This window comes from Terrimonas rubra (assembly GCF_042686025.1).
GTDB lineage: Bacteria > Bacteroidota > Bacteroidia > Chitinophagales > Chitinophagaceae > Terrimonas > Terrimonas rubra.
In genome coordinates this window covers 1,038,087-1,095,757 of the sequence record NZ_JBHUOZ010000003.1, presented here as the reverse complement: position 1 = coordinate 1,095,757, position 57,671 = coordinate 1,038,087, and the positions used below count along the sequence as shown (strand labels likewise).

General features: G+C 43.5%; 39 protein-coding genes (2 of these 39 cut by a window edge). 10 read left to right on the top strand and 29 right to left on the bottom strand.

Going from position 1 to position 57,671, the window contains the following annotated elements; genetic code table 11:
• A protein-coding gene (locus ACFS6H_RS13810) for a hypothetical protein (RefSeq protein WP_386099843.1) crosses the window boundary here: on the bottom strand, positions 1-353 show its beginning. Its footprint begins 877 nt before the window's first position; 353 of the gene's 1,230 nt are visible here — the first part of the coding sequence; the start codon lies at positions 351-353; its stop codon lies beyond the left edge, outside the window.
• Between the two features lie 152 nt (positions 354-505).
• Between ACFS6H_RS13810 and ACFS6H_RS13805 the strand changes: the two genes are divergently transcribed.
• From ACFS6H_RS13805 to ACFS6H_RS13790, 4 genes are all read left to right on the top strand, one after another.
• Positions 506-2,533, top strand: a complete 2,028-nt coding sequence (locus ACFS6H_RS13805; protein WP_386099840.1) for a tetratricopeptide repeat-containing sensor histidine kinase — start codon at positions 506-508, stop codon at positions 2,531-2,533.
• A 93-nt stretch (positions 2,534-2,626) separates the two neighbouring features.
• Positions 2,627-3,259, top strand: a complete 633-nt coding sequence (locus tag ACFS6H_RS13800) for a response regulator (protein ID WP_386099837.1) — start codon at positions 2,627-2,629, stop codon at positions 3,257-3,259.
• A gap of 96 nt (positions 3,260-3,355) precedes the next feature.
• On the top strand, positions 3,356-4,261 hold the full coding sequence (locus ACFS6H_RS13795; protein WP_386099834.1) for a ribonuclease Z: 906 nt from the start codon (positions 3,356-3,358) through the stop codon (positions 4,259-4,261).
• A 1,107-nt stretch (positions 4,262-5,368) separates the two neighbouring features.
• Positions 5,369-5,791 (top strand): lipocalin family protein, encoded by a 423-nt coding sequence (locus tag ACFS6H_RS13790; RefSeq protein WP_386099831.1) that lies wholly within the window; start codon positions 5,369-5,371, stop codon positions 5,789-5,791.
• 84 nt (positions 5,792-5,875) lie between these two features.
• Here ACFS6H_RS13790 and ACFS6H_RS13785 read toward each other — a convergent pair whose 3' ends face one another.
• Both ACFS6H_RS13785 and ACFS6H_RS13780 read right to left on the bottom strand, forming a co-directional pair.
• Positions 5,876-6,781, bottom strand: a complete 906-nt coding sequence (locus tag ACFS6H_RS13785) for a hypothetical protein (RefSeq protein ID WP_386099828.1) — start codon at positions 6,779-6,781, stop codon at positions 5,876-5,878.
• Between the two features lie 153 nt (positions 6,782-6,934).
• Positions 6,935-8,065 carry an alpha/beta hydrolase-fold protein gene (locus ACFS6H_RS13780; protein ID WP_386099825.1) on the bottom strand — a complete coding sequence of 377 codons (1,131 nt, stop codon included), beginning with the start codon at positions 8,063-8,065 and terminating at the stop codon, positions 6,935-6,937.
• A gap of 160 nt (positions 8,066-8,225) precedes the next feature.
• Here ACFS6H_RS13780 and ACFS6H_RS13775 point away from each other — a divergent pair, with 160 nt between their 5' ends.
• The 3 genes from ACFS6H_RS13775 (at position 8,226) to ACFS6H_RS13765 (ending at position 11,665) form a co-directional block, all read left to right on the top strand.
• Positions 8,226-9,437, top strand: coding sequence for an MDR family MFS transporter (locus ACFS6H_RS13775; protein WP_386099822.1), 1,212 nt, complete (start codon positions 8,226-8,228; stop codon positions 9,435-9,437).
• 116 nt (positions 9,438-9,553) lie between these two features.
• Complete coding sequence (gene pafA, locus ACFS6H_RS13770; protein WP_386099819.1) at positions 9,554-11,188, top strand: alkaline phosphatase PafA; 1,635 nt, start codon at positions 9,554-9,556, stop codon at positions 11,186-11,188.
• A gap of 219 nt (positions 11,189-11,407) precedes the next feature.
• Positions 11,408-11,665 carry an acyl-CoA-binding protein gene (locus ACFS6H_RS13765; RefSeq protein ID WP_386099816.1) on the top strand — a complete coding sequence of 86 codons (258 nt, stop codon included), beginning with the start codon at positions 11,408-11,410 and terminating at the stop codon, positions 11,663-11,665.
• Positions 11,666-11,738: 73 nt separating this feature from the next.
• On the opposite strand, the gene ACFS6H_RS13760 is transcribed toward ACFS6H_RS13765, so the two are convergent.
• The 14 genes from ACFS6H_RS13760 to ACFS6H_RS13695 form a co-directional block, all read right to left on the bottom strand.
• Positions 11,739-14,990 carry a DUF4450 domain-containing protein gene (locus tag ACFS6H_RS13760; protein ID WP_386099813.1) on the bottom strand — a complete coding sequence of 1,084 codons (3,252 nt, stop codon included), beginning with the start codon at positions 14,988-14,990 and terminating at the stop codon, positions 11,739-11,741.
• Positions 14,991-14,994: 4 nt separating this feature from the next.
• The gene (locus ACFS6H_RS13755) at positions 14,995-17,859 is read right to left on the bottom strand and encodes a glycoside hydrolase family 2 protein (RefSeq protein WP_386099810.1); all 2,865 of its coding nucleotides are present in this window, start codon (positions 17,857-17,859) and stop codon (positions 14,995-14,997) included.
• 248 nt (positions 17,860-18,107) lie between these two features.
• Positions 18,108-19,817 (bottom strand): RagB/SusD family protein, encoded by a 1,710-nt coding sequence (locus ACFS6H_RS13750; protein ID WP_386099807.1) that lies wholly within the window; start codon positions 19,815-19,817, stop codon positions 18,108-18,110.
• 85 nt (positions 19,818-19,902) lie between these two features.
• Positions 19,903-23,052 (bottom strand): SusC/RagA family TonB-linked outer membrane protein, encoded by a 3,150-nt coding sequence (locus ACFS6H_RS13745; RefSeq protein WP_386099804.1) that lies wholly within the window; start codon positions 23,050-23,052, stop codon positions 19,903-19,905.
• A gap of 148 nt (positions 23,053-23,200) precedes the next feature.
• Positions 23,201-24,712: a fasciclin domain-containing protein gene (locus ACFS6H_RS13740; RefSeq protein WP_386099801.1), complete on the bottom strand. Its 1,512-nt coding sequence runs from the start codon at positions 24,710-24,712 to the stop codon at positions 23,201-23,203.
• Positions 24,713-24,880: 168 nt separating this feature from the next.
• A complete protein-coding gene (locus tag ACFS6H_RS13735; RefSeq protein ID WP_386099798.1) occupies positions 24,881-26,530 on the bottom strand; it encodes a fasciclin domain-containing protein in 1,650 nt (549 codons plus the stop codon).
• Positions 26,531-26,545: 15 nt separating this feature from the next.
• On the bottom strand, positions 26,546-28,054 hold the full coding sequence (locus ACFS6H_RS13730; protein ID WP_386099795.1) for a RagB/SusD family nutrient uptake outer membrane protein: 1,509 nt from the start codon (positions 28,052-28,054) through the stop codon (positions 26,546-26,548).
• A 27-nt stretch (positions 28,055-28,081) separates the two neighbouring features.
• Positions 28,082-31,348, bottom strand: a complete 3,267-nt coding sequence (locus tag ACFS6H_RS13725; RefSeq protein ID WP_386099792.1) for a SusC/RagA family TonB-linked outer membrane protein — start codon at positions 31,346-31,348, stop codon at positions 28,082-28,084.
• Positions 31,349-31,403: 55 nt separating this feature from the next.
• On the bottom strand, positions 31,404-33,647 hold the full coding sequence (locus ACFS6H_RS13720; RefSeq protein WP_386099789.1) for a fasciclin domain-containing protein: 2,244 nt from the start codon (positions 33,645-33,647) through the stop codon (positions 31,404-31,406).
• 565 nt (positions 33,648-34,212) lie between these two features.
• Entirely contained in the window at positions 34,213-35,556 is a 1,344-nt protein-coding gene (locus ACFS6H_RS13715; RefSeq protein ID WP_386099786.1) for an FGGY-family carbohydrate kinase, read from the bottom strand.
• A gap of 139 nt (positions 35,557-35,695) precedes the next feature.
• Positions 35,696-36,970 carry a TIM barrel protein gene (locus tag ACFS6H_RS13710; protein ID WP_386099783.1) on the bottom strand — a complete coding sequence of 425 codons (1,275 nt, stop codon included), beginning with the start codon at positions 36,968-36,970 and terminating at the stop codon, positions 35,696-35,698.
• A gap of 211 nt (positions 36,971-37,181) precedes the next feature.
• The gene (locus tag ACFS6H_RS13705; RefSeq protein WP_386099780.1) at positions 37,182-39,338 is read right to left on the bottom strand and encodes a bifunctional aldolase/short-chain dehydrogenase; all 2,157 of its coding nucleotides are present in this window, start codon (positions 39,336-39,338) and stop codon (positions 37,182-37,184) included.
• 17 nt (positions 39,339-39,355) lie between these two features.
• A complete protein-coding gene (gene rhaT / locus ACFS6H_RS13700; protein ID WP_386099777.1) occupies positions 39,356-40,498 on the bottom strand; it encodes an L-rhamnose/proton symporter RhaT in 1,143 nt (380 codons plus the stop codon).
• Positions 40,499-40,548: 50 nt separating this feature from the next.
• The gene (locus tag ACFS6H_RS13695) at positions 40,549-40,824 is read right to left on the bottom strand and encodes a hypothetical protein (protein ID WP_386099774.1); all 276 of its coding nucleotides are present in this window, start codon (positions 40,822-40,824) and stop codon (positions 40,549-40,551) included.
• A 147-nt stretch (positions 40,825-40,971) separates the two neighbouring features.
• Between ACFS6H_RS13695 and ACFS6H_RS13690 the strand changes: the two genes are divergently transcribed.
• The gene (locus ACFS6H_RS13690; protein WP_386099771.1) at positions 40,972-42,003 is read left to right on the top strand and encodes a GntR family transcriptional regulator; all 1,032 of its coding nucleotides are present in this window, start codon (positions 40,972-40,974) and stop codon (positions 42,001-42,003) included.
• A 66-nt stretch (positions 42,004-42,069) separates the two neighbouring features.
• On the opposite strand, the gene ACFS6H_RS13685 is transcribed toward ACFS6H_RS13690, so the two are convergent.
• From ACFS6H_RS13685 to ACFS6H_RS13645, 9 genes are all read right to left on the bottom strand, one after another.
• Complete coding sequence (locus ACFS6H_RS13685; protein WP_386099768.1) at positions 42,070-42,567, bottom strand: hypothetical protein; 498 nt, start codon at positions 42,565-42,567, stop codon at positions 42,070-42,072.
• Positions 42,568-42,597: 30 nt separating this feature from the next.
• The gene (locus ACFS6H_RS13680; RefSeq protein WP_386099765.1) at positions 42,598-43,242 is read right to left on the bottom strand and encodes an outer membrane beta-barrel protein; all 645 of its coding nucleotides are present in this window, start codon (positions 43,240-43,242) and stop codon (positions 42,598-42,600) included.
• Positions 43,243-43,444: 202 nt separating this feature from the next.
• Entirely contained in the window at positions 43,445-44,041 is a 597-nt protein-coding gene (locus ACFS6H_RS13675; RefSeq protein ID WP_386099762.1) for a response regulator, read from the bottom strand.
• 3 nt (positions 44,042-44,044) lie between these two features.
• Positions 44,045-46,210: a sensor histidine kinase gene (locus tag ACFS6H_RS13670; RefSeq protein WP_386099759.1), complete on the bottom strand. Its 2,166-nt coding sequence runs from the start codon at positions 46,208-46,210 to the stop codon at positions 44,045-44,047.
• A 100-nt stretch (positions 46,211-46,310) separates the two neighbouring features.
• On the bottom strand, positions 46,311-46,925 hold the full coding sequence (locus tag ACFS6H_RS13665; protein WP_386103579.1) for a phosphoribosylanthranilate isomerase: 615 nt from the start codon (positions 46,923-46,925) through the stop codon (positions 46,311-46,313).
• A gap of 17 nt (positions 46,926-46,942) precedes the next feature.
• Complete coding sequence (trpC, locus tag ACFS6H_RS13660) at positions 46,943-47,746, bottom strand: indole-3-glycerol phosphate synthase TrpC (protein WP_386099756.1); 804 nt, start codon at positions 47,744-47,746, stop codon at positions 46,943-46,945.
• Positions 47,743-48,735: an anthranilate phosphoribosyltransferase gene (gene trpD / locus ACFS6H_RS13655; protein WP_386099753.1), complete on the bottom strand. Its 993-nt coding sequence runs from the start codon at positions 48,733-48,735 to the stop codon at positions 47,743-47,745. The genes trpC and trpD overlap by 4 nt, the downstream gene beginning before the upstream one ends.
• A gap of 90 nt (positions 48,736-48,825) precedes the next feature.
• The gene (locus ACFS6H_RS13650; protein ID WP_386099750.1) at positions 48,826-49,392 is read right to left on the bottom strand and encodes an anthranilate synthase component II; all 567 of its coding nucleotides are present in this window, start codon (positions 49,390-49,392) and stop codon (positions 48,826-48,828) included.
• A 73-nt stretch (positions 49,393-49,465) separates the two neighbouring features.
• Positions 49,466-50,884, bottom strand: coding sequence for an anthranilate synthase component I family protein (locus tag ACFS6H_RS13645; protein WP_386099747.1), 1,419 nt, complete (start codon positions 50,882-50,884; stop codon positions 49,466-49,468).
• Positions 50,885-51,109: 225 nt separating this feature from the next.
• Here ACFS6H_RS13645 and ACFS6H_RS13640 point away from each other — a divergent pair, with 225 nt between their 5' ends.
• Positions 51,110-51,391 (top strand): GNAT family N-acetyltransferase, encoded by a 282-nt coding sequence (locus tag ACFS6H_RS13640; protein ID WP_386099744.1) that lies wholly within the window; start codon positions 51,110-51,112, stop codon positions 51,389-51,391.
• 86 nt (positions 51,392-51,477) lie between these two features.
• Here the strand turns inward: ACFS6H_RS13640 and nagB are convergent, their stop codons facing one another.
• The 3 genes from nagB to ACFS6H_RS13625 form a co-directional block, all read right to left on the bottom strand.
• Positions 51,478-53,409 (bottom strand): glucosamine-6-phosphate deaminase, encoded by a 1,932-nt coding sequence (gene nagB, locus ACFS6H_RS13635; RefSeq protein ID WP_386099741.1) that lies wholly within the window; start codon positions 53,407-53,409, stop codon positions 51,478-51,480.
• 114 nt (positions 53,410-53,523) lie between these two features.
• Positions 53,524-55,839 carry a glycoside hydrolase family 20 protein gene (locus ACFS6H_RS13630; RefSeq protein ID WP_386099738.1) on the bottom strand — a complete coding sequence of 772 codons (2,316 nt, stop codon included), beginning with the start codon at positions 55,837-55,839 and terminating at the stop codon, positions 53,524-53,526.
• A 416-nt stretch (positions 55,840-56,255) separates the two neighbouring features.
• Positions 56,256-57,485 carry a hypothetical protein gene (locus tag ACFS6H_RS13625; RefSeq protein WP_386099735.1) on the bottom strand — a complete coding sequence of 410 codons (1,230 nt, stop codon included), beginning with the start codon at positions 57,483-57,485 and terminating at the stop codon, positions 56,256-56,258.
• Between the two features lie 162 nt (positions 57,486-57,647).
• Here ACFS6H_RS13625 and ACFS6H_RS13620 point away from each other — a divergent pair, with 162 nt between their 5' ends.
• Positions 57,648-57,671, top strand: the start of a protein-coding gene (locus ACFS6H_RS13620) for a nuclear transport factor 2 family protein (protein ID WP_386099732.1). Its footprint extends 450 nt past the window's final position; only the first 24 of its 474 coding nucleotides appear in the window; the start codon lies at positions 57,648-57,650; its stop codon lies beyond the right edge, outside the window.

The window sequence follows — 57,671 nt, the reverse complement described above, 5'->3', positions numbered from 1 at the left end:
GTACCTACCGATACATCAATGGAGGCCAGCTTCCGCATAAATGCCGATGCCTGCTGGTAGCGATCCAGGTTCTTACGGTTATAAAATATTTCCCACACAGGCTGCGATTGTATGGCCAGGTTGGGATTCAGCTTCCAGTCCTTAAAGGACCAGTCCACTTTAAAATCTTTAATATCCGATGTCCTGTTGATCTGTGATGGTGTTACCCCCATTAAATCAAATACAGGTGAAGGCGGGATGGAAAATTCTTTGGGTGAAAGCCGGCCGGCTTTGTTGCCGGCATTATCCTGTGCCGTCAGTATAACAGGTAACAGGAGTGTCAGCCCGATACCAATGATCCCCGTTTTTTTCATGTCAGTGTTTGTTTTGCGATAAAGCAAACCTAACATCAACAGGTGCCGGTAACTATACTTGAACCGGTTGAAAAAACAGCCGGAAAAATACCTGAATTCAAGTAATAAAAAAGTGGATAGAATGGCTACTTTTATTCATTAATAAAATTTACATGAGCCCACGCCGTTTAACCACCTGCCTCGCCTTGTTTTTTTTAAGCGTGCAGTTATATACACTTAAAGCCCAAACTCTCAACGAGGACAGCCTGGTGAACAGTTTCCGGACAGAAAAGAATGACAGCATCCGTATCTATGGCGCTTTAAAATGGGTGAACTATTTATTAAACCATAAACTGGCCACCGAACAGGGATTCCGGGTACTGGACAGTATAAAAAAACTGCCGGCCATACAGCAATACCCTACCCTGCAGATACAGGGCTATAATATTGCCGGCAACTTTTACAAAAGCAACAATAACTGGCCCGGTGCGCTAGATGCTTTTAATACAGCTTTCACCGCTGCCGGAAACCTGAAGGATAACAACCAGCGTAACAAAGTAAAAATGATGTTGCTCTCCAATATAGGCAGCATCTACACGGTCAACGGCGATTTCAAAACCGCACTGGAATACCGCTTGCAGGCACTGGAACTGGTGGAACAGCACCCCCCCCTGAACTATACCAACCTCGGCACTGTCTATATTAACCTCTCTACCGATTACCTGAGCCTTAAAATGCCGGATAAAGCCATTGAATATGCACAAAAAGTAGAACAAATATTTGACAGCCTGAAAGCACCGCTGCAACTGACCGCCTATTCACAGTTTTATGATATTTACAGTTATACCCGCAACCAGGATAGTATAAAAAAAACGATCAGTAAACTCACAACACTGTTAGCTGCAACTAATTTAAGTGTTGCCCAAAAACTGGATGGGGAATATATGGCCGCTTATATGCAGGGCGATTATGAACTTAGTTATAATAAAAATATACCGGCCGCTATTAGCTTTTATACCCGGGCACTGGAAAAAGCACAACAACTGGAAGATAACCGGCAGATCGTTTTTATACAAAGTAAGCTGGGTAATGCACAGCTACAGCAAAACAATACCGGTGCCGCCATCAGTCATTTATTACCGGCCTATACGTTAAGTAAAGCCGAACAACTGACCGACCAGGAACTGGAGCTCAGCAAACTACTGGCCAATAGTTATTATAAACAGGGATCTCACCAACAGGCTGCAGATTTTTATGCCATGGCCAATATCCTGGCCGACAGTATTTACAACAAGGCTAAAACCAACGAACTGAATTTCCTGGAAGGCAAATACCAGAACCAGTTAAAAGAAAAAGCCATTACCGAATTAACATTGACCAATTCCCTTAACCGGATAAAGATCTTACAACGTAATAAATGGCTCATTACAGGCGGCGCCATTGCCGGCGTTGTTTTGCTGTTACTTTTCTTTTTATACAAAAACAGCAAGCAGAAACAACTACTTATTCAAAAAGATAATGAACAACAGCAGCAACATATCCTGTTCCTGCAACAACAGCAACAGGTAGTGAGTATGCAAAGTATGATCAACGGGCAGGAGACCGAACGCACCCGTATTGCCAAAGACCTGCACGATGGCTTGGGCGGTTTATTCTCCACCGTAAAAATGCATTTCAGCAGCCTGCAGCACGAGCAGGAAGCCCTGGCACAAAATGCCGCTTTTATTAAAAGTTATGAATTGGTCAACACCGCTTCGGAGGAAGTGCGCCGTATTGCCCACAATATGATGCCGGAAGTATTGATCAAAATAGGACTGATACCGGCAGTACAGGAACTATGCAGCAGTATTAATGCCGGCCGTTTGTTACATACCAACCTGCAGGTATATGGTATGGATAAAAGACTGAACCCATCTACCGAGATCATGTTATACCGCATTGTACAGGAGTTGTTGAATAATATCATCAAACATGCGCATGCCACCGAAGCCATCCTGCAGTTCAACAAAGACGGGAACCGCCTGTCAGTTACCGTAGAAGACAATGGCCGTGGTTTTAACACCGAAGCCGGGGATGTACAAAACGGCATCGGCCTTGAATCGGTTAAAAGCCGGGTAACCTACCTCAACGGCCAGTTATCCATCGACTCGCAGCAGGAAGTAGGCACTACCGTGATGATGGATTTTTTAATTAACGACTAACAACTGTTCTCCCAACAATACGATAAAAGTTTTTACCGGTTATACTAGCATCCGAACAATTTTCGGTGTACTTTCATGGCATAGTGTTGTACCATGATTAAACTGGTTATTATTGATGATCATCCTTTAGTAAGCGGCGGCGTTGCCATGATGCTGAAAGATGTGAATTATGTGCAGATAGATGCCAGCCTGGGCACAGGCAGGCAAGCCCTCCGGTACCTCGAAAACGGTTCTCCCGATATTATCCTGCTAGACATCAATTTACCCGATATTGACGGCCTGGAACTATGCGATACCATCCGTAAAAAAAATAAACAGGTAAAAATAATCGGCCTCACCTCCACCAATGAAGCCGGTATCATCACCCAGTTTTTAGCCAAAGGCGGTAACGGTTATTTGCTGAAAAATATGGAAAGGGATGAACTGCTGACAGCCATTGACGAGGTCATGGACAATAAAATATTCCTGAGTAAATCGGCCAACCAGAAATTACTGGAACAGTTCAAAACCGTATCCGAAGCCATACACAGCACGCCGGTACTCACCCGGCGGGAAAAAGAGATCATCGTCCTTTTACATGAAGGCATGAATGGCCCCCAGATAGCCGAAAAACTTTTCCTGAGCCCCTACACCGTGGAAACACACCGTAAAAACCTGATGCAAAAACTGAATGTAAACAATACCCAGCAACTGCTGAAAGTGGCGGCCCAGCACAAACTCCTATAACCAAAGTATCTTTAAATAATTACGGCAGCCGGTGCAGCAAAAAAACATATTTACCGGTCTTTAGCAAAAAAACGGCATTCGTATTATCTTTAACACATGTTAGCTGTAACCATACTTGGCAATAATTCCGCTGTACCCGCTTTTGACCGGCACCCTACCAGCCAGATTGTTAGCCTGAACAATGATAATTTTATGGTGGACTGTGGCGAAGGCACACAGATACAGCTGATCAATTACAAGATCAGGCGCAGTAAAATATCGCGTATCTTCATCTCCCATTTGCATGGCGACCATTATTTTGGCCTGATCGGCCTCATCAACTCCTTCAGCCTGTTAGGCCGTAAACAGGACCTGCATGTGTATGGCCCTGCTCCTTTACAGCAACTGATCGAACTGCAATTAAAAGTGGCCGATAACCATATGTCCTTCGACATCCATTTTCACACCATCCGCAACGAAGGTATATTGGTAGATGATGAACAATGTACCGTTAAATGTTTCCGTACCAATCACCGTATTGAATGTTATGGTTTTTCCTTTGCCGAAAAACCTGCACCCCGCAAATTACTGATTGATAAAGTGCAGGCCCTACAGGTACCGCATAGCTTTTACGCATCCCTTAAAGCCGGCAAGGACTATATTACCCCGGATAACACCGTTATTCCCAACGCCGTCTTAACGGCCGATCCGCCTGCTCCCAAAAGTTATGCCTTCTGTGCCGATACCAAATACGATGAAAGCCTGTTACCACATATTGCCGGCTTCGATATGATCTATCATGAGACCACCTATCTCGATCATCTCCGCGACCTGGCCCAGTTCCGTTTTCACAGCACTACCCGCCAGGCTGCTACCATTGCCCAAAAAGCAGGGGTAAAAAAACTATTGATGGGTCATTTCAGCAGCAAATATGATACGCTGGACGAGTTCGAAACCGAGGCCCGTGAAGTATTCCCCAATTCACACCTGGCGCTGGAAGGTGTTTGTTACCGGGTTTTATAACCTGGGGCTGTCGGCTGCATATCGCTGTTCATCAGCAGTCCACCGCCCGTCTGCAATATTTTTGCCCGCACCCATTACCACCCTGCAAAATATTTCCGCCTAAGCGGTGCAGCCTTTGAGCTATATACATAATTAAGGGCAGGCAACATTTTTAAACCAATCGTATGAAGCAATTCCTTCTGGATAAATAACCGCTATACTATAATATTGTTATACAACAACACCGATATGCGACCCCTACGGGGTCGAAACTCATTTCGCCACATATGTCCTAATAACATTAGATGCCGCTGGCATCAGGCAACCAAACTACAACCACCATTCCCTTTTTAACGAATGAAACTCCGTGTCACTCTGTGAAAAACCTCTGCGTATCTCTGTGGCATTATTCAACCCATCATTTATAAAACAACAACGCTGGTATGCGACCCCTACGGGGTCGAAAACTCGTTTTCTATCTATTCCTATAAATTTATGATGTCGCTGGCATCAGCAAACAACCAAAACACCATTTCCTCTTCTAACGGATAAAACGCCGTGTCCATCTAAAAAACCTCTGTGTACCGATGTGGCATTATTCAACCCATCATTTGTAAAACAACAATACTGGTATGCGACCCCTACGGGGGCGAAAACTCGTTTTCTATCTATTCCTATAAATTTATGATGTCGCTGGCATCAACAAACAACCAAAACACTATTTCCTATATTAACAGATAAAACTCCGTGTCCCTCTGTGAAAAACCTCTGCGTACCTCTGCGGTATTATTCGACCCATCATTTGTAAAACAACAATACTGGTATGCGACCCCTACGGGGTCGAAAATTCGTTTTCTATCTGTTCCTATAAATTTATGATACCGCTGGCATCAGGTAATACTGCTCCTCACTATACGACATACAATTCCTTTATTCCGGAGGGATAATATATTAATAACAATCTCTCAGCATACCAATCTGCGACCCCGTAGGGGTCGAATGTTTATTATATACCTGTAACCGCGGGCAACCAACAGCCACTTATGGAGATCAAAATAATATTATTCTCCGCTGATGACATTAGTCCAGGCATTACGATGTATCATAAAAAAGACCATGCAAATCAACATGCAACTAATCAGCCTGCTGTTATTAACCGGATTGCTGTTCACCGCCTGTAAAAAAAACTCCGGCGAGGATGAGGATAAAGAATGTGAGCTGACCGTAACGGCCATTGCCGGTAAATACAAGATCGTAGCCGCCAAATTACTGCAAGGCAGTAACGAGATTGACGTATTAAGAGATATTTATGAGCCTTGTGAGCTGGACGATATCAACGAACTGAAAGCAGATAAAACCTTTATTTATACCGACGCCGGCGTAAGCTGTGTGCCCGGTAATAACGAAAGCGGCACCTGGGATGTATCCGGGAGATCATTAAGACTGAATGGCGGTTTTTCCAATATTGAAAGCTTTGACTGTACTTACCTGGTAGTAACTTACAGAGACGAGGACAGCAACCTGATAAAAGAAACCTATCAAAAACAATAGATCAATTATAAAGTAAATTTCCCGGCTTAATTTTACAGGCTGGGAAATTTATTTCGTTTATTGTCTTTAGATGGAATAATAGGTTTATTCATCATTTGCCGTAAACAATATTATATCCGCCTCTTTTTTGGTATTCACCCTTTTCGGTTCCTTAATCAGTAAACGGTCTTCCGAAACACCTTCTTTTTCAACTAAATAATGCTTCAGTTTTTTTGCTTTCTCCAAAGCTTCTTTTTTTGATTGATAATACTGTGTATTGATATTAACCGCAACAGCTGGGAAATGACGTAAAGTATTTGCCAACTCTGCCAGCACCATTATCCCATCATCGCTAAGCTTATCCTTTTTAAACAATTGAGGTACTATTAAATCCGGAAAATTAAGTAGAATAGAAGGCATTCCCTTCACGAATGATGAGGGGTCAGCCTCTTTTCGCAACCGGATGAAAAAATTAGTAGAACCCATCACCGGGTTATAATTCCTTACTTCGTTAACAAAACCTCCATACGAAAATATAAATACACCTTTTACAGCCTCCGAAGAAGACAATACTACACGGAACCTACCTTCTTCATCCGTCATGTATTTTTTACCTTCGAAAAAAACAGTAGCATGTTGTAAGGGCGCTCCCATGACATCCGTAATACTCCCGCTAATAATAGTAGAATCATTTTGCGTCCCCATAACATGTTCATGATGCGAGACAGCGTTCACCAGCGGTGTATTGAATAAAGGAGCAGGGGCAGCATTGGCCGAAATAGTGGAGAATGTTAAAACAGAGGCAGCAAGGGTGGCAACCAGGTCTGTTTTTTTTCGTCCGGCTTCATTAAAATATAATGCTTTACCAGTTTGTTCTTTGGTAAATCTTCCGCAAACAAGAATAGGATGTTTTAAAAAGAAGTTTTGCAACGCTTTATCAGAATAACCGGTAAAATCAATTACTTCTTTATTACAGGCTTTACAAAATCGTCCTTTTTCAAGCTCATCCATCTTTTCCCAGTCCTCATGGCAGGGTGTATTAAGTTGAATGGTTAGTGACAGGTTGGTTCGCATATAATAAACTTAGTAAAAACTTTTATAGTAACCTCCGTCCTGGGCATAAATTCAGTTATTACTTTCCTGTTTCAACAGCCATCATCTGTGTTAGCGCATTAACCAATAATAAAACTCCGGGAAAGCCTTCCGCCAGTCAGCTTCGGTATGTTTGCCATAATCGGAAACCAGGGTGGAGATACGGATATTATCGTGGGTCCTTAATTTGTCGGCAACCTTGGTTACTTCGGTCACCAGGTTATCACTCTCCATACGACCGGCATAAAAGAATAAACGTATATCCTGTTTAAAAGGTTCCGCTTCTATATCTTTCAACAATTGTTCACCGGCTACATGAAAAGCAGGTGAAAAAACACCTGCCGCCCCGAACACTTTAGGATAAGCCATTACAGCATATAAGGAGATCAGCCCGCCCATAGAGCTACCTGCTACAAAGGTCTTCTCCCTGCTTTTTAAGGTGCGGAAGTTTTTATCAATGAAAGGTTTTAAGGTTTTGGCGAGGAACTCAACATAGGCTTTACCCTCCCCTTCGCCAAAACGTTCATTATTGTAAGGGTTATATTCTGTTAACCTTTTGGTATTCCCGTGGTCAATGCCCACTACAATACATTCCTTAAAGGTTTGCGTATCCAGGTGTTCATCTACACCCCATTCACCTGAAAAAGCAGTGGCCTCATCAAACAGGTTCTGCCCGTCCTGCATATACAGCACCGGGTATTTCTTTTTAGGATCCGTTGCATAACTCGCCGGTAAATAAACGGTGATGCGGCGGGTACGCTTTAACTGCGGGATCAGGAAGGCGGTATCCAGTACCTGTACATTTTTGCTGGCCGTACTTTTAGCTTTAACTGCCGGGAACCTGTCCGCCCATTCGGTAACGGATAAAGGAACGGTTACATTATCCTGCACTTCCAGGCTGCGGTTGGTAAGATTGGCGCCGGACTTATCCGTTTCTACTTTATCCCAGTCACCACGGGTAATTTTATATTCATACTTACCGGCAGACAGTAATACTTTTAATGAATAGTGCCCTTCCTTGTCTTTTATAAATTTATAGTGATCATCGGCCGGGTTCCAGCCATTGAAAGAGCCGGCAAGGTATATATTGCTACCCTGCGGGTGATAAGCAGGCAATTCCTTCACCGCAAATACTATTTCCTTCTGTGCCATACAAATATTGGCTGCCGCTAATGAGGCGGCGAGTAAAATTTTTCTGATCATAACCTCGTTAAACAGTAAACAGGGGCAATTTAGCTAAAATGTACGGTTAGCACCATTGGTATTTTGTTAATACGTTTTAAAAGGCTTTTTTACCGTATAACCTATTTTACAATTTAGTAGAGCCCGTTTCCTAATTTTGCAGCGGCCTCCAGGCCTTCCCATGTTGCAATCTGCCATACAAACATATAAAAATGCGTACAGCGGCCTGTCCCGCGAAACCTGGCTGTTATCGGTGATCATGCTCATCAACCGGTCCGGCACCATGGTAGTACCCTTTATGACCCTTTACCTCACCAGCCCGGCCATGGGATATAGTATTGCCGATGCCGGTATTGTGTTTGGCTTATTTGGCTTCGGCGCTTTTTGCGGCGCCTATGTAGGTGGTAAGGCCACGGATAAACTGGGGCACTTCCCTGTGCAGTTGGTGGCGCTTGCCGGTGGCGGCCTGTTATTTTTTGTACTGGGACAGCTAAAGGATTATTACCTCATCTGCCTGTTCACCTTCCTGCTGAGTTTTGTGAACGAAGCCTTCCGCCCGGCCAATGCCACGGCTATTGCCCTGTTCAGTAAACCTGAGAACCGCACCCGCTCCTACTCCCTTAACCGGCTGGCCATTAACCTGGGCTGGGCCTTTGGTAGCGCCGTAGGGGGTGTGCTGGCCGCACATAGTTATGAATTACTATTCTGGGTTGATGGGGTGACCAATATATCAGCCGGTATTTTATTATTCCTGTATTTAAAACCCAGCAAGGAGATAGTAGCAGAAAGAAAAGAAGCAGTTACCCTTGCTGATAACAAAACCGGCTCTGCCTATCGTGATAAGACCTTTTTAATTTTTATCGGGCTGACCATTTTATTTGCGGCCTGCTTTTTCCAGCTTTTTACCAATTTCCCGGTATTCATGAAAAAGGAGAAAGGTTTTTCGGAACAGTTTATTGGCGCATTGATGGCTATTAACGGGCTCACCATTGCCGTGGTGGAAATGGTGATGGTGTACAAACTGGAGACAAAAGGGCGTAATATTTTATACATGAGCACCGGGATGGCTTTAACCGGCATCGGCTTTTTATTACTCAACCTTCCTTTTTTTGAATATTCCCTGGCTGTGATCATGATCCTGTTCATCACCTTCGGTGAAATGTATGCCATGCCTTTTATGAACAGTTACTGGATAGCCAGGGCTAAGCCCCATAACCGGGGTCAGTATGCCGCCCTGTATACCATGGCCTGGTCGGCAGCACAAACCCTTGGCCCCATCGGGGGCTCCTACCTGGCCCAGCATGCCGGCTTTACCATTACCTGGTATATTGTAGCAGGGCTGTCCATTATTACCGCCATACTGTTATATAAAATACTCCGTTCCCAGCAATAGCCTGCAACTACTTCACCAGCAATCTTTTCAGGAACACATTAACTCAATGTTATCCCTGTTTTTCTGCAATCCCCATAGTAAACAAAACCCTTACTTTTGCAACAAATGTTGTACGTATGAAATTTATTGCGCTCAGTTTATTAGCCCTTTTCAGTTATACCCATATCTCGGCCCAGGCGCCCGTTGCCAAAGGGGTGAGCCGTCCCAAACTGGTAGTAGGTATTATGATCGACCAGATGCGCTGGGATTATCTATACCGCTTTAATGACCGTTTTACCAATGACGGCTTCAAACGTTTATTACAACAGGGACATACCTGCGAAAATACTTTCATTCCTTATACACCTACTTATACAGCCGTAGGGCATACCAGCGTGTACACCGGCTCTGTACCGGCCATTACCGGCATTGTAGGTAATAACTGGTACCGTAAAGACTTGAAGAAAACATGGTATTGCACCGATGACTCTACAGTTGTAGGTGTAGGCAGTAATTCCAGTGCAGGCAAAATGTCGCCGGCTAATTTATGGACCACTACTATTACCGATGAGTTACGCCTGGCCACCAATTTTAAAAGTAAAACCATTGGTATTGCCATTAAAGACCGTGGCGGTATTTTACCGGCAGGCCATACGGCCAATGCCGCTTATTGGTTTGACAATAAAACAGGCGGCTGGATCACCAGCTCTTATTACATGAATGCCTTACCGGAGTGGGTGATTAATTTTAATAAAAAAGAATTGCCTGCCAAATACCTGGCGCAGAACTGGAATACTTTATTTGATATAAAAACCTATACCCAGAGTACGGCCGATGAAAAGCCTTATGAAGGAAAGATCAATGGCGAGGACAATACCTTCCCCCATATCACCAATAATTTAAAGGATGCCGATAAATGGGAAGCCTTCAAAAAAACGCCTTATGGTAACACATACACTTTCGATATGGCCAAAGCTGCCATTGAAGGCGAGAAATTAGGTCAAACCGGCAACACCGATTTCCTGGCGGTAAGTTTTTCTTCCACCGATTATACCGGTCATACCTTCGGGCCTAATTCCATTGAAGTAGAAGATACCTATCTGCGTTATGACCGCGACCTGGCTGATTTTTTAAAGTACCTGGATGCCAAAATAGGTAAAGGTCAGTACACTTTATTTTTAACGGCTGACCACGCAGTAGCACATGTACCCGGCTTTATGACCGAGAATAGAATACCTGCCGGCGTATTTGATGATGAAGATGTACGTAAATGGGTGAATGAAAAAGCAGAAGCTAAGTTCGCGGTTAAGAATGCGATTGAAAAGGTGATCAACTACCAGCTTTTTGTTGATTATACTTCTTTGGAAAGCGGCAAAGTAAATGAAGAGGAGTTTAAAAAATGGGTAGTAAGCTTATTAAAACAACACCCGGCCATCATGACCGCTTTTGACCTGAATAATTTAGCCGGCACGCCTATCCCCGCTAAAATTAAAGAGCGGGTGACCAATGGTTATAATGCCAAACTAAGCGGTGATATACAGTTTGTATTTATGCCGCAATATTTTGACGGCGGTAAAACAGGCACTACGCATGGCGCCTGGAATCCTTACGATGCTCATATCCCCTTGTTATGGTATGGCTTTAATATTAAACCCGGTAAAACCAACCGCGAAACGTATATGACCGATATTGCTCCCACTGTTGCAGCCTTGTTGCAAATACAGATGCCCAATGGTTGCATTGGTGATGTGATACCGGAGGTGTTAAAATAAATAACCCAATACCAGGTTAAGGATAATAACTACCTGAAACAACCTAACAAAGCCGGGGACAACTGATCTCCGGCTTTGTTATAACAGCCGGCCCGTCCCCTTATTTGTAAGCTGTTCATTGTCAAAAGCACAAACATTTGTCCACCGGAACAACTCTTTAATAATTTTCCCCATCTACATTCGAAAAAGTATATATTTACGTTACCAACACCTAATAGTATGGAATTACAAACACTTTTTGAAAAAGCAGTTAAAGAAAGCAAAGAGCTATCCAGCAAGCCCAGCAACGAAGTTTTATTACAGTTATACTCCCTGTACAAACAAGGTACAGAAGGAGATATTAACACGGAGCCGCCGGCCAATCCTTTTGATTTTGTAAATAAAGCTAAGTACCAGGCCTGGAGCGATCTGAAAGGAAAGACAAAGGAAGATGCCATGCAGGAGTATGTTAACCTGGTAGAGAAATTAAAAGACTAACCCTTCGACGCTTTTATATACAAAAGGTGTACACCATGTGTACACCTTTTTGTTTACTATTACATACTTTTTATTACCGTATCAGGGTCGCTGCCATCAAACCCACCACCACTTCATTGGTAAGGGTGGTTAAGGTTACCGATTGTAATGTTTTATTTTTCTGCAGCGGCAATTGCAGGAAGGTAGCTGCTCCCCCATCAATGGCCAGGTTGGAATATCCTTTAATGCTTGTATAACTTTTAAAGTCATTACTGATTTCCCCTGTTTTCAATAGTAGACGGTAAGGCCTGGGTGCACCGGTGGTAAAGGCCAGCCCGTCCTCAAAAAAATCCTGTTCAATCGGCCACCAGTTAACCGGGTTCACCAGGTTTAAACTATCTATCGTACCATCCTGGTAACGAACAATTACTTTAGCATTGATCATCTGGCTTTGCTGGTGATTGGTACTCCCCGCCATTAAGAGATTTAATTGTGCCGCGTTACCGCTTACAGGAATGGTTACCGTATCGGGGTAATTATCCCAGCGGCTGGTATATATAATATTGGACTGCTCCTTCCCACCCGGTGTTTGATAAGGCACCCGGTTAAAATATATCTTATTGCTGTCACCTGCCAGTTTGCGCAGGCCACTGTCATCAATATTCGCTTCTATCAAAGGATAACACCAGTTACCAATGCCCTGCCAGGGTATCATGAGGGTTGGCGTAGCAGGTCTGGGCGACATGTATTTGTTCCTGAATATCTGCGTTACCTTATCATTGAAATAAGGTTGCAGGTTAACCGGCTCAAACACCGTATTGGGTGTAATATTTACCGTTGCGGTATTTACCGGCATGGTTATTTTTTCAGGTTGCGCTTTTACAGGCTGCTGTATCATGTCACCTCCCCAGGTTATTTCAATATCATATTGTTTTTCGGTACCGGCTTCAATTTCTATCGCGGTATTTTGTTTGGTCCATTTCCACACACCCAGTTTACCATTTACTTTTACCAGCAACACTTTGTTTTTTTGTGCAGGCAATTCCAGTACCAGCTGTAATGGTTTGTGAAAGGAAGGTTTTATGGTGTACCTGCTGGTATTATTGGTTTGTTTAAAATCAAATTGCAGGTAGGTTGTTTTTAAACTGGCATAAGGCCAGTGCGATGGTAAACCCGGGTTGATCACCAGCCTGTTGTTCAAAGCATCGGGCTTTATACCAAATAAACCTTCCACCAAGGTACGGGCAGCCATTCCTACAGGATCGGCAAAGTCGCGGTACAGCTCACCACGCACCGCATCAAATGATGATAATTGCTGAAAGTTACCGGGACTGGAACCCAGGTACATACTTTCCATCAATGAACTTTTCCATAAAGAAAAGGCGTTATCTGCTTCACCACCCTGCCAGTAAGCCAGGGCCGTGTGCAGATTTTCGGCCAATGCCACATTGTTCACACTCCAGGTATAGGGCTGCCAGTTGGTAGTTGCCAGCAGGTAGAATTGTTCTTTGGGTAATTCTTTTACCTGTACGGGTATATGCGGTATATGTTTATCAACGTACCGTAATAACTGGTGACGCTGTTCGGTAGTCGGTACATCCGAATCAATGGCATGATAGACGGTCCATAAACCTGCATTCGGATGTGCCAGTTGTAAACCCATTTTGTCAATATACTCAGCAAACCAGCCTTTATCTTTCAGCCATAATTTTTCGTTCATGGCTTTTAGTATTTTATTGGCTTCCGCCTCGTATTTACTTCCATCCTTACCAATAAGTGTAGCCAGTTGTGCTACCAGTTTATTGGAACGGTAGTTATAGGAAGAAGAATGTGTTACGCCGCCACCCATATATTGCAACCCATCACTGGCCCAGATACAGGCATAGGCATCATATAAGCCGTCACCATCCACATCATAGTTTCTTTTTTCCCAGGCCAGGTGTCTTTCCAGCAGGGGCCACATCTCCCGTACATAATTGGTATCACCGGTCCAGTTAAAATGTGTCAGCAACTGATCAATGAACACCAGGTTCATATCGTAGTGGTGCGGACGCACATCGCCATTGGGGTTGCGGGTAATATATCCTTCGCTGAACATGGAGTTACCGATCTTCTCCTGCTGGCGGGCAATGTGTAAAGCAGTATCAGCTATTACAGGACCGGTGGCCGGTGTTTTTAATTGCGATAAACCATAACTGCTAAAATGCATTTTAGCCCTGTCGTGCCAGCCCAAAGGATCGGCTGCATAAGCACCACGCCAGGCATTTAAACGCATACGCCAGGCAACGGCTCCATGCAGGAAGGTGGGATCTTCCCAGATACCATCGGCAGCAATGGCCAATGCACCGGCAACAGGATTAATAAATTTATCGGGGGTATTGATGGTAATTCGATCCGTAATTTTTTTCCGGGCAGCTTCAGCCGCAGCAAAGTCTTTGGCCAGGTTAGCATAATTCAGCTTACCCAGGTGTGCCCCTTTTTTAATGACAAAGTAAGTAGGCTGACCGGTTAGCTTCCATTCGCCTGCAACGATCTCCAGGTCACGGTTCTGCCCATCTTTGATTCCCCAGCGTAAGAATGTTGGTGCTTCCTGGTTAACCGCGTTCCCCACAAAAGTGGTAGCATTAACAGGGAACACGCCTGATACACTATTGACCGTAGTAGTACCTTTATTAGCTGTATTGTAGTTTAACTGAAAATTATTTTTAACCAACGTAACCGTATTGTCTTTACAGTACTCGGGCTTCAGGTAAAAAGAGGATTCAGGGTCAGCGCCAATATCACCATCGCGGCTTAATTTTTTACCGGTAACACCGCCATAAATCACGCTCAATGTTATACCGGCATCCAGCTTTACCGGCAATAACTTTACGATCATTCCTTCTTCCGTAGCCAAAGGCAATACAGTCAGCTCCAGGTGCCCCTTACCCAATAAAGGATCGCTGATGGTATACAACATACTTCCCGGCCTGTAACTGGTTTTGATGGTGGTAGCAGCGGTCAGCCATTTGCTCATACCATCTTTGGTAGTGATACCTATTTTACAGTTACCGCCCACACCAGGCAGGTACAGGGCAAACTCCGGCAGATCGCCTGTCTCCACCCGAAAGGCGGTATTGGTACCATAGAGTGCCCGGTTAAACTTTTTTGTCCCGTTTACAATGGTAAAATCATTGCCCTCGGGACGATACCTTAAACTACGTTGTGTAGCGGGATTTTGTGCAACGATCGTACCTGCCGTTAAGAGAAGAAAAAATACTTTTACCAACTTCATCCTGCTATCCATTTTACTGCTGCTATATAATGCGTTAAAGATATTAAAACCATTACCGGTGTAGTGATGCATATTGTTAAAAAACCTCATCAACAACCGGCCGGCTGTAGGTTTCTTTTTTATTGCTTGTTTCGGGTGTACCAAAGTAAAAGAACAGGCTTCTTTTTATATTATTGGCCAAGACCGGTAATTGTCCCTGCGGCCCCAATACGGTTGTATTGTTATTAACACCCAAGGCCAGTTTTGTTCCAACTGCCGGGATCACATCCATAAAAGAGATATCCCCGGCGGGCAGATCGGGTGTACCTTTTACACCGGTTAAGCCATAAAAATTAAACAGGCGTATAAACAGGTCGGCTTCATTTGCCGCCACCAGGAAACTGCCTTCCACTGTATTGAACTGCATCCAGCTGATATCGCCATAGTAACCCTTGAACTCAGGGTACACCACCGGGCCGTACCCTGTTTGTGTATTATTGTATAGGTTAGTATACACCGATTTTTCCGTACCCTTTATCCTGTTACGCCATTGGCGGGCAGGACCCTTGCCCAGCCAGCTTGCAGAGAGTATGTAGTTTTCAGGATAGCTAAAGCTAATGCCTGCCATATTGTAGGCCGGCCCGGTATTGTTATATTCATATTGTAATTGCACCCAGCCCGAACGATAGATGGTCCAGGCAAGCTGTTGCATAGCACCGCCGGTAGTAAACTTCACGGTTATACTGTCTTCTGTTTGTTCAATGGCCACAGCCTTGATAGTATATTGCCCGTTAATTAACAGCGGTCCGTTATTGAAAGAGAGTTTTGCCGCTTTAGTATTTGTTACATCGGTAAGCCGCCCTGTTAGTTTATCAAGGGTTATGGTTATATCGGAGGCGGTTAGTTTTACCACAGAATCTGTTTGCTGTACTGTTATCTTTTGTGCTACTTTGGCTGTAAGTTCCTGAACCACCTCTTTTGTCACTAGAGAAGCAGGCTTTAACTGTATATGCCAGGTGTATATTTCTTTGCCGGCATTATCCTTCGCCTGTAACATAAGCGCATCGTATTGCTCATAGCCTGCGGGTAAAGACAAGGGCAATATACCCGTAGCCCCGGGTTTTATATCAGGAGCCGGTATGGTTCCTTTGTGTTGTACGGCAAAGACAGTATCGCTGGAACTAAAAGGTTTTATATAGTTAACCAGTTGCCAGCTAAAATTGCAGGCTTTCAGGTTGGTAAAATGATACCGGTTCTGCAGGGTTAACTGGTTTAGGTTTTTGTTCACCAGTTGTACCGGTGAGAAAATTTCCCTTAATGCATAGTAACTGCCTTCTTTTTCGCGGTAAGGCCCCAGGATGCCATCATTGGCATTCAGGCCATTTGCATCCAGCCGGTTGTTGAAGTCAGTACGCTGAATGGCTTCATCCACCATGGCCCATATAAATACGCCTCCGGAAACTTTACTGTTCCAGTGCAGCTCCCAGAAATCGTACATAGCCGCTCCTCCACCCCCATCATCCTGCGCATGTAACATTTCGGTAGGCATATAGATGAGCGTATCGTGCTGTAGTTTTTTTTTTGTGCTGTAGTAATCTTCGTAATGGTCCGTATCAATAAAATTGAATGCATTACCCGGCCGGTGGTGCGGATGGATGACAGGCCTTTGTGAGGGGTCCCATTTAGTAAAATGAGCGTCCAGTGATTTATTGGTACCACCTTCATTACCATTGGCCCAGAAGATAACGGAAGGATGATTACGATCACGCAATACCATTTCTTTTACCAGGGGTTCACCTGCTGCCGTACTGTAGGCTTTTTGCCAGCCCGCCAGTTCATTGATAACATAGATACCCAATGAATCGCAGTATTGCAGGAATTTTTTATCGGGCGGGTAGTGTGAACAACGCACCGCGTTCATGTTCATTTGTTTTAACAGCAGTACATCCTGCAGGCTAATGGCATCATTTAAGGTACGGCCGCTTTCGGGCCAGAAACAATGCCTGTTCACCCCTTTCATTTTTACCTGTGTTCCATTTACAAATATGCCCTGGCCTGGTTTTATTTCAATGGTGCGAAAGCCGAATTTTTCGTCGTGCCGGTATAATACCTTGCCTGCCTGTTTCAGCTGCAGTTTTACACTGTACAGGTATGGTGTTTCGCTGGTCCAGGTGAAGGGGTTGTTTATTTTTGTTTGCAGGGTAAATACGGAGTCCCTGTTATTGACCGGCGTTTGTATTTGCGTTACCAGTTTCCCTTTGGGATCATATAAGCTTGCCTGTAATTGATAAGCAGCCGTAAGATTTTTACCATCAACCCTGGCCGTAAACTCACCACCGGCAGTTGCCTGTATAGCTACATGCGCAATATTTGCTTTGGGTTTTATTTCCAGGTACACGGGCCGGTAAATACCACCGAATACCCAGTAATCGGCCAGACGTTCCGCATTGTTTACCGATTTATCGCTGCTCATTTTACTAACAATAACTTCCAGCTGGTTTTCTTTTCCCGGTAACAGTAAAGAACTGATATCATAAGCAAAACGGTAAAATGCACCCCGGTGAATACTGCCGGTTGATCTGCCATTTATTTTAACTTCAGTATCGGTCATACTTCCCTCGAAAACAATGGACACCTGTTTGTTTTTCCAGGAGGCGGGGACAAAGAATTTCTTTTTGTAAATACCTTCTTCATCATGAAAGCGGTAGTTTTTTCCAAAGGTTTTGTAATCGCGGCCATAGTTATAATTACCAAAGCCCTGCTGTTCCCAGCAGGAAGGCACCTGGATAGTTGTCCAGTAACCGCTTTTACGCCCACGGGTACAGTAGAAGTCCCAGGTTTTTGTATCACCAAAGCCGGTACCGGATAAGTACACCTGTTGGGCCTGTTGCGCCAATAGTATTTGCCCTGTTGTAATCAACAGCAACATAAAAAATATAGCAGGTCTTAATGTCTTCATCATAATAAATCCAGTAAATAATTATCCCTTATTGCCCGGCCCTTTTTTACTGCTGAAGGGCTGGCGGATGGAAGCGGTAGCTGGCTATGTGCGCTGGTTTGGTGCGGGGCAGCCACTACAAGCGTACAGCCGCATATGGGTTGATGGTTGTACTGCTGCCCGTAGCCCCAAAATAAAAATACGCAGCGCTGCTATTATTTTATTTCAATAGCAGCGCTGCGTAATAAAAAGATTATACTACAGGTTGCTTTTTAATACAACCGGAAAGGTAAGTACCAGTTATCTCTATTCATTAATTTGTTACGAACCGCTGCCGCCTGGCCATTGCCTTCGCGTAATAATTTTTGGTATACTTTATCGGCCAGGAAGGATGCATCGTTACGACGCAGGGCCACCCTTAAGAGGTCGGGCCAGCGTTTTCCTTCGTATGCCAGTTCCAGTGCCCCTTCCCTGATGATCTGGTTCTCTACAAAAATCACACTATCGGCAACAGAGCTCGTAGGAATGGTATCTGATTTTAACATGGCCCTGCCACGGATACCAATGTTACGATGCCATGGTCCGCGGTAAGTGGGTGTGTTAACGATCCTTGCATCAAAACGGTAAGGCTCCGGTGTTTGGTAGGTACTACCACCATTGATATTGATACCCGAGTTGGTAAGCGCATAGGCCAGGCGGGTATACCCGTCACGGTTGGCCGCTTCAGAGTATTCCAGGTTCATAGCCGCAGCACGGTATAATAACCATTTACCGTTTTTAGCCAAGGGATCAATAGGCTGGTAAGTATTCGGATCTAAATAGTTGTATAAATATTTTACTACTACCGGCTGACCATCTAATAGTTGCCAGGTGAATTTTTTACCGCGGGCATCATAAGGAAAATTATTTTTCTGTTCCTGGCTGTTCCAGTAATCAATAGCGAACTGCGAAGGTTTTAATAAGTATTTACCACCACGGTTAGAGAACAGGTCGATAAAAGGATTGGCAGGGGCAAAGTCTTTACTGAAAGGCAGGAACCAAACCCATTCCCAGTTAAAGATGGCATCCTGGCTACGGGCAAAGATAGAACGCCAGCCCTGCGTGTTGGTATTTACAAGAGCGTTCTCGTCCCACTCATAGTAACGGGTATAACCAACCGAGAGGTCATTGTGATCAATTACATCGGCATAACGGATGCGGTACTGATCATAACCGGTTGCACCAGCGCCATCTAATACCTCTTTAAATAATGTGGCAGCCTGCAGGTAGTTGTTTTTCCATAAATGCAGCTGTGCCAGTAATACTTTTTTATTGATGAAGAATTTTTCTGTATTCCAGCCATCCACCGTTGTTACCAGTGAAGTACCGGCAGGGTATTGCGCCAGGTAAGGCACATTGGTCAGATCGGCTATCAGGTTAGTTAACAATGCATCAAAAGATATTTTTGGTGCGTTGTTCAGGTTTCTTACATCTTTTACCGTTTCAATGGCATCGGTAACATAAGGTACAGCGCCAAAATGAATGCCCAGTTGCAGGTATACCCAGCTGCGCACGGCCATTACATCGGAGTAACGGGTGGAGTACTGCTCCAGGTTTAATTTATTTTGCTGCCGCATGCTGTTAAAATTTTTCAGCACATCATTGCAGGACAGTATCACTTCATAAAAAGGCCTGGGATTGGCATAGGCATTATTGGCCGTTACCCGGTGCTCATTGATCTCTACCAGGTCGTTGGAAGCATTGGCGGTAACACTGGTCAGATCGGCCCTTAATTCGTTTAATACCACATAAGTTTCCGACAGGTTCATCAGCTTACCATAGATACCCATGATAGCGGCATCCGCATCGTACACATTCTGGTACATGTTCTCGTCTACCAGTACATCGCCGGGTTTAACATCGAGCATTTTGTTACAGGATGAAACGCCTATAAAGAAGAAGCTTAATAAACCTACTAATTTCACAGTCTTAAACCGCTGCATATCGTTGTATTTTATCAAATGCCGTTGATACAATTTTACTTACCCATTGATCGCCGGCTAACAAAAAATTATTTTCAAACAAAAATTATAAACCCAGTCTTACACCCAGTTGTACTACTTTGTGTAATGGCTCCAGCATCATATCCACCCCTTGTCCGAACACACTGGATGTAGCATTAAATTCAGGATCGTAACCCTTGTATTTAGTTAAGGTAAATAAGTTATTACCGGTTACAGATACCGCCGCGTATTTTACAAAACCCGATTTTACAGGAATATTGTACACTACAGATAAGTTACGTAAACGGAAGTAAGAGCCATCTTCTATCCAGCGATCAGAGAAACGGGCATTACCCATGGGGTCGCCATAAGTAGCTTTAGGCATATCCGTTTGCTGGCCATCGTTTTTCCAGCGGTTCAGCACCGCTTCTGTCTGGTTAGCATAACCCGACATGGATTCCAGCATGCGGCGCGGATAGTTATAAATATCATTACCCTTTACAAAGGTGAACAGGGCTGATAAGGTTATATTTTTCCAGGTTACATTGGCATAAGCGCTTCCCACAAAATCAGGATTAGGATTACCAATTACCTGCCTGTCGGCATCATCAATGATCTTGTCATTGTTCAGATCAGCAAAATGAATGTCACCACCGGTGAACGGTCTTAAACTTCCATCGGCATTGCGGATACTTAAACCACTTGCTGCTGCGGCCGCATTGCTTTCAAACACCCCATTTGATTTGTAACCGTAGAATAGATTGGGAGCCCCTCCTACCTGGGTTAAATAAGTAGCGCCGGCAAAGTCGGTCTTAATATTATCACCCGGTAGTCTGGTAATACTTGCTTTATATTTTGAAATGGTTACGCCCAGGTCAACCCGCAGGTCTTTTGTATATATGGGGCTGCCGTTAACCGCCAGTTCCCATCCTGTATTTTTTAAGGCGCCGGAGTTGGTAACGATATATGATAAACCACTGATAGTTGGTGCATTTTCGTAAACGATCATGTTTTTAGTGTGGTTACTGAACAGGTCGAAACTTACACTTAAACGTTCTTTCAGGAAAGCCGCATCCAGGCCTACGTTAAATTTTTCCACGGTTTCCCATTGTAAGGCGGCATTACCGGCATTGCCACGTACCAGGCCCTGCATGCCTAACAGGTTTTGCGAGGTATAGTATTTACGGGCAGTATAATCACCAATATCATCATTACCGCTTAAACCATAAGAGGAACGCAGTTTAAACATTTCCAGCCAGGATACACCAGACAGAAATTTTTCAGAAGATAATAACCAGGCCGCGGAAACAGATGGCATAAAGGCATAACTGTTATCGCCGATCTTAACGGCATTGTTTTCCGCATCCTTGCCAAACCTGGAGGAGCCATCCAACGCGGCATTCACACCCAGGAAGTATTTCTGGTTGTAACCATACTCAACGTTTAAGTAATTATTGATCCAGTTATAACCACCCAGGCTGCCACCGATCCGGCGTAAGGAATTTAGACCAAAGCCCACACCTTTCATCTGGTCGGTAGCCGAGTTATAACCACGTCCGTAATCCTGTTCGGTTTTGCTGGTAATATAACGGTTACCCAAACGTACTGTTAAACGGTGCGCTTTATTAAACAACCTGTCATAAGTTAAACGGGCATCGTTGGAGATATTGAACAGCCTTAATACCTGTGCACCTGAACGGTTAAAAACAACCGCATTATCCAATGTATCAGGCACCACACCCAGTGAAGGAATAAAAAACTCCTCCCTGTATTTGTCCATGGTAATGGCCAGGGTATTGCTAAAGGATAAATATTTAGAGAACTTATAGTCCAGCACCAGTGAACCTAAGAAACGATAGTATTTGGCAGTAGCGGTAGCATCTGAGGTCAGTACTCCCGGGTTACTTACACCAAATATATCACTGTCCGCAAAACTGGGCGATTCCACACCGGCATCACTCACGGCTCTTACCGGTAAGAAAGGAGGTTTTACCAGGGCCGCCTGTAAGGGATTGATCTTTTGGTTAATGCCGGTAAGGGCAACCGTCTGGTCATTAAATGTATACGCAATATTTGATTTAGCAGTTAGTTTAGGGCTGATATTAAAGTCGGCATTGAAACGCATATTGTAACGGGACAGTTTGGTACTGTTATCGATAATACCTTTATTATTCAAAAAGCCCATGGTCAAACCATACATGGCAATATTATCACCACCGGTTACTTTCAGGTACCCGTTTTGTCCCGAGCTGGCCGATAGCACCTGTTTTTGCCAGTTGGTATTATAATGGTAACGTTTGTAATCAGCAGATGCAGGATCATCACTCATAAACGGCATACCCGCAATATCCGCACTGGTATATCCGGCTGATTGTAACATTTCGGATAAATAGCTCCTGAAATCCGAAGCCTTCATTACCGGCAGTGTTTGCGGTGCAAAGTTTACATTGCCATATACACCCGCATCAATTTTGGTAGCCTGCTGCGAGGTCCTGGAAGTATTGATAACAATTACACCGTTAGCACCTTTGGTACCATAAGTAGAGTAACCATCTTTAATTACACTGATATTGTCAATATCGCGGATATCAATAAAGGACATGGGGTTATTGGTATAACCGGACAACATGGAAGGCGCAAACTCATGGTTGTCATAGATCACATTGTCCACTACGACCAAAGGTTGCGTAGTAGCATATAAAGAATTCAGGCCCCTGATATAAGTATTGGCGCCGGCATTGGCTGTTCCGGAACGCCTGATAATATTTACACCCGATACCCTGCCCTGTAACCAGGCATCGCCTGTTTCAGGCAGTGAATTCCAGTTACCACCTGTATTTACCGAGTTAACGGCTTGTGAGTTAAACAACAGCGGCCTGGCTTCAAAAGCATTATAGGTATTGCCATATACCGATTTAAAGCCTTCTTCATAAATCTCTACCTGCAATTCCTGTTTTCCGTTCAAAGGAATATATTTAGCCTGGTAACCCTCCCCTTCTACCAGCAGCGTAACATTGGGCCCGGGCACTTTAATACTAAAGCCACCGGCCGTATCGGTCAATGCCGCTGCAATATTCAGGTAAGTAATATTAATGCCGGTAACAGGTTTTTTAGTAGCCGCATTCACTACCCTGCCTTTCACACTGAATTCGTTGCTATTGCCCTGAGCAAAGATGAATAAGCCTGCAGTTAACGCTACGAGTAACAGAAATGCCGATTTTGTAATAGGCTTCATTTTAATTCTTATTTTATTACGCTTCATTCCAAAACTTATATTAATAACCTGAGCCGGTTAATTTTTTATTGTGCGGGCAGCAGTACCCTGATCAACAACTGTTGCGACGCTCCCTTCAGCTATACCAATGCTGCTGAACAGTATGTTCCTATTCAAAAACCGGGACCAGCTTTATATAGTCCAGGCTAAGGTGAAAAGGAGCAGCTGTATTGGCCACCAAAAACATTTTTGTGGTAGCCGGTGTAACCTGGTTACCCGATCCGGATAGATAGGGAATCTTATAATCGTATTTGTCGTTTATATAATCGCCGATATATATTTCCTCATATTTATTTGGCTCTACATTCCTGTAAGCAAAAGTGGCAGAAGTAATGGTATCCATTACCAGTTTTTGCTGAAAGGCTGTTAAACTTCCGTACGAGTTATTATCGTTATCTGTTTTAGCCGTATAATCATTCAGAGCTACCCAATAAACCTTGTATTTCATGGTATACACCTGGTTAGACAGGTAGGATATGTAATTGGCACTTCCTGTTGTTTGTATAAACAGGTCGTTAAAATTTAATCCTGTTAAAGGATTGTAGCGCTCACGGTAATACCTTCTTCCATTGGCAGAACTGAAGCTGTAAGGATGCTCACCTTCTACCACGGCCGGTTTTATTTTCTCCTCCAGTGCGGGTTCGCAGGCATTTAAAATATATACTATCCCGTTACTCATTTTATGGGTAGCTATTATTGCAGCCTGGCTCAGGGGAAGTTTTGCACCGGATGTAGCCATTACTTCTGCCGGTAAATTACCGGGGTTAACATAACCGCTTACTACCAGGTCTTTTACTACAGTCCAGGCAGCATTGGTATCTGTTATAGTCGTTTCATCACTTTTAAAATAAGGCGCTACCCTTGCCTTCTCACTGTTATAAGCCGGATTGGCCAGTATAAAATAGGTATACACGCTGTCTTCCTTTGTAAGATCAGCTATTCTATCTTTAAAGCGGTTATCCGTTACCATACCGGTACCCGGTACATAAATGGTTTCGCCCGTAAACGGGTCAATACCCTGCACTTCGGCCAGCGCAGGATCCTGGCGCAGGAAGGACAGAGAACTGATAAATTCGTTTTGCCGGTAAGTTGTTTTAGTACTCTCCAGGTATTCCCATACGGTAGGCAAAGGCGCCACCACTGCATTAATAATATGCAGTACACCGTTTTTAACCGCCACATCTTTGGAGGTCAGTGTTGCATCGTCCAGTTTGGTATTATAAAAATATACCCTTTTACCGTTCAGCATCGGCACCCGGATACTATCCACCGCATCACGCGTAAAAAATAACTGCTCGGCAATAAAGTTGGACAAATATTTTTTCAACTCATCGTTGTTGTTCACCACCGTAGCAGGAATAGCAGCCATGGCTGTATTATCCGGTGCCCATACCGTATAGGTTTTTGAACTGTTTAATAAAACATCCAGGCCTGTGCGTTTAATATAATCCAGGAAAACAGAAAGATTGGCTTGTTTGGCAATTTCCTGCACCAGGGTTTCATCAGACTTCGGATCGTTGGTAGCTATATGATCATCCCATTTTTTACAACCTGTAAAAAACAGAACAGCCAGAAACAATGCAGCAGTAAAAAAAGTATTCAACTTAAAGCGTGTCATCATAATATATTTTAAGCCATTATACACACATTGTAACAGGCCTGTATCATCAAACAAAAACTATGGATCTATGGTTGTCTGTTAAAAACTACCTATACAACAACTAAACTATTATTATAAAAAGGTAGTTGCCGTCGCTATTGTTTAAGCAACTACCTTTTAGTTTTATATCTATTCGTACACATAGGTACCCTCATCACTGAAACGGGGCCATATCTGGTTTTGTGTAATAGGAATAAAGTGTATCATATCCACATTATTGGTAGCGCAGGTCCCTGATACCAGGTCAAGTCGAAACGTCTGGCGACCGGTAGTTGCAATATCAACAATACCTACCATGCGGCCGGCAGCATAGCCTGCAGCAGGAATTTTGTATGATTTCCACCCTAATGCTTCCTGTGCAGCATCCCTGGCCAGGTCAACCGTTGCATTCTTGGTTGAAAACTGGATTAAGGCACTTGTTAAAGGTGTTCCATTCACACTGGCCTGTACCAGGTTGGTGCAGGAGCCTTCCTGGCGATAACATACCCATACTTTGTAACGACCTTTAACCAGTAAGGGGGTTTTGAATTCATACCATGAGCCGCCGCCGCTTGCGTTAAAGAACAGTTGTAAATAATCTTTATTAAAGCCATTTTTATTTGCCTGGTATCTTAAACGGCCCTTTTCCCATTTAATATCCTGTATGGTATTACCATCGCCATATTCAAAATAATATTCGGCCTTTCTATAAAAATTGGTCAAACGCATCAGTTCCGGGAACATGGCCACATCCCAGTAAACAGGAAAAGGCGAACGTTGCTTCATGGGAAAATGCACGGTAGCTACATGTACTACACCATTGGTAGCCGATAAATCGCTGGCGCTACGTGCTATGGGTGCACCTGGCTCATGAACCCCGTTAAAATTATCGTCGTTAATCAATACCTCTTTATTCACCACTTTATTGGTAATTACTTCCAGTGGCGCCATGGTTGCATGAGACCCGGCCATTACTATATCTGCCAGGTATTTGATATCGGGCAGAATATGGTAGGCAACATAGAGGTATAAACTATCGGTAACAGTAGTAGGATTACCGGTATTATTATAACGTGCTTTTAAATCGGCATAGCTATTGTATCCTGCATCCTGCAGGGCTTTGTTATTTTCAGCTATCACCGTGTACCAGCCCTCTGTAAGACCGGTGGGCAACTTATTCAATTTATCATACCAGCCGGTTTCTTTCATGGCCTGGGTAAAAATTGACAGGTCAGCATTGCCTTCTACAATCTGGGCCACAGTTTGCCTGGATGGTTGCAGCACATTATTGATCACCTGTATAACACCATTCCCCACTTTTACATTCGGTGTTTTCAGCAAAGCCTGGCGGTTAATATTATATAACGATGAACCCTCCAGGTTTTCAACACTGGTAGTCAGGTATTGACCATACATGGTAATGGCCGGAAGTTTACCATCGGTAAAGGCACTGCTGATCACTTCCTCTTCCAGTAAATGGAATTTTAATAAGTCTTTACACTCCGCATCGGTCAGTTGCTCTACAGATCCTTTACCGGTTGCCGTTAAATAGGTTTTAACAGCCTCATCGGTTGGCGCAAAAAAAGTGTAGGTTCCATAAGCATTTAAAAAAGCATTATACCCGGCTTTATCAATGATTTTAACAATGCTGGAGAACAGGGTATCGTTTTGTTTTAAATACTGGTACAGGTTAACATCATCGGTGGTAGCCGATACGATGTTGGCTTTTTTACAATTACTTGTAAACAAAGCCACCGAAAGTAGCAAGACCGCTACATAAAATGGAGTGAATCTTTTCATAACAAGCGTTTTAGATTATCGGTAAAAGGGGTTTTGTATTAATTGTTTATTGGTCTGGATCTCATATTCGTAGATCGGGAAGAAATGACTGTACGGATCATCCATTTTTGCCTGCGCCGATACCACCATATTGGCCGGAACAGTAGAAGCCACCAGGTCCTTTAAAATACTCAGGTTCCCGCTTCTTCTTGCATTTCTCAACAGGTCATACCACCGTTTTCCTTCGTACATAAACTCCCTGGACCTTTCATTCAGGATGAACATGGATACACCATGGGCATCGTTTACGGGCGGCGCTTCATCTGTGGCCGGTAATGCCCGGGCCCTTGTCCTTACATTGTATACAATATCCAGGGCCTGCTGCAGGTCATTGCCATTGGCCCTTTGTGCCAAAGCTTCGGCTTTAATGAGTAATACATCTGCATACCGGTAAAATATCCAGTTGGCATAGGATTCATCCAGTGCCCGCAGGTCATCATAGTTACGGCCTACATATTTCCAGATAGTACTCGTAGAAGCCTGTACAGAAGCACCGTCACCACGTATATCGCGGGTGGTATCCGAACTGGCATCCGTGGTATACACCGCATCCATTACTTTCTGCGCAGCAATAAATCTTTTATTACCTACCGCGAACATGGAGTAAAAAGGATTTAATTTTTGCACATTGAATTGTAGTTCAAAAATAGACTCAACCGAGTTACCTACTACATATAACGAATTAAACCATCCGCCCAGCGAGCCCTGTACCAGGCCAAACCTGCGGGAGTCGATTACTTTATTAGCTGCTTCTATGGCAGCAGGATAGTTACTGCTCCATAATAACACATCTGCCTGGATAGCATTAACGGCATACCGGGTAATGCGGCCTTTATCAGTAATATTATTACCATAAGTAAGTACTGCTTTTGATTCGGCCTCGCTCAGATCCTTTAATATCTGGGCGATCACCACTTCTTCCGTACTCTTTGGCAGCATAACAATTTCATCGTCACTGGTGGTCGGATCAAGTTTCAGCGGCACTTCTTTAAAACTTCTCACCAGGTAGAAATACATTAAAGCACGAAGCGTCTTCACCTCCGCCATCCAGGCATCCAGTTGCTCCTGGGTAAAAGTATTATCCAACCCTCTCACCGCCGGTGCAAAACGCAATACGGTATTACAGTAGTTAATGGTCCTGTATATGGGACGCCAGTTGGTAATGGTATTGGCCGCTGTTGTATTCACGTTCATGATCTCGAACTCATTATCCCTGGTACCCAGGAAAGAGGCCAGCATATCGGCCCTTAATTCGCCCCACAGGAAAAAAAGCTCTGCAGGCGCATGCGTATCGCCCCCGGAAGGAGAACCTAATAAAGACGCATAACAGCCAACCACAGAAGCTTCCACATCTTCCTTGGTCTTCCAGAAGTCTTCGCGGATAATGCCGTCGTTTGGCTTCAGGTCCATCCATTTTTTACAGGAACCCAAAAAGGCTGTAAGCGCAAATAAAACAATAATATATTTCAGTCTGTTGAGTAACATTTCAACTCGGTTTTTAAATTTTCAATATTAGAACGCTGTCATTAAACCCAGGGTGATCATTCGCACCGGCGGCGTTAAAGAGTTATCTGTTGCCACCCTGAAAGGATCACTACCCTGTACACTTACTTCCGGGTCCTGTCCCCTGTAACGGGTAAATGTCATAATATTTTCAACAGTGATATAGGCACTCAGGCTTTTCATTTTCCACTTATCCGTTGTTTTTTTAGGCACGTTATATCGCAGTGTCGCTGTACGGAAACGCAGGAAAGAGCCATCCTCTACATAACGGTCGCTACCCAGCCAGTTGTACCCGGTCTGGTATAAGGCACGGGGAATATCCGTTACATCACCTTCCTGTTTCCAGCGCCTTAATACGGCTGTACTCTGGTTGTCGTAACCATACATATTGGTGCCGTTCATTTCGGTACCGTTGATAATATCATAGTCATAACGGAAGTTGAAGAAGGTCCTGAAACTCCAGGTATTTTTATAGCTTACATTGATACCAAAACCACCGGTGAACATGGGGTTACTGTTACCCAGGTACACAATGTCCATATGGTTTATATTACCGTCATTATTCAGGTCCTCGTACATAGCATCCCCTGGCTGGAAAACATAATCGGTACCGGGATAGTTAAAGCGCATGTACACTACCTGGCCGTTAGGGCCAATGATCGGGTCACCCTTGGAGTCGCGGGCAATGGTAGATTCTTTATCTGTATATACGCCTTTGAATTTATAGCCATAGAAAGAGCCGAAAGGATTGTTCACCTGCATGTAGGTTAAGTAATTACCATTTACGGTAACATTACCTCTTTCAATAGGATAGTATTCTGATATCTCACGGATCATATTCACATTCCTCGAGATATTGAAATTCACATCAACCGTCCACAGCTTGGATTTATAGGGTGTGGTTTGAATAGCTAATTCCCAGCCCTGGTTATCCATGGTACCCACATTCATATTCACGGCATTGAAACCATTGATACCACCGATCTGTAAACCATTGAAGAAAAGATCTTTGGTCCTGTTACGGTAAACCTCAAAGTCAACACCAATACGGTTTTTAAACATCGATAAGTTGGCGCCGAAGTTATAACCATGCACGGTTTCCCAACGCAGGTTGTTCAACTGCATACTGGAAGGATAGATAGCCGATTGACCCATATAATCCCAGTCAAAAGTGCTGTAGGTATTATAAAAATTATAATCGTTTTTAGGCGCATTACCTACCTGGCCGTAACTGGCCCTGAAACTCAGGTCATCAATATATTTCTGCCAGGGTAACATGAATTTTTCCGCAGAAGCTCTCCAGCGACCGGAGAAAGAAGGGAAAATACCAAAGCGGTTTTTTGTGGCCAACCTCGAAGTAGCATCACCCCTTAAACCGATGCTTACAATATACCTGTCATCATAACCATACTGGCCGTTCAGGGTTGCACCCAGGGTCCTGGTCTGCACGGTACGGGCCGATAAGTTAGAGTTGCTGCCATTGGGCCTGCCGGGGTTAGAAGGATCTGTCAGGTTAGAAGAAGCCGTATTGGACAACCTCGACTGGAAGGCAATACTTTTATTATCATAAGTCATCCAGTTCAGTAAACCGGAAAAAGTATGTTTTGGGTTTTTAATTTCAGGTGTGTAGATCAGCATGGACTTGGTCTGTACGTTGAAGCCATCATTATCACCATCATAAGCCAGGTTCACTACCGCCTCTGTCCACGGACGGCCGGTGGCTACCTGCGGCAGGAAGGTTTTGTTCTTGGTATTGCTGATATCGAACTGCACATCCACGGTGGCATTTAATACACGGGGTATAATGCTGTACTGGATATTGAATTTAGGTGTTACCCTTTCTGTTAAGATATTATTGGTTGCCACCGATGACATGGCCACCGGGTTATAGGTACCTGAATACTGCCCCTGGATATTTTGCATCGGGGAAAAGTAGTTGGGCGTAAGATTACCAAATTCATCATACTCATAAATGCTCATGTTCGGCATTTTGATATAGGCGATCTTTCTTACCTGGTCGGTATAGTTACGGTTGTTAACAGAATGCGCAAAGGCAACGTCTGTCCTGATCTTAATACGTTCAGAAATATTGTAGTCAAGGTTGATACGGCTGGTGATCCTGTTAAGATCGGTACCAACAGTGATACCTTTATTATTCAAAAAGCCGAAGGAAGCATAATATCTTGCTTTTTCACCACCACCGGTGATAGAAACGTTGTGATCCTGTACAATACCGTTACGGTTAATGGCATCTATCCAGCTGGTATTGTTGCTGTAGTTATTATACCAGTAAGGATCATTGGGATCAAATTTAAATTCGTTTACCGATTGTGAGTTCAGCGGCACACCGTTACGGTTCATATATGCTTCGGGTATCAGTGTTGAATATTCATCACCCGTAAGCATAGGAATAGGTTCTGCTTTTAAAGAAAGACTTCCCCTGAAGTTATAACCGATAGATGGTTTACCCCGGGTACCGCGTTTTGTATTGATCACCAGTACACCACTGGCAGCCCTGGAACCCCAGATAGCTGTTGCAGCAGCATCTTTTAAAATGGTAATATCCTTAATATCGGTAGGTGCAATATTTAATAAAGCCGCATAGCCCTGGTCATCGGCTGTTCCAAAGTTAAAGTCAGAGGGGATCTGGGTTTCAAAAGGCATACCGTCCACAACGATCAGCGGTTGTGTGCTGGAGTTAATGGAAGAGGTACCCCTGATCCTGATCTGCATACCGGCACCGGGGTCGCCGGAGTTGGCAGCAATATCCACCCCACTCATACGTCCCTGTAAAGCCTGGTCAATAGAAGTGGCCTGCATTTCTTCCAGGTCTTTTGCATTTATTTTAACCGCGGCAGTTGTCATATTGCGCTCAGCGATCGGCAACATACCATTATCCACTCTCCTTCTGCCTACTACCACTACTTCATCAATATCTTTTGAGCCCTGTTCCAGTGAAACATTAAAAACACGCTTGGTACCTATTTTTACGTTCTCTACAGACTGGTGACCAATTACCGAAAAAGAAAGTGTATTGTTCACATTGGTAATGGTAATAGAAAAGTTACCGTCCACATTGGTATTCACACCTTTTATGATACGTTTCTCGCTGTCCACCTCCGTTACCGAAACACCATCAAGCGGTTTATTGTTTTTATCTGTTACTTTACCCGTTATCGTAACTGCAGACTGGGCAACCGACCTTATCGCAGCAAACTGCAGGGCCATTACCAATCCTACTAACAGAAAAAAACGTTTTGAAATAAACTTAAACATACAGCAGTTATATAAATAATTTACAGATATCGTTGTTAGGTTTTACTAATTACAGTTAAGGCTTTAAATAATTATCCAGCAAGTGAATAACCGCCATGTTGGACAGGATATTACTTTGTGCGGTGATCACATTGGCCACCCTGTTATGCTGATCCACTACCTGCATATCGTTCGGTGCATTATACACGGTAAGTCTTAAACCGTTACCCAATGCATTCTTCAATACCGATTCAACCACGCCATCCACCTGTCCGTCGGGAATAATGGACCGGTTATTAATAAAGTGATATAAAATAAAGTTGGCTATTTTCAGTTTATCTTCCGGTGAACTAGGGTTAAAAGTAGGGGCACCCGTAGTTACATTACCGGGTATCACACCATCTCTTACCGCCTGCATTACCGCTGCATTCCTGGGTACGAGTATGGTATAAAAACTACCCACAATACCTGCGATCGCATTGGTGGTTTGTGTAAACACGCTCGATGTGTTCAGTAAGGTCCAGAAATAGTTATACTCCGAAGTAGCAGGTGTACCCAGCTGGCGGATATGGAAGCCCACAGGGTTGCTACTGGCACTGGGCAGGTTATTGAGGTAATATACTTTACCGTTAACCGCGGTAGCACTGCTGTCTACATGCGCCCATTTACCAAAATCACGTAAACCACCTGTTTGTATAGAATAGTTGTCAAACCTGATATATTCTCCTTCGGTTCCGTTCTCACCCGATTTTACCACACCAGTTCCGGAAAGATCATCGAGCATGTTGCGGTAAGGTGTCTGGAATACACAGGACCTAACGAGCCTTGACAAGGCATCAAACACGCCATTGGAGCTGGTACCGGAAGAAGTTGTTCTGCTCCAGGTATTACTGGTGAGGTTATAACTATATCCTGAGTCGGCAAATACTTTATCCGGTATCAGGAACATGGTAACAGGGATAGTAGGTTGAGATACCATGATCTTTAAGCCGGTAGCTTCCAGTATCCTGGTCATGAACTGGTACTTATTATCCAGGTAAGCTTTTCCAAAAACAGTTCTGAAAGCATTTGGCTCCATTACCTTGTTCACCCCATACACAATACCATTACTTAAAAACTGTTTATCAAATACATCCGTTGCGGGGTCAAACCTTGCTTCCTCACCGGCATTATTACGGGTGCTGGCAAATTGTGTAGGCCATACGGCTGTTGGGAATAAATGCGAGTTTAAAAAATCAGCGATGATCTGTATCGGCATTGCATCCAGTGAGGGATAGTGCTGGCACAGTACCGTGTTCACATAGTTAGATACCGCTTCATTACGCGGAATGAACATGGTCCAGCAATCCTTCTGCCCGTCATTATCTTCCAGCTTCAGATGATTTTCATTATTAGGAGAAAAGGTAAGCAGGTTAGAATACACTTTAATGAATACAGAGTCAGTGGTTTTAGATACCAGGCGGTACCTGGCCGTAGCTTCCGGGCTGTAGGTAAAGGTTACCATATTGTTCAGGTATAACCTGTTCAGCATGGCTTTGAATACGCTATACTCCGGTTTGGAACGGATATATTCATCAATGCTCAATAACGGAGTGATCACTTTGTCTACTTCATGAATAATACCATTCTCCGCAGGAATATCTTTATTTACCACATTGGCCTGGGCTACGTTAAAACCTGAATAAGTGCTGTTGGGATAAAAATAATTATAGTCAGTAGCAGACAGGTTATGTGCCGCAAAGAAGTCATCAATGAAGTAAGGAATATGTTTATTGTTATAATCAGCCGGGGCATATCCTATGCTGGCGGCAGTAGTATTGCGGTTATTAGCCAGGGCTACAAAAGTACGGTTGTTAATGCCGGTATCTTTATAAAAACCGGTATAATAAGCCGTACGGCGGCGAAAGGCCGAAGAAGGCTGCCAGCCTGCATTGGCACTGGCAGTAGCCTGGTAATCATCCAGTCTTTCTTTTTTGTAGGAGTTGTACACCAGTAAAAACTGGATCATATTCCTGGCTGTAGAAGAATCAATGGCCTCTACCCCACTGATACCCCTGTCAGTAAAGAAAGTTTGAAAGGCATTATCGTTAGGCGCAAAAAAGGTCCAGTAACCTGCACCGCTTAAAGTTTGTTTATATCCCGATTTATCGATCAGCTTTACCAGGTGCTGAAAATTACCCCTGCTTACCAGTTGCTGGTAAATAGGATCGGCCAGGTTATCAGGACGCCCATAATATTCATCAAATGCTTTTTTACGGCAGGCAGTAAACAGTACCGATGCTACAGCAAACAATAATAGAGAACAGCAGAACCTCTTCATATTTTATTTATGTTTTGGCTTCTTTCAAGCCAGGTATTTTTTTAAACTACTACAACATATTTATCAGCGGGTAAACAAAAGCAGTTAGCGCTTGTTACCTGTTACAGCAAATGCATATGCACATTCAAATGAAGGAAAACGGAAGATTAAAATCTGACGGGAAGACACAACCTTGAACAGATTGTTTGTAAAGTTGATCAATTGAAGCATGGCAAGCTGTTTAATTAATTTTGGAACATGTTGAACCCTCGTTACCGGTTCAATAGTAAAGGCACCAATCCTAAGCACAATTTTAACACCTTAAAAGTAGTTTTTTGCTACCCTGAACCATCCTGAAGCATCCTGAATATTAAAAATAAGTTATGCAATCGTTCCCGGCTTATCAGCTTGAAAACAAACCAGTAAGAGTGACGGCGGTAACAAATCTCCGGCAAATTTTAAAAAGTTCATGTTGTACGCCTTGCACACACACAATGAAACAAAATAACCGCAGTTTTGCAAGGTAGTTTGAAGTAAAAAGGGAGAAAAGGAGGCAGAAAAATATATTAAAATATTTTATAATATATTAAATATGAAATAATTTCATTTCCACCATATCGCCGGCAATTTGTTTACGGCTCCAATGCTCATGAATGGCCAGGGCCGCACCAATGGCCGTAGCCTGCGAAACAGAGGCCGCATACACTTCCATGGCAGGAAAAGCCCATGCTAAAAAGTTCATGAAAATGGGATTACGGCTAAAACCGCCATCAACAAATACACGGGTTGTTTTTTTAGCGCCTAAAATAAGTGAAGTAGATTTTTTTTGTTGCTGTACCAGGTCGTACAAAAAGAAATGATAGGCCCTTTCATAAGTATCAAAGCCATTGAGTCCGGCAGTGGTAAATCTTTTGCCGTTAGTATATTCTTCCATGGCCCATTTACCCATTGTATAATCAAAAGCCACATTTTTATAAAAGTCATGTGTCACTCCAAAATGAGCAGCCAGCTTTTTAGTAATGTTCTCATGCTCCTGCCCGGCAAATAAACGGGAAGCCTTCACCGGTTTGTTCTGGTAACTCATGTAACATAAACAGTCCGCCTGCAGCTCATCAGCCGTTAAAGGCTCTTCATTAAAAGGGTTCAGACTGATACACCATGTGCCGGTGGAGATGAGTATAAAAGCATCGGAAAAATTACGCAGGTAAGGTATCAGTGCGGCAGAACTATCATGCAAGCCGGTACCTACATGGATCGGCCGGCCCTTATATTCTATTTCCTGCACCTCATCTGCAGCTGCAACAGGCGCAAGCTTTTCAAGCATACCGCTGGTATGTACCCAGTTATGGTATTGATGCTGTTTGAAATTCCACAATGCGGTATGACAACCGATACTTGTAATATCGCTCACCGCTTTTCGGGTCAACAGGTAACTGATGAACTGGGGCAAATGCAATGCATAAGCCGTTTGCGCAAATATGGCAGGTTGTTGTTGCTGTAAGCGGTATAACTGTAATCCCGAATTTAAACTGCCCAAAGCGGGGGAAGCGGTATCCTTACTAAACAGGTCAACGCCTCCATGCGCAGCATATAATTTTTCGGCCAGTTGTGCGGGGTATTTTTTTAAGTAATTGTATAAAGGTGTTAAGGGTTTCCCGGCTTTGTCAATATAAACAAAGCTGGCGCCATAGGTGGAGAAGTTAATGGCTTTTACCTGGTAAGCCGGCAATTGCAGTGCTTTTTCAAAAGTATCGTTCACCCAATTGGTGAGCGCTTCCAGGTTTTCGCAGGCATCACCGTCCTCATCCGTTACTTCATCAAACTGTTGCGCTACTTCGTACACAATATGGTACGACTCATCAATTAAAAAAAACTTTTTGTTTGTTTTTCCAATATCAAAAATCGCTGCTACAGGTTGTTGTTCACTCATCTTTATATCATCCGGCCGTTACAATAACGGCTATATTGGTTTAGGTAATACTTAATTACAAAAGCCGGTACACACATTGTTTAAATAATACGGTTGACTATAAACAGTTATATAGCCAACCGTATGGATAGAACGGCAATTATAAACCGGTTGCCACCGACTTCTCCCCTCTTTCGCCGATCAGGGCAGCCCTTACTTTTCCTTCACGGAATAATTTGATGGGGCTTAATGCACCACCCAATTGTAAACGGGCTTCCGCTACCAGGGGTCTTACATCGGTGCGATAAGCTTGTTGTAAAATTTCCTGTGCCAATGCCACATCATTGTTACCCTGTGCAGCTTCCAGTGCGGCCCTGTCAACCAGTAACGATTGTGCATAAGCTACCTGTATGGCTTCTACCGATTGCAAAAGATCTTCCAGCGGATCTTTTATATTGTGGCTGGCATCGATCATCCAACCCAGGTCTGTTGCATGATTTAACCCTTTAGCATCCAGGCCTTCTACCAGTTCATTAAAGATCAGGAATAACTGGTAAGGGTTGATGCTGCCCACAGTCAGGTCATCATCGCCATATTTACTGTCGTTAAAATGAAAACCGCCCAGTTTACCTTCATTCAGCAGTAAAGCAACGATCTGCTCAATATTGGCATTGGGTAAATGGTGACCCAAGTCTACTAAAGTGTAGGCTTTATCGCCCAGCTTGTTGGCAAATAATAAAGACTGGCCCCAATCACCTACGGTCATGGAATAGAAGTTGGGTTCAAAGGCTTTGTACTCAACAAATATTTTCCAATCGGCCGGTAATGCCGCATATATTTCCTGTAAACTTTCCAGTGTACGCTGAAAGGCTTTACGGAAGTTTAACTGGCCGGGAAAACTGGAACCATCGCTTAACCAAACGGTCAGTGATTTTGAACCCAGGTTCACACCGTGGTTGATCACTTCAATATTATGTTCAATGGCCTGTTTACGTACGGCCTTATCGGTATGTTGTAATGAACCAAATTTATAACTATGAGCCTGGTTAGGCTGATCCTGGAAAGTATTGGAGTTCATGGCATCAAACTGCAGACCATGTTGTGCCGCCAGTTCTTTTATGGCTGTTGCGTTGGTAGGAATGTCCCAGGGAATATGCAGGGATATAGCGCCACTGCTCTGGTTCAGCGCATGTAATAAACCAACATCTTCAATTTTTTGCTCCAGGGTGGCGGGCTCACCGGCTCCGGCAAAACGTCCGAACCTTGTACCACCGGTACCTAATGCCCAGGAAGGAATAGCCACCTGGAATGCCTTTAATTTTTCCAGTATAGCGGCTGCCTGGCCGGTTTGTTCCGACAGGAAGTTAAACTGTTGCTGGTGTTTAGCTAATTCTTTTTCGTTATGACCGGCAATTATATTCTTATCCAATATCATTATGAAATTGCTTTAAATAGTTAATAAAACGGCAGCACAAATTTACCTGTACAAATATAGGCCACTTGCACCTTGCCCATTCGTGTTATTACTGCTGAAGTGTGCGACGCAAGGGACGATGCCCATAGTGATGCTGCTGACAAAATAAAAAAAATGGGTTGACAGATTAGACAATCATCAACCCACGATGCTTGCTAGTGAAAAACAAAACTTATCTGACAAATGCCGTTGCCACACCACCATCAACATTTAATACATTACCTGTTGATTTGTGTAACAAACCACCAACAAATGCAAAGCAGGCATTGGCGATATCTTCCGCATGAATAATTTCATTCAACAATGTTCTTTTGGCATAGAAGGCCGGCAGCTCTTCTACTTTAATGCCATAGGCTTTTGCACGGCCTTCGGCCCATGCACCTTCCCATATTTTACTGTTACCGATAACGGCATCAGGATTTACGGTATTCACCCGTATCTTATCCTTACCTAATTCCGCTGCATTTAAACGGCTTAAATGTAACTGGGCCGCTTTTGCCGAACCGTAACCGGCGTTATTAGGTCCGCTAACCAGGGCATTTTTACTTACAATATTCAATACATCACCACCGGTTGCCTGCTTACGTAATACTTCCACACCGGCCTGTGTTACCAGGAACTGTCCTTTTACCAGTACATCATATAACAGATCCCAATCAGCAGCCGTATGCTCCTCAATAGGTTTTGAAATGGATAGGCCGGCGCAATTCACCACAATATCCACTCCGCCAAATGACAAGGCGGCAACGTCAAATGCTTTCTTAATATCGTCCTGTTTGGTTACATCCAGTATAGCCGTATCAAACACATCTTTACCATACTCTTTGGTAAAAGTGGCTTTTGCAGTTTCCAAACGTCCCGCATCATTATCATTGATAATTACACAAGCGCCTTCATCGGCAAATTTTTTGGCAATAGACATACCAATACCACCGGCGCTTCCGGTAACCAATGCAATTTTACCGCTCAATGCTTTTGGCTTGGGCATACGCTGCAGTTTGGCTTCCTCCAATAACCAGTATTCAATATTAAAAGCTTCCTGGCGGGGCAGCGAGGTGTATTCAGACACTGCTTCGGCACCACGCATTACGTTAATAGCATTAATATAAAACTCGGCAGCCACCCGTGCTGTTTGTTTATCCTTGGCAAAAGTAAACATGCCCACACCGGGGTATAAGATCACCACGGGGTTAGCATCGCGTATAGCCGGGCTGTTAGGGTGTTTACAGGTTTCGTAATATTCAGTATACATGTTGCGGTAAGCAACAAATAATGGCGCTAATTTTTCTTTTACGGCCGCTACATCAGACAGGTCCTCTTCTTTGCCCAGGTTCAACACCAGCGGGCTGATCTTGGTGCGCAAGAAGTGATCGGGACAACTGGTGCCTAATGGAGCCAGCCTGTCCAGGTCATTGGAGTTAATAAATTGTAACACCCTGTCGTCATCGGTAAAGTGACCTACCATGGTTTTACTTACGCCCTTACCTTCTGTTGCTGCAATATCAGCGCCCGAGCAAAAGCCTCTTAATACCGGCGCCAAAGCAGCGGCTTTCTGCAGTCTTTCTTCTTTAGCTAAGGATTGTATTTTTTCACCGCCAAATACAGGTTTGGTCTTGCCTACATTATCAGCCAGGTATTCTGCACAACGTTCAATTACTTCCAGGGTATTGATATAACTTTCGTAAGCTGTATCGCCCCAGGTAAATAAACCATGCGATCCCAGCATAATACCACGGATGCCGGGGTTTTCATCCAGGCATTGCTTTAACTGCAAACCCAGATCAAAGCCGGGTTTTTGCCACTCTACCCAGCCAATAGTACCGCTGAATAGTTCCTGGGTAATTTTCTTACCATCTTTTGCAGCTGCAATAGCTATGGCTGCATCCGGGTGTAAGTGGTCAATATGTTTAAAGGGTAAAAAGCCATGTAAAGGTGTATCAATAGACGGGGCTTTGGAAGCCAGGTCATAAATACAATGGTTGAACAGTTCCACCATTTCATCTTCATGCTCAATACCACGGTAAATATTTTTCAGGCTGCGTAAACGGTTTACATACAATGCTGCCAGGCCATTACGTTTCATACTGGCCAGGTCGCCACCGCTACCTTTTACCCACATTACTTCTGTTTCCTCACCGGTCAACGGGTCTTTTGCCATTGCCTTGCAGGAAGTATTACCACCACCATAATTGGTAAGCCTCAGATCAGCCCCTAACAGGTTTGACCTGTACACGAGCAACGCTACTTCGTCTCCCGCCAGTTCAGCTGCTTTAGCTTCATCCCACAGGTAACTCACATGCTTAAACGATAAGGTTGTTGTTGACGACATAATTCTCTATTTTAATGCTAATTTTTTATTGATACGGTTTCCTGAACAGCTGTGCCTGCTGCTTTATCAGGTCTTAAAGAGTTGCCATAACCCACTAATAAAACGGATATAATGATCACCACAATACCGGCAACAATGGTACTGATCGTTTTTTTACTTACACCTTTCCATTCTTTTAATATCAGGCCCCACATATTGGCCACTAAAATAATAAAGGCCATATGCAATATCCAGGAACTCGGGCCATTACCTAAACGGCTTTCGCCCATGCCATAGAAAAAGAATTGTAAAAACCAGGTGGTGCCTGCCAGCGCGGCAAAGGCAATATTTTTTAGTATGGGAGTTTGTTTGTTGGTATAATCACCAAAGGTTTTGTTCTTAGCGTTCAGGTACATACACCAGATAAAATTGGTGGTCAGTCCACCCCATAATACCACCACATATACCACGTTGTTCTGGAACAAAAACTCACCTTCACCGGGGTTGGCCAGCTTCCAGGCTTCGTTAGCCACAATGGCCATATCCTTACCGCTTTCCAGTCCAAAATTAAAACAGGCGCTTAATATACCCGATATAATGGCTACGGTAATACCCACGCCAAATTTAAACTCGGTCTTTACTTCACCACCATGCGGGTCTGTTGCCGCTGCAGCGCCCAGTTCCTTATCTTTCATCATACCGGCTTTGCCACACAGTATAATACCCACAATACAAACAGCCAAACCGGCCAGTACTACCAGTCCCCAGTTATTATCAGTCAGTAAAGAAAAACTATCCTTGCCTTCCTGCGGAAAAGCATCATAATAAAATGCCGGGATCAGTGCGCCGATCACCATGCTCAATCCTAACATAATGCTGCTGCCCAGCGATACGCCCAGGTAACGCACACCCAACCCATAGGTTAAGCCCCCTATCCCCCACAGTAAACCAAACATATAGGTTAGGCCTACAATTTTACCGGAGGTGGCGGAAATAATATCACCAAAATTGGGAATAGTAAGGTAGGCTGCTAAAGGTGGTACAATCAGCCATGAGAATAAACCTCCCACGATCCAATAGCTTTCCCATGCCCAGCCACGAACTTTTTTGTATGGAATATAAAAACTACCTGATGCAAAACCGCCCAGGAAATGAAATATAACACCGAAGAAACTACCCATGTAAATAATTGTTTCAAATGGCCTAAGCAATAAAAAAATATCCGTTAAAATTACCTTGGTACCCCCTGCAACCCGTCATGTACTGTCATGTGCTGCAACAAAATGGTTATCATAAATATACAAAATATCCCGGGGCGTTTTTCTACCTGAACGGCAGGGCAAAACCGGCAAAGCAGAACAGGATCAAAAGGGGCTGTCAGTTGCAGCGCCCTGATCAGCTGCAGTTCCGGCTGCTCCGGGGTTCCGTGCTGCGCACCGCCTCCTGCGTCGGCGCCCTCCGTATCCGGCAGCCATTGTGTCTCAACCGGTACTGGAAACGCAGGCATTGCGTTTCAGGAAGTATTGGAAACGCAGGCATTGCGTTTCAACATTCATAACTCATAATTCACAACTCATCATTCCCCTGAACATTTTCAATAACAATTTAGTAGCTTTGGCCATTGACCACCTTTTTTTGACTCTGATTAGTTGCCATGAAAAAGAACAGTGCATTCCAGTATTTACATTTCGATTACTACTCGGCCACCCCAAAATACCTGCAATTAGCAAATGCTATTATTAAGGCCATCGGCGAAGGCAATATTGTAAAAGATGAAATACTCCCCTCCATCAATGAATTGAGTTTTGAGTTTGAAATATCCCGGGATACGGCTGAAAAGGGTTATAAATACTTAAAAAATATTGGTGTACTAGGCTCTGTGCCCGGCAAAGGTTACTATGTAAAAAGCGCCGATGTAAAACAGGAGTTGAAAATATTTTTACTGTTCAACAAACTCAGCACCCATAAAAAGATCATCTACGATTCGCTGGTAACAGCGCTTGGCGAAAAAGCCACCATCGACTTTTATATCTACAATAACGATTTTGATTTCTTCAAACGCCTGATACAAAATGCCGGTAACGATTATACCCACTATGTGATCATACCCCATTTCCTGGAAGGCGGTGAGAATGCGCATCATGTGATCAACCAGATACCTAAGGATAAACTGATCTTGTTAGACAAGCTGGTGCCCGATGTAACCGGTGAATACGGTGCCGTATACGAAAATTTTGACAAGGATATTTATAATGCACTGGAACAGGCCCTGCCCGCCCTGGAGAAATACCATACTTTAAAGATCATATTACCGGCTTATACTTATCACCCCGATGAGATCGTAAACGGTTTTAAACGTTTCTGTGCCCAGTATGCTTTTAATCCCAAAGTAGTACACAAAATAGAAAATGAACCGGTAAAAGACGGGGAAGCCTATATCAATTTAATGGAAGATGACCTTGTTTTTCTGATCGAAAAAATAATGGCAACCAAACTGAAAGTGGGAAAAAATGTGGGCGTTATTTCTTATAACGAAACGCCCATGAAAAAGATCATCCTGAACGGCATTACCACTATCTCAACCGATTTCCAGATGATGGGCGAAAAAACCGCAGAACTGATTTTGGACAGGTCGAACCGGCATATTGAAATACCGTTTTACCTGACCCTCCGGCCCTCGCTGTAAAGCCTATTGAATATTGTCTATTAAATATTGCTGATTTTTCATTGTCAATTGTCCCTTGTCAATTGTTCAATCGTACCAATGCGATTTTATAATAGTTATATCTAATTTTTTAAATGCCCGGACAAGTTCATCAGCAAAATCTTCATTATTTTTTTCATCGCACAGATGAAGAAAGTATAAACTACTATAATTAGTAACAATAGTATCGCCTCCACCCTTATAAAAAACATGACTTACCATTTTTACTTTATCCTTGCCTGTTTCAAGTAATATATTAATATCCTTGGCAATTGCATGAACATCTTTTAATGCCACCGTATAAGTTGCCATTTCATATCCTTCCTCGTATATCAATGCCTGTTTTAACTGTATCTGCAAGCTATCATTCAATATATGATACCCCTTTATTATTTCATATATCCCTCCGCAATAGTTTTCAGGGTTGTTTTTCTGCCGTTTTTGTTCTGCCAGCAAAGCCTTGTTCAATATCCGGGTAACAGAATTTTTCTGCGCTATAACCGTAACACAACAAAACAATAAAAATCCTGTAATTGCTCCTTTCATAATGGTATGTAGAATAAATTGTCTAACAAATCACATCATGTCGGCGATAAAATCTAATGGAATAATTAACCGTCCCTGGAAAACCGAGTGCCTTAAATCAGTGGCTGTATTTAAAAACTTACTTAAGCCATGCTGGTAGCTGAATTCAACACCCACGTTGATCAACTTATCAAAATTAAAACCCAGCACGCCTACACCACTCCATACATTTTTGGTAACCGCTTCACTTTTCAGGTCATATTTTTCGCCGTTCACCAATTTTCCATGGCCGCCAACCTGGAAGCCGATTTGCGGGCCCACTCCTATAAACATCGATTGAAACCCTTTGAACGGCCTGTACTTTAGAATAACCGGCACATTAATATAATTGATGACAAGCCTTTTAACATCGGCGGGGTCCGTAGCTTCACTGTTACCAAATCCCTGCTGTGAAAAATTGCCGTCAATATTGATCATCCATTTACTTTTAGGATCAAACGAGGCATAAAAGGTAAGTCCGGCATTAAAACCCCAGATACGTTCGGCTCCCGTATCGCTCTCATCCCAGCCTGTTGCACCGGATAAGTTTCCGCCAGCCGTTACATATACTCCGGCCCTGCTCTCTCTGCGTTCGTACTGGGCATATGATGGTAAAATAATAATAAATAAAAAGAGGGATACCAATAAAGTTTTCATACAATTCCTGATTATGGTGGTTATTTGTTTAAATAGTGAAGCCACTGCCAAGGATCATATTGCGGGTAATACTACAACCATATGGGTGGATTCAATAAAGAAGGTGTAGTACATAATATCAGCATCAGGAGCGCAAGATAAATACCCCGGCCACCAATGACAATACCCCCAATGGGGGACATAGTAAAAGAGAGAACCATACTTACAAAGTCTGGTTCAGTAAATAAATAAGATGAGGGAAATTATTAAGGTTATTCTTTTGCAGCATGCGCCGGCGATGGGTTTTTACCGTCTCAATGCTGATCGCCAGTTTACGGGCTATTTGTTTTGAGGTAAAGCCCTGAGCCACCAGCCGGGCTACTTCCTCTTCCCTTTCAGTAAGGTCTAACTGTGTAGAACCCGTTATTTTTTGCAGGGCCAATAGTTTATGAAAAGCCATCTGCACTGCTACCAGCAATTGTGTATTATTATAAGGCTTAACCAGGTACATTACCGGGTCGGTACCAAAAGCCGTCTGTAAGGTCCTGTTATCAGCATAGGCCGTTAAAAAAATAACCTGGCATTTGTACAAAGTTTTTAACTGCAGGGCCAGTTCGGTTCCTTTTATGTTTCCTTTAATATTGATATCGCAGATCACTACCTGCGGAGGTTGTTTAGCCTTACTGCATAGCTGCAGGGCGGTTGCGGCATCTGCAGCAATTCCTTCTATGATATAATCCTCGTCCTCCAGCAGCTCCGCTATATCCTGCGCGGTTATTGCTTCATCTTCAACAATTAATATGGACGTAGTTGTTTTCATTTATCAGGATTTATATATAACGGTAAACACGGCACCGTTATTTTGTTCTATTGTCATTTCCCCCTTTAACTGGCTCACCAGCATATTCACCAGCTTCATACCAAAGGATTCTTTTTTTCTACCGATCAATGCGGGATCAAAACCGCTGCCATTATCGGCCACTATTAACTTAACCTTGCCACCCTCCTGGTTCATACGAACCATTACGCGTGGAGCAGCTGTATTGCTAAAAGCGTATTTAAACGCGTTAGTCACCAGTTCATTCACCATTAATCCCACAGGAATAGCTTTATCAATATCGATCTTGGTATCCGGCAAGGACACATCTACTTCAACCGTACTGCTGTCATGCCCGTAGCTGGCTGCCAAAGATAAACAAAGTGATTGCAAATAATCGGTCATATTAATAGAGGCTCCTACTTCATCCATATACAGCTTCTGATGAATCATAGCCATAGCATCTACCCTGCTTTTCCCTTGCTCCAGGGCATCCCGGGCCGTATCATCTTCAATCCGGTTCGATTGCAGGTTCAACAGGCTGGACACGACCTGGAGATTGTTTTTTACCCGGTGATGCAATTCCCGCATCAGCGTTTCTATCTGCTGGTTTTTCAAAGCCAGCAGCCTGGTCTGTTTTTGTTTGGTCTTATATATTCTGTACAGGGCTATGGCCAGGCAGGTAAGCAGTACAATGGCCCCGCTCAGTATCCATATCCGTTGCCGGGATTCTTTCAGCAATTTCTGTTGCAGCCGTTGTTTTTCATTGGCAATGGCCAGTTGTTGTTCCTTCTCCCCTGTTTTAAACTTTGTTTCCACCTCCTTCACCATATAGTACCGGGCAGTGGTGTTCAGCGAATCCTTATAACGGTAGTATTGTAACTGTGCATTCAATGCTCCTGCTTTATCACCCATGGCCATAAAATACCCTGCCAGCTCCTTACTATATTCCGCCTGGAAAAACAACAGGCCTGTTTTATCCACAATACTATCCAGGTTTCTTTTTGTTAATGTTGCCTTATGCAACTGCCGCGTATTGGTATACAACCGCAGCAAAGCCAGGGCCGCCGGGTGAAAGCCTCCCTGCGTAATGTCCATAACCTTTTTATAGGATTGTTCGGCCTGCGCCGTATTTTTTTCCTGTTCGTATAACCATCCTCTTGCAAAATAAAGAGAAGGAATAGGCACGTCAGCCGTTTCATGATATTGTTTCAGCAATACGATGCAGCTGTCATAAATATGTTTTACTTTCCCATAATCGTTCCGGAAGGTCTCGATCTCAGCCAATGTACTCCATCCGTATGGGAGGTACATGTAATTATTGCGTTGCACCTGTTCCCGGTAAGCCAACTCCTGGTAATAACAGGCATCATCCAGGTTAGCCAGGTAATAGTATACTATAGCCAGGCTGCCATATAAGGTAAGTTTTACATTCCTGAACCAGAAGGGTACCCGCTCATGTACTTTTACCTGGTACTCCTCCATAGTCTCATCAGCAATCAGGTTTTTTAAAGCAATATAAGCACTTACCGCACCCGGCCAGTCCTTTTGTTTTTTATCCTGCAAAAAATAACCTTTATTATACAGGGCCAGGGCATCATCGTGCAGGTTTGTTGTTTTTTGTGCAATGACTGCCGCTGTATCAAATAAAGCGATCACCGTTTCATCAGGCAAAACATGTACATTGTTGATGGCTTCAAAAACATAGGCAATACTCAGGTTAAAGTTGTCGCTATGTTTTTGAGACAATTCTTTCAGTGTTTTTGTCCAGTACAGGGAACTATCCCTTTCGCCTGTATAAAAATAACACATGGCTGCATGTGCCAGTATATCGCGATAGGACACATTCTGCTGCAGGTTTGTATTATTTTTTGCAACAGCCATGCCTTTACGGCATAAGGATATGGCCTCCCTGAATTCATTTTGCACAACACGCTGAAAGGACCAGTAATTGTAGAAACGCAGTAAATAATCGGGGCGGTTGATGGCTGCAGCCAGTTTTATGGCAGCGCCAATTACACTGTCCTGGGCCTGCTTGTTTTTGGCCCCCAGTTTACCTGATTGGCTGATGAGCTGTATCACAGCCACAGAGTCAGCAGGCTTTGCCTGGGCATAGGCAAAGCAAAACGGAAGAGAGAAAATAAAAATGTGGACCAGCCTTACCCAATTCATAGTGTTAAAACCATTGAAACGCTAAATGATCAAGAGTTAATTCACGAGCCCGGGCTATGCCCATTTACTTTTACGGTAAGGTTAATGTTACATGGGTGGATTACATTTTTATAGCCTGTACAAATTGCTGTACTTTAGCTATATCTTTCACACCGGCACTTACTTCAAACTTACTATTAATATCCAGGGAAAAAAGTTTTTTTGCTGCCGGTGTTTCGCTGAATGCCTTTATCTGTTCTTCATCACCGCTTTCAATGCCGCCACTTAAAAAAAATAGTTTATCAATAGTGGTTTGCTGCAGCACGTTCCAGTCAAATTTTTTACCGGTGCCGCCATACCCGGAGCCAAGCGTATCAAACAGGTACATATCACTGGCTTCATGAAAAGGCCTGGCCATCCATTCAATGGGGTCATTGTCGGTTAACCTGAATGCCTTGATCACGGTTACATAATTAGCTACCTGCTCGCAGTACCGGGGTGTTTCGTCGCCATGCAGCTGCACCATATCCAGGCGGTAATCCTCAACGGTTTTCAACAGGTCGTCGTAAGGCTTGTTAACGAATACGCCCACTTTAGCAATATTGCCTCCCATTTTTTTAAACTTTTCAGGAGGCAGTTTATCCCCCATGTACCGGGGTGATTTAGGGTAAAAAATAAATCCTGCAAAATCAACTCCCATCTCAGACAGGGCATTTACTTGTTCGGGCAAAGTCATTCCGCAGACTTTAATTCTCATGCTTTTGTTGCGTTTAGTAGTTTTACAAAATTGGCAAAAGCAACCGCCGGCTCGGGTTCTTTCATAAAAGTTTCTCCTATCAGGAATCCTTTAAAACCCTCACGCTTTAAAGTTACAATAGTTTCTACATTACTGATACCACTTTCTGCAATAACTACCTTATCCGATGGAATTTTTTTAATCAATTCCATGGAATGCTCAATATTCACTTCAAATGTTTTCAGGTTACGGTTATTCACCCCTACCAGGTCCACTTCATCGCAAATATGCCCCAGTTCCTCCTCATTATGAATTTCCAGTAATACTTCCAGCCCCAGGCTTTTCGTATAAGCCGCAAGGTCTTTTACTTCTTTAGGTGTTAAACAGGCCGCTATCAGTAATATCACATCCGCACCAAATGCTTTGGCTTCCGCTATCTGCCAGGGATCTATAATAAAGTCTTTCCGTAAAATAGGTGTATCGGTAATGATCTTGGTCTGTATCAGATCGTCCAGGTCGCCGCCGAAAAACTCCGTATCGGTCAATACCGATATACCGGCCGCACCTAATTTATCGTAGGGCACAACCACTACTTCCGCTTCCAGTTCCTGGTTTTTTAACCAGCCCTTGCTGGGGCTTTTTCTTTTAAACTCGGCTATAATGCCGGTGCTACCTTCTTTTAACAGGCTTTGTTTTAACGACCTTACCGTAAAATTCCAGAAAAAACCTTCTTTTTCAAAACGCTCCACACTGCTCAGCGGTTTGTATTTTTCTACTTCTTTGCGTTTGTGTGCTATAATGGTATCCAGTATCGTACTCATTGTAATGTTATTAGTTTTTGTAAACAGGCATAGGCCTTACCACTTTCCAGGCTTTCAACCGCCGCAAGATAAGCATCTTCGTAGGTTTTATAGGCGCCCGTACAATGTAATGCCATGGCCGCATTGGCCATTACCACCGCATTCTGCGCCCAGGTACCATTACCGGAAATAATGGTTTTAAAAATTTCAGCAGCTTCGTCAACAGTATTGCCCCCGTAAATATCAATCGGGTTCACCATGCGTTTACCTAACTGCCATGGGGTCATAATTTTTTCACCATCCTGTGTGATCACTTTTGTATCACCCGTCAGTGATATCTCATCATACCCGTCCAGGCTATGAATAATGGAGAATGGTTTGCCGGATAACTGCAACAGGTAGTTATAAATACGGGCCATTTCCAGGCTATATACCCCTACCAGCTGAAAAGCAGGATTAGCAGGATTGACCATAGGGCCCAGCATATTGAAGAAGGTTCGCATGGCCAGGTTTTTACGGATGGCCCCTACTACTTTTAACGCCGGGTGAAACATGGGCGCATGTAAAAAACAGATATTGGCTTCTTCCACTTCCTTCCGCAAATGATCGTTGTTGTTTTTAAACCGGTAGCCCAGTTGCTCCATTACATTGGAAGCGCCACTTACGGATGATGCCCCGTAGTTACCATGTTTCACTACTTTTTGCCCGGCACCTGCCACAATAAAACAGCTAAGGGTAGATATATTAAACGTATTCTTACCATCACCACCGGTGCCCACAATATCCACCACGTTAAAGCCATCCATATTTACCGGTACACAAAGCTCCAGCAAGGCATCCTGGAAACCCTGTAACTCTTCGATGGTGATGCTACGCATCAGGTAAACCGTCATAAAGGCGGTTACTTCATGTTCGTTATATATACCCTTGCCAATATCCATCAACGCCTGTTTGGCGCCTTCCCGGTCAAGGGTTTTATGCTCAAATAATAATTGTAATAACTTTTTCATTTTTTTGTTTTTTGGGGGTGGTGTTATACATGGTAGAGATGCAAGCATTGCATCTTTACCATATACAGGGTTGTGATTTACCAATAAACATTACCCCTTTATCCAATTGCTTAAAATTGTTTCACCCAACGGCGTTAACACACTTTCCGGGTGAAACTGCACTCCCTGTACATCAAGGTTTTTATGTTGCAGGGCCATGATATAATTATGCTCATCCACTGCTGTAATTTCCAACTCCTCGGGAAATTTTTCTTCGCTTACCACCCAACTGTGATAACGGCCTACATCAATGGTCCGGGGCAGTCCTTTAAACAAAGGAGTATCTTTTATAAATGTACAGGGCATGGCCACACCATGGTATACGGTTGACAGGTTAACCAGCTTACCACCAAACGACTCGCCAATGGCCTGGTGCCCCAAACACACACCCAGTATGGATTTGCTGGCCGCATATTCTTTTATCAGGGGCAATAATAGTCCTGCTTCTTCCGGTATACCCGGACCCGGTGAAAGGATGATCTTATCATAATCCTTCACTTTCTCCAGGGGTATTTCGTCATTGCGGAATACATCTACCTTAGCGTGTATGATCTTCTCCACCAGGTGTACCAGGTTATAGGTAAAAGAATCGTAGTTATCAAAAACCAATATTTTCATTTTGTGTCAAAAGTTATTTGTTAATAGTATGGCTTAAACATCATTCATAATTCATAATTCATCATTCATTATTTCACATGATCTGTTCGGCCAGCTGGATCGCTTTTTTTAATGCCCCCAGTTTGTTGTTCACCTCCTGCAATTCATTCTCGGGTTTACTGGCCACCACCACCCCGGCACCTGCCTGATAAAACAAGGTATTGTTTTTACTGAGCAGGGAACGGATCATAATGGCATGATTACAACTGCCGTTAAAACCTATAAAGCCAATTGCCCCGCCATAATAACCACGGCTGGTGGGCTCCATACTATCAATCAGCTGCATGGCTTTGAATTTAGGCGCGCCGCTGAGTGTGCCGGCCGGGAATGTTTTTGCCATCAGCAGGTAGGGGTTATGATTTTCACGCACTTTGGCCACCACTTCGCTTACCAGGTGTATCACATGTGAGTATTGGTGTACTTCACGGTAATGCGCCACCTGTACCTCATCGCAAACACGGCTCAGGTCATTACGGGCCAGGTCAACCAGCATTACATGCTCTGCATTTTCCTTGGCGTCCTGTAACAATTGCTCGATGGCAGCTTTATCTGTATCCACATCGCCTGTACGTTTTGCCGTGCCGGCAATGGGATGTACAACGGCTTTATTTTGCTGGATAATTAACTGCGATTCTGGTGAAGATCCCATGAGCTTATAATCGCCATAATCGAAGAAGAATAAATAAGGTGAAGGGTTTATGCTTCGTAAAGCCCTATACACATTAAACTCATCACCTTTAAAACCCTGCTGAAACCTGCGGCTTAATACAATCTGGAACACATCACCCCGCTGGCAGGCCTGGATACCTTTGCTCACCATATCGCGGTATGTATCGTCGGTAATATTGGAAGTTTCTACACCGGAAACCGTAAAGGGATATACCGGCACATCCTTACCACGAATGAGGTTTTCGATAAGTGCTAAATCACTCTTAATACCGTTTACCTGGTTCTCCAATATGAACAATTCGTCCTTGAAATGATTAAACGCGATCACATACTGGTATAAACGGTAACGCATCAGGGGTACCTGGTTGCTTTTATCTTCTTTTTTTGAAAAAGATATGGTATCGAAAAACTGTACCGCATCGTAAGTGCTGTAACCATACAGTCCCTGTGCAAATACAGCCTCCCTGGCATCAGTCTGTACAATATCAAAGCGGTTCATAAAATCCCAGATAAGCTGTGGCACCACACCTGTTTGTTGCAGGGTAACCTGCTCGGGGTTTTGACCGGGTAGCTTAAATTCGGCCTGTTTTGTATTACTGATCTCGATACCGCCGATAGCATTTACTCCGATAAAAGAATAACTGTTCTCTGCCGCATGGCTATCGGTACTTTCCAATAAAATAGTATCCCTGAAACGGTCGCGCAGGCGCAGGTAGATGCCCACCGGTGTATACACATCGGCCAGCAGGCGTTTAACCGTAGTATTGATAATAATTTTTTTCATGATCGTTTGTTGAACTAAGACAATAAAAAAGCCCCGAACTGATCGGGGCCCATGAAATGACTTATAGTTAAAGCAATGACATTACAGCACCCCTGAAGAGTTGTACTGCCACCACCAAAAAAATGTATTTGTTTGTTTCATACCGGAAGCAAATATGGAGCAGAATTTCTGAACGAACAAATTTTTATGGAGAATGTTATAAATTACCAGAAAAACAGACCAATTATGGATATACAACACATACACAGTGGCAGTAAAGGCGCTTTTATTGTAAAGGTAGACGGCGAACGCCTGGCAGAAATGACCTATACCATGCCTGCCGAAAACAAGATGATCATTGACCATACAGAAGTAGATGACCAGTTAAGAGGCAAAAACGTAGGGCAGCAACTGGTGCATGCCGCCGTGGAATATGCCCGGGAGAAAAACATCAAGATCATCCCCCTATGTCCCTTTGCCAATGCCGTTTTAAAGAAAAAGACCGAATGGCATGATGTGTTGAATTAAAGTAAAAATGTAAAAGGCAAAAGTAAAAAGGGCTAACATCAACCGATGACAGCCCTTTTTACTTTTTAATTTTTACTTTTAATTTTTTAATACTGCCACCTTACAAAAGCTTCCATGGCTGCATAGTGTGTCAGTCCCAGGTCAGCATAAATTTTAGCCGTAGCCGCGTTTCTTTCTTCTGCACGTTGCCAGAACTCACGGTTATCGCTACCCTGGAAAGGAACGGCATCTTTTTGTGACTGGTGAATGAAAATACCAAAACGTTTTTTCATTACCTGGTCAGGGCTCATCGGAATGGCCATTTCAATCTCTTCAATCTTCCATTCCTGCCATGCGCCTTTGTATAACCATAACCAGCAGTCATTGATCCATTCATCGCCATCGGCTTTGATTTGTTTCAGCGCTTCCAGTACCACGTTAAAACAAACCAGGTGGGTACCATGCGGATCGGCAAAGTCACCTGCACAATACACCTGTTGTGGCTTTACTTCACGCAAAAGTTTTTTGGTAATGTCCACGTCTTTTTGTGACATCGGATTTTTTTCAATGGTACCCGTTTCGTAGAAAGGCAGGTTCATGAAATGAATATTACTATCCGGTATGCCTACATAACGGCAGGTAGCACTTGCCTCACCCCTCCTGATCAAACCTTTGATAGCCCTGATCTTTGGCGTATCAATATCATGCGTGGTTTTCTTTGCCGCCACAAATTTGCGTGCATCCTTCAATATCTTTTCAGACTTAGCCGTATCAATGCCGGCAATTTTTTCAAAGCCAACAGCAAAGTCAATAAACCGGGTTACAAACTCATCATTCACGGCAATATTACCCGAGGTCTGGTAACCCACATGCACATCATGCCCCTGGTCGTGCAGGCGCTGGAAAGTACCGCCCATGCTAATGATATCATCATCGGGGTGCGGAGAGAAGATAATTACTCTTTTTTTAGCCGGTTCGCTACGTTCAGGGTGTGTGCTTAAAGTAAAATTGGGTTTACCGCCAGGCCAGCCTGTGATAGAGTCACGCAGCATATAGTATACCTGCAGGTTAATATCATGAGCATCGCCTTTTTCAATCAACAGATCGCTAAGACCATATTGTAAATAGTCGGAATTAGTAAGACTCAATAATGTTTTTTTGGAATCCAGGGCCATGTGGATCACCGCCTTTTTAATCATATAGGGTGTCCACTCACACTCTCCGGTTAACCAGGGCGATTTATTACGGGTGAGTTCCACACCGGCCGATTCATCAATTACAAAAGTCACATCATCATGATTCTGCAATAAAGAAGCCGGTATACGTTCGGTAACATCTTCCTCAACAGATTGCTGGATCACTTTAGCTTTGGAGCCACCCCATGCCAGCAGGACAATTTTTTTAGCCTGCAGGATATTACTGATACCCATGGTAATGGCCAGGCGTGGCACTTCGGCCATGCTGCTGAACTCATAAGCGTTGGCAATACGGGTAGAATTATCCAATGCTATCAAACGCATTTTTGAAAGTACACTGGAGCCTGGTTCGTTAAAACCAATATGGCCGTTTTTACCAATACCCAGTATCTGCAGGTCAATACCACCTACCGCAGCGATCTTTTTTTCATAAGCTGCCGCCTGGGCTTTGATATCGTCTTTCGCCACTTCACCATCGGGAATATGAATGTTTTTCGGATCAATATCCACATGATCGAAAAGATGGTATTTCATAAAACGGTTATAACTCTGGCGCTCGTTTTTACTAATGGGATAGTATTCGTCAAGGTTAAAGCTGATCACGTTTTTAAAACTCAGTTTCTCCTCCCTGTGCATACGTACCAGTTCGGCATATAAGGCCTTAGGCGTAGATCCTGTGGCCAGGCCTAATACGCACTTTTGTTTTTTCTTTTGTTTATCACGAATAAGTGCGGCTATTTCCTGTGCAACGGCCTGTGATCCCTGGTACAGATCAGGGTAAATACGCACCGGAATTTTTTCAAAGCTATCCAGTAAATCCAAAGCTGTGTTTTGCTTGCTCATGGCTTTTATATGAAGTTTAATTATACGATCTGATTGATAACCCGGTTATCCTTTACCGGCAAAACTAAAACCCTACACCTTATACCTTACACCCTACATCTTCTACCCGCTGCCTCACTCCACCACTATTTCATCTAAAAACAACCAGGCTTTGTGCCCCGCGCCTTCACGTCCCTGCGGAATAACACCATAGTTGCCTGCAATTACCTTGATATAACGGGCCGTCACTGCTTTTGGGTTCACGGTCATGGTCAGGTCACCGTTTTTAGCCAGTTTATTGGCCACATCGGTAATGCCCATCTGGGTGAAGGTTTGCCCGTCCGTTGAGATCAATACCTTGCAATATTTAGGCGCATAGATCCAGCTGCCATTGCTTTCAAAAGTATGTAAAGTAACGGTACTGATCTGTTGTGCAGTTCCCAGGTCTATCAATGCCTCAGCATCTTCCCCGTTGTAACCGATAAACTCCCTCGATAAAGACATGCCTTTGCTGTTCTGCACCCCATCTACCAGCGTGAATGCACCGCTACCGGGGTAAGATTTTGAGGGCTCCTTCACCAGGGTAATTTTTTTACCGGTGGCTTTATTGAAATAGAACTGTTGTGATACTTTACTTTTCTCCTTGTTATTGATCCATAAAGAAGCAGTGTATACACCATTTTCATTTACCGGCACAGGTTGCGTGTAGGTTTGCGAACCACCTGCTGCATTTCCTTTACTGAAAGTAACTTTAGCATTATCAAATTTTGTATTCAGGGCCCACAATACACCGTCACCACTCCTGCCGGGGATCACTGAAGCCTGCAGGTCATAGAAAGCTTCGCTGTAATTTGCGTTCCACAGGTTATACCGTTTAAACTGGGTAAGCAGTTTTTGCTCAAAGTTTTTCAGGTCTTTCTTCTCCCTGGGCGTCCATAATACTTCGCTCAATGCACTCATGCGGGGGAAAACCATGTATTCCACTTTACGAGGATTGGAGATATATTCTGTCCACAGGTTGGCCTGTGCCCCTAAAATATATTGAGCCTGCTCCGCATTTAATTCAGCCGGTATGGGTTCGTAAGCATATACTTTTTCAATGGGATTATAACCGCCGATGGTCACCGAATCTTCCCGGGTACTTTGCGAATGATCAAAGTAAACAGGATTACCGGGTGTCATAATTACATAGTGCTTTTGTTTAGCGGCTTCAATCCCCCCTTTCTCACCCTGCCAGCTCATCACAATGGCATTGGGTGCCAGGCCGCCTTCCAGTATTTCATCCCAGCCGATAATGGTACGTCCTTTTTTATTGATGTATTGTTCCATCCGCTGGATAAAATAACTCTGTAGTTCATGTTCATCTTTCAATCCCTTTTCTTTCATTAGTTGCTGGCAAAAAGCCGAACGCTTCCAGTTGGTCTTGGGACATTCATCGCCACCGATATGAATATACCTGGAAGGGAATAAAGCGATCACTTCATCCATTACATTCTCCAGGAATTTAAAAGTATGCTCCGAGGGAACAAAAACATCATCATATACTCCCCAGCTCTGGATAACCTGTTTGCCGGTGCTGTCGCCGCCCCAGGCCGATTCTTTGGGATAGTATTTAATCGTAGGCTCATCGGGAAAGGCGCTCAGTTCGGGATAGGCCGCAATAGCCGCTGCCGCATGACCGGGCATTTCTATTTCAGGCACAACGGTTATAAATCTTTCAGCTGCATATTTAACCACTTCCTTTACCTGCTCCTGCGTATAAAAACCACCTATCCGCGTATTTGTATTACCTGTACCGGGATAACGCCCGATAATGGTACCATTACGCCAGGCGCCTACTTCGGTTAGCTTAGGGTATTTCTTTATCTGGATACGCCAGCCCTGGTCATCGGTTAAATGCCAGTGAAAATAATTCATCTTATGCAGGGCCAGGTAATCTATATAACGTTTTACAAAATCAACGGGGAAGAAATGACGGGCCACATCCAGGTGCATACCGCGATAACCAAAACGCGGATAATCCTGGATCGTTAACGCCGGTATACTAAAGCTGAGCTTATCTTTTTCTGCCGGGAATAACTGCAATAAGGTTACCACGCCGTAAAAAAGTCCTTCGTTTTCACCGCTGACTTTTATGCCACCCGGTGTTACCAGTAATTCATATCCTTTTTTTAAATCACCTGCGTGTTTTTCTGTAACCAGTTTAATGCCCGCATCCGAAAGTTTATTACTCACCTGCAGTTTATAACCATAGTTATTCATCAGGTAATCGTTGATGAATGCTGCATGTTTATTATTGGCTGCAGCTGTTACCAGTTTTGTTTTGGGCGTAACGGTAAAAGCACCTGTTTCCATCACCATGTTTACAGGCTCGGGAATAATGACAGGCTTCTGGGCTGCTGTAGTCAATACCATAACAATGGCAAAAGAGAAGAACAGGGATTTCAGCATAGCATCATTGATTAAATAAGATGGCAAATTAATAATTTGTTGGCTGGTTTGCTCAGTTTTATTCACAAATAACCTAATTGTTTCATATGTTGCAGCATTTTGCAAGCCAGCCGTTTTTTTCAAAACTTTTTAAAGAACAAACACGCAATAAAATACAACAACCGGTTAAAAAGCTTTACCGGTAAGCATTTCAACACACAGGACTTTTATAAACTGATCCCGGACCATTTATAACACAATCGGTTGACAACCGCACACAAGCTGCCGGGTATGTTCAATTGCAAACCATTGCACTATTTTAAGAAAAGTACTTACCGGAGCATTGTTCACCTGTAAAACGGGTACTAATGGTATAACGTATAAGTATCCGTATCGGGGGGATGCCGCTGTATGCCGTAGCGTAGTTTCTGTCTATATTATGAAAATTGTTGTTGTTTATTATTCAGCATATACAGTATATACACCATAAAAAGCGGGTAAAAGAACAAAGCATACCGGGGCAAAGGCGCCACGCTGTAAAAGAAAAGGAAAAACAGGAAGCTCACCAATGTAAAAACGCTTAAAAAGTTAGGATGCTTTTTTGAAGCGAAAAATATATCACGGATACTCCATGCCAATACGGCCAGGAATAACAGCGTAAAGAATATACTATACAACACCGCAAATAACGGTTTAGTGAATAAGTGGTAATCAGGAAAGTATTGCAGGAAATTGATGCCTACTTTCTTAACACTCTGGGAAAAGAAATGACCGGGATGATGATGGAGGTAGTACCTGTTAACTTTCTTTAAATAGTCATCCTTGGCCTTTTCCGAAGAAAACCTGCCAGCCACCACCTCATCCTCCACGCGCAGATCATTTTGCTCATCGTAAGGCATATTATGCGTGGAAAAAAGATCATACCGGATATTATTACCCTTTGAAAAGTTATATTGAAATGAAGTGGAATAAGTGAACATACCCATTTTAACATGATTACGTAATACCCAGGGAGCATAGATCAGCCCAAAAAGCCCTGCAGCAATAAGTATATTCCAATGCTTTTGCTTACTAAAAAAAGATAAAAAACAACTGAGCAGGAGAAAATACAAACCAAATTCAAAACGGACATACATGGCCAGTGTCAGTACCAGTATGAACGGCCCTAACACCTTCTTTTTCTTTAAGACAACTAACCGGTAAGCCAGGGCCAGAAAAAACAGGGCAAGACTTAAGGAGAGAGCAAAAGAACTGACTTTTGTTACGGACAATAATACAGGAGGAAAAAAGATGACCGCGCCAAAAAAAACTAATAACCTTGGACTGAGTTTTCCATAAAAAAAACTGCGGAATGTGAAATAAACGGCACTGATAAAAATAACCGCCTGTAAAAAATTGGCAATTCCCAACCAGGTAGTGCCCGTTGTAAACCGGGCTGTTAACCAATGAACACCAGCGAGGTACCAGGGGTATAAGGGCGGCATAAAGGCAGAATAGTTACCCATGTATTTATATTCACCGGTCTCTATTAAATGATCCACAATTCCCGCCCATTCATATACCAGTTCCGTATTTTTAAAGGCGGTATACAGGGATATGCCCAGGAACAGTATAACCATTCCTATCATGGCTGACCTCAATGTAGAATCAGTTAATTTTGGTAACATAATTTAGTTTCATGCCGGTTGTCTTTACTCCGGTGGCTTCCGGCAAAACTACATACAGTATTTAAAAACGCAACGAAAGTTTGAGCAATGGCAGTACGGGGCCTTAGAATAAGTTTGTTATACTGGCAACTAATTGTACTTTGCCGCATTAATATTTAGTATATGGAAGCCAATAAGGAAATAATT

Coding starts and splice junctions, on each gene's coding strand:
- ACFS6H_RS13805 (WP_386099840.1), top strand. CDS start 506: ATGAGCCCACGCCGTTTAACCACCTGCCTCGCCTTGTTTTTTTTAAGC.
- ACFS6H_RS13800 (WP_386099837.1), top strand. CDS start 2,627: ATGATTAAACTGGTTATTATTGATGATCATCCTTTAGTAAGCGGCGGC.
- ACFS6H_RS13795 (WP_386099834.1), top strand. CDS start 3,356: ATGTTAGCTGTAACCATACTTGGCAATAATTCCGCTGTACCCGCTTTT.
- ACFS6H_RS13790 (WP_386099831.1), top strand. CDS start 5,369: ATGCAACTAATCAGCCTGCTGTTATTAACCGGATTGCTGTTCACCGCC.
- ACFS6H_RS13785 (WP_386099828.1), bottom strand. CDS start 6,781: ATGGATGAGCTTGAAAAAGGACGATTTTGTAAAGCCTGTAATAAAGAA.
- ACFS6H_RS13780 (WP_386099825.1), bottom strand. CDS start 8,065: ATGATCAGAAAAATTTTACTCGCCGCCTCATTAGCGGCAGCCAATATT.
- ACFS6H_RS13775 (WP_386099822.1), top strand. CDS start 8,226: ATGTTGCAATCTGCCATACAAACATATAAAAATGCGTACAGCGGCCTG.
- pafA (WP_386099819.1), top strand. CDS start 9,554: ATGAAATTTATTGCGCTCAGTTTATTAGCCCTTTTCAGTTATACCCAT.
- ACFS6H_RS13765 (WP_386099816.1), top strand. CDS start 11,408: ATGGAATTACAAACACTTTTTGAAAAAGCAGTTAAAGAAAGCAAAGAG.
- ACFS6H_RS13760 (WP_386099813.1), bottom strand. CDS start 14,990: ATGCATCACTACACCGGTAATGGTTTTAATATCTTTAACGCATTATAT.
- ACFS6H_RS13755 (WP_386099810.1), bottom strand. CDS start 17,859: ATGATGAAGACATTAAGACCTGCTATATTTTTTATGTTGCTGTTGATT.
- ACFS6H_RS13750 (WP_386099807.1), bottom strand. CDS start 19,817: ATGCAGCGGTTTAAGACTGTGAAATTAGTAGGTTTATTAAGCTTCTTC.
- ACFS6H_RS13745 (WP_386099804.1), bottom strand. CDS start 23,052: ATGAAGCCTATTACAAAATCGGCATTTCTGTTACTCGTAGCGTTAACT.
- ACFS6H_RS13740 (WP_386099801.1), bottom strand. CDS start 24,712: ATGATGACACGCTTTAAGTTGAATACTTTTTTTACTGCTGCATTGTTT.
- ACFS6H_RS13735 (WP_386099798.1), bottom strand. CDS start 26,530: ATGAAAAGATTCACTCCATTTTATGTAGCGGTCTTGCTACTTTCGGTG.
- ACFS6H_RS13730 (WP_386099795.1), bottom strand. CDS start 28,054: ATGTTACTCAACAGACTGAAATATATTATTGTTTTATTTGCGCTTACA.
- ACFS6H_RS13725 (WP_386099792.1), bottom strand. CDS start 31,348: ATGTTTAAGTTTATTTCAAAACGTTTTTTTCTGTTAGTAGGATTGGTA.
- ACFS6H_RS13720 (WP_386099789.1), bottom strand. CDS start 33,647: ATGAAGAGGTTCTGCTGTTCTCTATTATTGTTTGCTGTAGCATCGGTA.
- ACFS6H_RS13715 (WP_386099786.1), bottom strand. CDS start 35,556: ATGAGTGAACAACAACCTGTAGCAGCGATTTTTGATATTGGAAAAACA.
- ACFS6H_RS13710 (WP_386099783.1), bottom strand. CDS start 36,970: ATGATATTGGATAAGAATATAATTGCCGGTCATAACGAAAAAGAATTA.
- ACFS6H_RS13705 (WP_386099780.1), bottom strand. CDS start 39,338: ATGTCGTCAACAACAACCTTATCGTTTAAGCATGTGAGTTACCTGTGG.
- rhaT (WP_386099777.1), bottom strand. CDS start 40,498: ATGGGTAGTTTCTTCGGTGTTATATTTCATTTCCTGGGCGGTTTTGCA.
- ACFS6H_RS13695 (WP_386099774.1), bottom strand. CDS start 40,824: ATGCCTGCGTTTCCAGTACCGGTTGAGACACAATGGCTGCCGGATACG.
- ACFS6H_RS13690 (WP_386099771.1), top strand. CDS start 40,972: ATGAAAAAGAACAGTGCATTCCAGTATTTACATTTCGATTACTACTCG.
- ACFS6H_RS13685 (WP_386099768.1), bottom strand. CDS start 42,567: ATGAAAGGAGCAATTACAGGATTTTTATTGTTTTGTTGTGTTACGGTT.
- ACFS6H_RS13680 (WP_386099765.1), bottom strand. CDS start 43,242: ATGAAAACTTTATTGGTATCCCTCTTTTTATTTATTATTATTTTACCA.
- ACFS6H_RS13675 (WP_386099762.1), bottom strand. CDS start 44,041: ATGAAAACAACTACGTCCATATTAATTGTTGAAGATGAAGCAATAACC.
- ACFS6H_RS13670 (WP_386099759.1), bottom strand. CDS start 46,210: ATGAATTGGGTAAGGCTGGTCCACATTTTTATTTTCTCTCTTCCGTTT.
- ACFS6H_RS13665 (WP_386103579.1), bottom strand. CDS start 46,925: ATGACTTTGCCCGAACAAGTAAATGCCCTGTCTGAGATGGGAGTTGAT.
- trpC (WP_386099756.1), bottom strand. CDS start 47,746: ATGAGTACGATACTGGATACCATTATAGCACACAAACGCAAAGAAGTA.
- trpD (WP_386099753.1), bottom strand. CDS start 48,735: ATGAAAAAGTTATTACAATTATTATTTGAGCATAAAACCCTTGACCGG.
- ACFS6H_RS13650 (WP_386099750.1), bottom strand. CDS start 49,392: ATGAAAATATTGGTTTTTGATAACTACGATTCTTTTACCTATAACCTG.
- ACFS6H_RS13645 (WP_386099747.1), bottom strand. CDS start 50,884: ATGAAAAAAATTATTATCAATACTACGGTTAAACGCCTGCTGGCCGAT.
- ACFS6H_RS13640 (WP_386099744.1), top strand. CDS start 51,110: ATGGATATACAACACATACACAGTGGCAGTAAAGGCGCTTTTATTGTA.
- nagB (WP_386099741.1), bottom strand. CDS start 53,409: ATGAGCAAGCAAAACACAGCTTTGGATTTACTGGATAGCTTTGAAAAA.
- ACFS6H_RS13630 (WP_386099738.1), bottom strand. CDS start 55,839: ATGCTGAAATCCCTGTTCTTCTCTTTTGCCATTGTTATGGTATTGACT.
- ACFS6H_RS13625 (WP_386099735.1), bottom strand. CDS start 57,485: ATGTTACCAAAATTAACTGATTCTACATTGAGGTCAGCCATGATAGGA.